The organism is Robertmurraya massiliosenegalensis JC6, assembly GCF_000311725.1.
In the GTDB taxonomy this organism is placed as follows: domain Bacteria; phylum Bacillota; class Bacilli; order Bacillales; family Cytobacillaceae; genus Robertmurraya; species Robertmurraya massiliosenegalensis.
This window is the reverse complement of record NZ_HE978515.1, coordinates 183,831-241,501: the sequence shown is the minus strand read 5'-3', so window position 1 is coordinate 241,501 and position 57,671 is coordinate 183,831. Positions and strand designations below refer to the sequence as shown.

Annotated in this window: 57 protein-coding genes, 3 riboswitches and 1 other annotated feature (1 of these 61 only partly in view); of the genes, 37 read left to right on the top strand and 20 right to left on the bottom strand. The window is 37.4% G+C overall.

The window, feature by feature from the left end; genetic code table 11:
* From BMSHG_RS17485 to BMSHG_RS17455, 7 genes are all read left to right on the top strand, one after another.
* Positions 1–645 carry the 3' portion of a GerAB/ArcD/ProY family transporter gene (locus BMSHG_RS17485; protein ID WP_019155760.1) on the top strand. It extends 447 nt beyond the left edge of the window, so the window shows 645 of its 1,092 coding nt (coding positions 448–1,092); its start codon lies off the left edge, out of view; the stop codon is at positions 643–645.
* Positions 646–958: 313 nt separating this feature from the next.
* Entirely contained in the window at positions 959–1,768 is an 810-nt protein-coding gene (zupT, locus tag BMSHG_RS17480) for a zinc transporter ZupT (protein WP_019155759.1), read from the top strand.
* A 233-nt stretch (positions 1,769–2,001) separates the two neighbouring features.
* Positions 2,002–2,505: a shikimate kinase gene (locus BMSHG_RS17475; protein WP_051030950.1), complete on the top strand. Its 504-nt coding sequence runs from the start codon at positions 2,002–2,004 to the stop codon at positions 2,503–2,505.
* 27 nt (positions 2,506–2,532) lie between these two features.
* Positions 2,533–3,228, top strand: coding sequence for a CDP-diacylglycerol--serine O-phosphatidyltransferase (gene pssA, locus BMSHG_RS17470; protein WP_026073507.1), 696 nt, complete (start codon positions 2,533–2,535; stop codon positions 3,226–3,228).
* A 349-nt stretch (positions 3,229–3,577) separates the two neighbouring features.
* Entirely contained in the window at positions 3,578–4,030 is a 453-nt protein-coding gene (locus BMSHG_RS17465) for a MarR family winged helix-turn-helix transcriptional regulator (RefSeq protein WP_019155756.1), read from the top strand.
* A gap of 42 nt (positions 4,031–4,072) precedes the next feature.
* Positions 4,073–7,201 carry an MMPL family transporter gene (locus BMSHG_RS17460; protein WP_019155755.1) on the top strand — a complete coding sequence of 1,043 codons (3,129 nt, stop codon included), beginning with the start codon at positions 4,073–4,075 and terminating at the stop codon, positions 7,199–7,201.
* A 221-nt stretch (positions 7,202–7,422) separates the two neighbouring features.
* The gene (locus BMSHG_RS17455) at positions 7,423–8,607 is read left to right on the top strand and encodes an aminotransferase-like domain-containing protein (RefSeq protein ID WP_019155754.1); all 1,185 of its coding nucleotides are present in this window, start codon (positions 7,423–7,425) and stop codon (positions 8,605–8,607) included.
* Positions 8,608–8,658: 51 nt separating this feature from the next.
* On the opposite strand, the gene BMSHG_RS17450 is transcribed toward BMSHG_RS17455, so the two are convergent.
* Entirely contained in the window at positions 8,659–9,087 is a 429-nt protein-coding gene (locus BMSHG_RS17450; protein WP_019155753.1) for a cell wall hydrolase, read from the bottom strand.
* A 220-nt stretch (positions 9,088–9,307) separates the two neighbouring features.
* Here BMSHG_RS17450 and BMSHG_RS17445 point away from each other — a divergent pair, with 220 nt between their 5' ends.
* The 4 genes from BMSHG_RS17445 to BMSHG_RS17430 all read left to right on the top strand — a co-directional run bounded on the left by BMSHG_RS17445 (position 9,308) and on the right by BMSHG_RS17430 (position 13,199).
* Positions 9,308–10,624 carry an alkaline phosphatase family protein gene (locus BMSHG_RS17445; protein WP_019155752.1) on the top strand — a complete coding sequence of 439 codons (1,317 nt, stop codon included), beginning with the start codon at positions 9,308–9,310 and terminating at the stop codon, positions 10,622–10,624.
* A gap of 1 nt (position 10,625) precedes the next feature.
* Complete coding sequence (locus tag BMSHG_RS17440) at positions 10,626–11,903, top strand: MFS transporter (protein ID WP_019155751.1); 1,278 nt, start codon at positions 10,626–10,628, stop codon at positions 11,901–11,903.
* A gap of 82 nt (positions 11,904–11,985) precedes the next feature.
* Complete coding sequence (locus BMSHG_RS17435) at positions 11,986–12,471, top strand: GNAT family N-acetyltransferase (protein ID WP_019155750.1); 486 nt, start codon at positions 11,986–11,988, stop codon at positions 12,469–12,471.
* Between the two features lie 23 nt (positions 12,472–12,494).
* Positions 12,495–13,199 (top strand): DinB family protein, encoded by a 705-nt coding sequence (locus tag BMSHG_RS17430; RefSeq protein ID WP_019155749.1) that lies wholly within the window; start codon positions 12,495–12,497, stop codon positions 13,197–13,199.
* Between the two features lie 494 nt (positions 13,200–13,693).
* Here BMSHG_RS17430 and BMSHG_RS17425 read toward each other — a convergent pair whose 3' ends face one another.
* A complete protein-coding gene (locus BMSHG_RS17425) occupies positions 13,694–14,857 on the bottom strand; it encodes a pyridoxal phosphate-dependent aminotransferase (protein WP_019155748.1) in 1,164 nt (387 codons plus the stop codon).
* A gap of 80 nt (positions 14,858–14,937) precedes the next feature.
* On the opposite strand from BMSHG_RS17425, the gene BMSHG_RS17420 reads away from it, so the two are divergent.
* The 5 genes from BMSHG_RS17420 (at position 14,938) to BMSHG_RS17400 (ending at position 19,721) form a co-directional block, all read left to right on the top strand.
* Complete coding sequence (locus tag BMSHG_RS17420) at positions 14,938–15,717, top strand: carbon-nitrogen family hydrolase (protein WP_019155747.1); 780 nt, start codon at positions 14,938–14,940, stop codon at positions 15,715–15,717.
* A 136-nt stretch (positions 15,718–15,853) separates the two neighbouring features.
* A riboswitch (SAM riboswitch) is annotated at positions 15,854–15,965 on the top strand.
* Between the two features lie 71 nt (positions 15,966–16,036).
* A complete protein-coding gene (locus tag BMSHG_RS17415) occupies positions 16,037–17,050 on the top strand; it encodes a methionine ABC transporter ATP-binding protein (RefSeq protein WP_019155746.1) in 1,014 nt (337 codons plus the stop codon).
* The gene (locus tag BMSHG_RS17410; RefSeq protein ID WP_019155745.1) at positions 17,040–17,711 is read left to right on the top strand and encodes a methionine ABC transporter permease; all 672 of its coding nucleotides are present in this window, start codon (positions 17,040–17,042) and stop codon (positions 17,709–17,711) included. The genes BMSHG_RS17415 and BMSHG_RS17410 overlap by 11 nt, the downstream gene beginning before the upstream one ends.
* A 33-nt stretch (positions 17,712–17,744) precedes the next feature.
* Entirely contained in the window at positions 17,745–18,572 is an 828-nt protein-coding gene (locus BMSHG_RS17405; RefSeq protein ID WP_019155744.1) for a MetQ/NlpA family ABC transporter substrate-binding protein, read from the top strand.
* Between the two features lie 63 nt (positions 18,573–18,635).
* Entirely contained in the window at positions 18,636–19,721 is a 1,086-nt protein-coding gene (locus tag BMSHG_RS17400; RefSeq protein WP_019155743.1) for an iron-containing alcohol dehydrogenase family protein, read from the top strand.
* 70 nt (positions 19,722–19,791) lie between these two features.
* On the opposite strand, the gene BMSHG_RS17395 is transcribed toward BMSHG_RS17400, so the two are convergent.
* From BMSHG_RS17395 to BMSHG_RS17385, 3 genes are read right to left on the bottom strand one after another with little or no spacing between them, the layout of a single operon-like run.
* Positions 19,792–20,259: a DMP19 family protein gene (locus BMSHG_RS17395; RefSeq protein WP_019155742.1), complete on the bottom strand. Its 468-nt coding sequence runs from the start codon at positions 20,257–20,259 to the stop codon at positions 19,792–19,794.
* 35 nt (positions 20,260–20,294) lie between these two features.
* Positions 20,295–20,558, bottom strand: a complete 264-nt coding sequence (locus BMSHG_RS17390; protein WP_019155741.1) for a DUF3006 domain-containing protein — start codon at positions 20,556–20,558, stop codon at positions 20,295–20,297.
* A gap of 1 nt (position 20,559) precedes the next feature.
* Complete coding sequence (locus BMSHG_RS17385; protein ID WP_019155740.1) at positions 20,560–21,753, bottom strand: MBL fold metallo-hydrolase; 1,194 nt, start codon at positions 21,751–21,753, stop codon at positions 20,560–20,562.
* An 85-nt stretch (positions 21,754–21,838) separates the two neighbouring features.
* Between BMSHG_RS17385 and BMSHG_RS17380 the strand changes: the two genes are divergently transcribed.
* The 4 genes from BMSHG_RS17380 to BMSHG_RS17365 all read left to right on the top strand — a co-directional run bounded on the left by BMSHG_RS17380 (position 21,839) and on the right by BMSHG_RS17365 (position 27,854).
* Positions 21,839–22,306, top strand: a complete 468-nt coding sequence (locus tag BMSHG_RS17380) for a hypothetical protein (protein WP_019155739.1) — start codon at positions 21,839–21,841, stop codon at positions 22,304–22,306.
* Positions 22,307–22,406: 100 nt separating this feature from the next.
* Positions 22,407–24,281: a molecular chaperone HtpG gene (gene htpG, locus BMSHG_RS17375; protein WP_019155738.1), complete on the top strand. Its 1,875-nt coding sequence runs from the start codon at positions 22,407–22,409 to the stop codon at positions 24,279–24,281.
* A 65-nt stretch (positions 24,282–24,346) separates the two neighbouring features.
* Positions 24,347–25,897, top strand: a complete 1,551-nt coding sequence (locus BMSHG_RS17370) for a TerD family protein (protein WP_019155737.1) — start codon at positions 24,347–24,349, stop codon at positions 25,895–25,897.
* A 466-nt stretch (positions 25,898–26,363) separates the two neighbouring features.
* On the top strand, positions 26,364–27,854 hold the full coding sequence (locus tag BMSHG_RS17365; protein ID WP_019155736.1) for an alanine/glycine:cation symporter family protein: 1,491 nt from the start codon (positions 26,364–26,366) through the stop codon (positions 27,852–27,854).
* A gap of 77 nt (positions 27,855–27,931) precedes the next feature.
* Here BMSHG_RS17365 and BMSHG_RS28040 read toward each other — a convergent pair whose 3' ends face one another.
* Both BMSHG_RS28040 and BMSHG_RS17355 read right to left on the bottom strand, forming a co-directional pair.
* Positions 27,932–28,075, bottom strand: coding sequence for an FbpB family small basic protein (locus BMSHG_RS28040; protein WP_019155735.1), 144 nt, complete (start codon positions 28,073–28,075; stop codon positions 27,932–27,934).
* A gap of 202 nt (positions 28,076–28,277) precedes the next feature.
* Positions 28,278–29,195: an SDR family oxidoreductase gene (locus tag BMSHG_RS17355; RefSeq protein WP_019155734.1), complete on the bottom strand. Its 918-nt coding sequence runs from the start codon at positions 29,193–29,195 to the stop codon at positions 28,278–28,280.
* 129 nt (positions 29,196–29,324) lie between these two features.
* Between BMSHG_RS17355 and BMSHG_RS17350 the strand changes: the two genes are divergently transcribed.
* Positions 29,325–29,486, top strand: a complete 162-nt coding sequence (locus BMSHG_RS17350) for a hypothetical protein (RefSeq protein ID WP_173391076.1) — start codon at positions 29,325–29,327, stop codon at positions 29,484–29,486.
* Positions 29,487–29,590: 104 nt separating this feature from the next.
* Positions 29,591–30,052, top strand: coding sequence for a PH domain-containing protein (locus BMSHG_RS17345; RefSeq protein WP_019155732.1), 462 nt, complete (start codon positions 29,591–29,593; stop codon positions 30,050–30,052).
* Here BMSHG_RS17345 and BMSHG_RS17340 read toward each other — a convergent pair.
* Positions 30,049–30,705: a potassium channel family protein gene (locus BMSHG_RS17340; protein WP_019155731.1), complete on the bottom strand. Its 657-nt coding sequence runs from the start codon at positions 30,703–30,705 to the stop codon at positions 30,049–30,051. The genes BMSHG_RS17345 and BMSHG_RS17340 overlap by 4 nt on opposite strands.
* A gap of 108 nt (positions 30,706–30,813) precedes the next feature.
* Here BMSHG_RS17340 and BMSHG_RS17335 point away from each other — a divergent pair, with 108 nt between their 5' ends.
* Positions 30,814–32,790 carry an acetoacetate--CoA ligase gene (locus BMSHG_RS17335; RefSeq protein WP_019155730.1) on the top strand — a complete coding sequence of 659 codons (1,977 nt, stop codon included), beginning with the start codon at positions 30,814–30,816 and terminating at the stop codon, positions 32,788–32,790.
* Between the two features lie 21 nt (positions 32,791–32,811).
* Here BMSHG_RS17335 and BMSHG_RS17330 read toward each other — a convergent pair whose 3' ends face one another.
* Positions 32,812–34,350: a 2-isopropylmalate synthase gene (locus BMSHG_RS17330; RefSeq protein ID WP_019155729.1), complete on the bottom strand. Its 1,539-nt coding sequence runs from the start codon at positions 34,348–34,350 to the stop codon at positions 32,812–32,814.
* 60 nt (positions 34,351–34,410) lie between these two features.
* Positions 34,411–34,641 (bottom strand) — a binding site (T-box leader).
* A gap of 222 nt (positions 34,642–34,863) precedes the next feature.
* Between BMSHG_RS17330 and BMSHG_RS17325 the strand changes: the two genes are divergently transcribed.
* Complete coding sequence (locus tag BMSHG_RS17325) at positions 34,864–35,058, top strand: IDEAL domain-containing protein (RefSeq protein ID WP_019155728.1); 195 nt, start codon at positions 34,864–34,866, stop codon at positions 35,056–35,058.
* An 84-nt stretch (positions 35,059–35,142) separates the two neighbouring features.
* Positions 35,143–35,577 (top strand): hypothetical protein, encoded by a 435-nt coding sequence (locus BMSHG_RS17320; protein ID WP_019155727.1) that lies wholly within the window; start codon positions 35,143–35,145, stop codon positions 35,575–35,577.
* A gap of 64 nt (positions 35,578–35,641) precedes the next feature.
* On the opposite strand, the gene BMSHG_RS17315 is transcribed toward BMSHG_RS17320, so the two are convergent.
* Positions 35,642–36,235 (bottom strand): TetR/AcrR family transcriptional regulator, encoded by a 594-nt coding sequence (locus BMSHG_RS17315; RefSeq protein ID WP_019155726.1) that lies wholly within the window; start codon positions 36,233–36,235, stop codon positions 35,642–35,644.
* Positions 36,236–36,446: 211 nt separating this feature from the next.
* Between BMSHG_RS17315 and BMSHG_RS17310 the strand changes: the two genes are divergently transcribed.
* Positions 36,447–37,604, top strand: a complete 1,158-nt coding sequence (locus tag BMSHG_RS17310) for a CaiB/BaiF CoA transferase family protein (protein WP_034659096.1) — start codon at positions 36,447–36,449, stop codon at positions 37,602–37,604.
* A gap of 69 nt (positions 37,605–37,673) precedes the next feature.
* Here BMSHG_RS17310 and BMSHG_RS17305 read toward each other — a convergent pair whose 3' ends face one another.
* The gene (locus BMSHG_RS17305) at positions 37,674–38,621 is read right to left on the bottom strand and encodes a MerR family transcriptional regulator (protein ID WP_083879384.1); all 948 of its coding nucleotides are present in this window, start codon (positions 38,619–38,621) and stop codon (positions 37,674–37,676) included.
* Positions 38,622–39,051: 430 nt separating this feature from the next.
* Between BMSHG_RS17305 and BMSHG_RS17295 the strand changes: the two genes are divergently transcribed.
* Both BMSHG_RS17295 and BMSHG_RS17290 read left to right on the top strand, forming a co-directional pair.
* Complete coding sequence (locus tag BMSHG_RS17295; RefSeq protein WP_019155722.1) at positions 39,052–40,044, top strand: zinc-binding dehydrogenase; 993 nt, start codon at positions 39,052–39,054, stop codon at positions 40,042–40,044.
* A gap of 181 nt (positions 40,045–40,225) precedes the next feature.
* Positions 40,226–41,020, top strand: coding sequence for an ABC transporter ATP-binding protein (locus BMSHG_RS17290; protein WP_019155721.1), 795 nt, complete (start codon positions 40,226–40,228; stop codon positions 41,018–41,020).
* 12 nt (positions 41,021–41,032) lie between these two features.
* Here BMSHG_RS17290 and BMSHG_RS17285 read toward each other — a convergent pair whose 3' ends face one another.
* Positions 41,033–42,217 carry an MFS transporter gene (locus BMSHG_RS17285; protein ID WP_019155720.1) on the bottom strand — a complete coding sequence of 395 codons (1,185 nt, stop codon included), beginning with the start codon at positions 42,215–42,217 and terminating at the stop codon, positions 41,033–41,035.
* Positions 42,218–42,454: 237 nt separating this feature from the next.
* Between BMSHG_RS17285 and BMSHG_RS17280 the strand changes: the two genes are divergently transcribed.
* Entirely contained in the window at positions 42,455–43,816 is a 1,362-nt protein-coding gene (locus BMSHG_RS17280; RefSeq protein WP_019155719.1) for an aspartate kinase, read from the top strand.
* Positions 43,817–43,992: 176 nt separating this feature from the next.
* Here the strand turns inward: BMSHG_RS17280 and BMSHG_RS28755 are convergent, their stop codons facing one another.
* The gene (locus tag BMSHG_RS28755; protein ID WP_019155718.1) at positions 43,993–44,166 is read right to left on the bottom strand and encodes a hypothetical protein; all 174 of its coding nucleotides are present in this window, start codon (positions 44,164–44,166) and stop codon (positions 43,993–43,995) included.
* 113 nt (positions 44,167–44,279) lie between these two features.
* Here BMSHG_RS28755 and BMSHG_RS17270 point away from each other — a divergent pair, with 113 nt between their 5' ends.
* Positions 44,280–45,515: an alanyl-tRNA editing protein gene (locus tag BMSHG_RS17270; protein WP_019155717.1), complete on the top strand. Its 1,236-nt coding sequence runs from the start codon at positions 44,280–44,282 to the stop codon at positions 45,513–45,515.
* 41 nt (positions 45,516–45,556) lie between these two features.
* Here BMSHG_RS17270 and BMSHG_RS17265 read toward each other — a convergent pair whose 3' ends face one another.
* On the bottom strand, positions 45,557–46,792 hold the full coding sequence (locus BMSHG_RS17265; protein ID WP_019155716.1) for a TolB family protein: 1,236 nt from the start codon (positions 46,790–46,792) through the stop codon (positions 45,557–45,559).
* Between the two features lie 124 nt (positions 46,793–46,916).
* Positions 46,917–47,017: riboswitch (TPP riboswitch) on the top strand.
* A gap of 59 nt (positions 47,018–47,076) precedes the next feature.
* Here BMSHG_RS17265 and thiT point away from each other — a divergent pair.
* Both thiT and BMSHG_RS27720 read left to right on the top strand, forming a co-directional pair.
* Positions 47,077–47,649 carry an energy-coupled thiamine transporter ThiT gene (gene thiT / locus BMSHG_RS17260; RefSeq protein WP_019155715.1) on the top strand — a complete coding sequence of 191 codons (573 nt, stop codon included), beginning with the start codon at positions 47,077–47,079 and terminating at the stop codon, positions 47,647–47,649.
* A gap of 57 nt (positions 47,650–47,706) precedes the next feature.
* Positions 47,707–47,812, top strand: a riboswitch (SAM riboswitch).
* A gap of 83 nt (positions 47,813–47,895) precedes the next feature.
* On the top strand, positions 47,896–48,036 hold the full coding sequence (locus BMSHG_RS27720) for a Fur-regulated basic protein FbpA (RefSeq protein WP_019155714.1): 141 nt from the start codon (positions 47,896–47,898) through the stop codon (positions 48,034–48,036).
* Here the strand turns inward: BMSHG_RS27720 and BMSHG_RS17250 are convergent.
* Positions 48,033–48,902 carry a VanW family protein gene (locus BMSHG_RS17250; RefSeq protein ID WP_019155713.1) on the bottom strand — a complete coding sequence of 290 codons (870 nt, stop codon included), beginning with the start codon at positions 48,900–48,902 and terminating at the stop codon, positions 48,033–48,035. The two genes, BMSHG_RS27720 and BMSHG_RS17250, sit on opposite strands and share 4 nt — an antisense overlap.
* A 173-nt stretch (positions 48,903–49,075) precedes the next feature.
* Here BMSHG_RS17250 and BMSHG_RS17245 point away from each other — a divergent pair, with 173 nt between their 5' ends.
* Together BMSHG_RS17245 and BMSHG_RS17240 are read left to right on the top strand one after the other, a co-directional pair.
* Positions 49,076–50,416, top strand: a complete 1,341-nt coding sequence (locus BMSHG_RS17245) for an MATE family efflux transporter (protein WP_019155712.1) — start codon at positions 49,076–49,078, stop codon at positions 50,414–50,416.
* Positions 50,417–50,487: 71 nt separating this feature from the next.
* Complete coding sequence (locus BMSHG_RS17240; protein ID WP_019155711.1) at positions 50,488–50,739, top strand: hypothetical protein; 252 nt, start codon at positions 50,488–50,490, stop codon at positions 50,737–50,739.
* A gap of 17 nt (positions 50,740–50,756) precedes the next feature.
* Here BMSHG_RS17240 and qoxD read toward each other — a convergent pair whose 3' ends face one another.
* The 4 genes from qoxD to qoxA are packed head-to-tail and all read right to left on the bottom strand — an operon-like array spanning position 50,757 to position 54,604.
* Positions 50,757–51,059: a cytochrome aa3 quinol oxidase subunit IV gene (gene qoxD, locus BMSHG_RS17235; protein ID WP_019155710.1), complete on the bottom strand. Its 303-nt coding sequence runs from the start codon at positions 51,057–51,059 to the stop codon at positions 50,757–50,759.
* Complete coding sequence (gene qoxC / locus BMSHG_RS17230; RefSeq protein ID WP_019155709.1) at positions 51,060–51,665, bottom strand: cytochrome aa3 quinol oxidase subunit III; 606 nt, start codon at positions 51,663–51,665, stop codon at positions 51,060–51,062.
* Positions 51,655–53,631, bottom strand: a complete 1,977-nt coding sequence (gene qoxB, locus BMSHG_RS17225; RefSeq protein ID WP_019155708.1) for a cytochrome aa3 quinol oxidase subunit I — start codon at positions 53,629–53,631, stop codon at positions 51,655–51,657. The genes qoxC and qoxB overlap by 11 nt, the downstream gene beginning before the upstream one ends.
* Entirely contained in the window at positions 53,621–54,604 is a 984-nt protein-coding gene (qoxA, locus tag BMSHG_RS17220; RefSeq protein WP_019155707.1) for a cytochrome aa3 quinol oxidase subunit II, read from the bottom strand. Before qoxA ends, qoxB begins: the two co-directional genes overlap by 11 nt.
* A 460-nt stretch (positions 54,605–55,064) precedes the next feature.
* On the opposite strand from qoxA, the gene BMSHG_RS17215 reads away from it, so the two are divergent.
* Positions 55,065–55,844 (top strand): N-acetylmuramoyl-L-alanine amidase, encoded by a 780-nt coding sequence (locus BMSHG_RS17215; protein ID WP_019155706.1) that lies wholly within the window; start codon positions 55,065–55,067, stop codon positions 55,842–55,844.
* A gap of 25 nt (positions 55,845–55,869) precedes the next feature.
* Here the strand turns inward: BMSHG_RS17215 and BMSHG_RS17210 are convergent, their stop codons facing one another.
* Positions 55,870–56,439 (bottom strand): cell wall hydrolase, encoded by a 570-nt coding sequence (locus BMSHG_RS17210; protein ID WP_019155705.1) that lies wholly within the window; start codon positions 56,437–56,439, stop codon positions 55,870–55,872.
* Positions 56,440–56,688: 249 nt separating this feature from the next.
* Between BMSHG_RS17210 and BMSHG_RS17205 the strand changes: the two genes are divergently transcribed.
* Together BMSHG_RS17205 and BMSHG_RS26460 are read left to right on the top strand one after the other, a co-directional pair.
* A complete protein-coding gene (locus BMSHG_RS17205; RefSeq protein ID WP_019155704.1) occupies positions 56,689–57,048 on the top strand; it encodes an aminoacyl-tRNA hydrolase in 360 nt (119 codons plus the stop codon).
* A 61-nt stretch (positions 57,049–57,109) separates the two neighbouring features.
* Entirely contained in the window at positions 57,110–57,400 is a 291-nt protein-coding gene (locus BMSHG_RS26460; protein WP_019155703.1) for a hypothetical protein, read from the top strand.
* Positions 57,401–57,671 lie beyond the last annotated feature (271 nt).

Here is a 57,671-nt window from a genome sequence, read left to right as displayed (position 1 = left end):
TCAGCAGTGGTTATCGCATTACCATTCATGCTGATAAATGAGATTCAACTGCCTAATCTTTTACCAATAGGTGGAGTAAACTCAGTTCCCGAAATTTTAAAATCGTCGTATATTTTTTTCCCGTGGATGATGGAAGCGATTATTATCGTTTTTTTATTTGTTTTCTTTAAACCAATTGAACATTTAAAAAAAGCAGGATTGATCGGAACAAGCGTGGGTTTTTTACTGCTATTTATACTAATTGTATTGAATATTACGGTTCTTGGAGTTGCAGTTTCTTCGGAGGCAACTTATCCAAACATCGCCCTTATTCAACAGATTAACCTAACCGATTTTCTTGACCGTTTAGATTTGGTCATTGAAGTAGTGTGGATTCCCTCGATGCTCTGCAAACTTTCGTTATTAATGTTTTGCATCAATAAATTAATGAATGTGTTTAGAAAGACAGACTCTGATCTTAGCTTGGTACCGTTGGCTTTGTTGTTAGGATTAACGATTCATTTATCCAAAAATAATCTTGATTCTATTGAATATTCATTCTTCACTTGGCCAACAAAAGGGCTTCTGCTAGAAAGTAGTATTGTAACCGTCTTTTTACTGATAAAGAGAAAAAGGGGGAAAGGGAAGAAAAAGGCAGAGGGTTAGTCCTCTGTTTTTTTCAGTAATCGTTCTTTCTTATGTCTTTAAATTTCCATATGTTATATTCGTTAATTATAAAATGAAGCAACATGAGGGTTATTTTTTCTCCTCTTTTTTCCTACAATAATAGTAAGCTAAGATCTTTAAGTTGTCAGGTAAGTTTCATATGAGTTAAAATGTTTACTAGATGAAACATTTTTATATATATGCATAGAATCAATTTAGCGAATTAAATATGAGAGCACTTTGAAGGTAAGTAATAAACGATAATTTTCTCTGTAAACAAAAATGGGAAAGTCAATTAGAAGGAGAATGAGAAATGGATGAAAATTTATTGCTTGCATTTGGACTCACATTAATGGCTGGTTTGGCAACTGGCATCGGGAGTGTTCTCGCTTTCTTTACGAAAACAACGAATACGAAGTTTCTCTCCCTTGCACTTGGTTTTTCAGCAGGTGTTATGATTTATGTGTCCATGATAGAAATTTTCGTAAAGGCGCAGGATGCGCTTGTCGGCTCGTTAGGAGAAAAATCTGGGAATTGGGCTACAGTTGGCGGCTTTTTCGGTGGAATGCTTCTCATCGCACTCATTGATAAATTTATACCGAAGCAGGGAAATCCTCATGAACTGAAAAAGGTCGAAGATATGGAATCCAATAAAAAAGCAGTTCAAGATCCAGCGCTTTTGAAAATGGGGACATTTACAGCCCTTGCGATTGCCATTCATAACTTTCCAGAAGGGATTGCCACCTTCACATCAGCTCTGCAGGATCCAGCACTTGGAATTCCCATTGCCATAGCGATTGCGATTCACAATATTCCAGAAGGGATTGCTGTTTCTGTTCCCGTTTACTTTGCAACAGGGGATCGGAAAAAAGCATTTAAGCTTTCCTTTTTATCAGGTCTTTCTGAGCCAATTGGTGCGGTGGCAGCATACTTCTTGCTTATGCCATTTTTGAATGATGTCATGTTTGGGATCATCTTCGCTGGAGTAGCGGGAATTATGGTTTTTATTTCTCTCGATGAATTATTGCCAGCCGCCAAGAAATTTGATGAAGCCCATATTTCCATATACGGGTTAATTGCAGGAATGGGTGTTATGGCCATTAGCTTATTATTAGTCATATAAACTTTTGAAGCTGATTCGATTGGTCAATCTTCTTGATCAATGGAGTCAGCTTTTACTATTAAAGAACGGGTGACCCTAATTGCCACTAGAAATTAGCGATAATTAAAATTATAATGAGATTACTTGAGCAAGTGGAGTATGCAATATGTTTGCATAAGCCTGTAAGAGGAGTGTAAAAGTTGGCAATAAGAAATATCCCCCTTAGAGAAAAAAGTATCATTTTTATTGGCTTCATGGGTGTTGGCAAAACAACGATTGGTAGTGAAGTGGCAAAAAAGCTGTATCGTGATTTTTATGATGTTGATGCAGAAATAGAAAAAGAATATGGAATGTCTGTAAGGGAAATATTTGAAAACTTCGGAGAAGACGAATTTCGAAAAAGAGAAAAGGAAATGATATTCAAGCTATGTGATCAGCGTTTAAACATCATTTCATTAGGTGGAGGAGCCTTTTTACAAGAGGACATTAAGCAACGTTGTTTACAGAAAGGGATTGTATTTTTCCTTGATTTATCTTGGGACTCTTGGAAGGATAGAATTAGTTTGCTTATTGATAGCCGTCCAGTGTTACATGGTAGGACGATAGAAGATATTGAAAAGCTTTTTTACGATAGACAGGAAATTTATTCAGTCCATCATTCAAGAGTCGAAACAGATCATCTTGAAATCGAAGAAGTGGCTAATTATATTGTAGACTCCATTAAACTAGCTTGGGATCTTTATGAACCACAAAAATAAAGAAAAGGAGTGATTACCTCGTTGAGAATCAGACTTATTAAAGCGATTCCGAATATGTTTACGCTCGGGAACTTATATTGCGGTTTTTTATCGATTGGCTTTGCGTCGTATGGAGAGTATAAAAATGCGGCTATCCTTATTTTAATCGGGATGATGTTAGATAGTATGGATGGTCGCTTGGCAAGGATGTTAAAAGCAGATAGCACGTTAGGAAAAGAATTAGACTCATTAGCGGATATTGTTTCATTTGGTGTAGCACCATCTTTTTTAGTGTATTATACATATTTTCATCAATTTGGTTTAATTGGTTTACTCATTGCCGGCTTATTTCCGCTGTTCGGCGCCTATCGTCTAGCCCGTTTTAATATCAGTACGGATAAAACCTCACTCAATTATTTTATTGGTGTTCCAATAACTGCGGCAGGGGGAATTCTTGCTCTGTTGACTTTATTTGGGGGCAGATTGCCTGATATTATCACAACAGTAGTGTATACAGCACTTTGTTTTCTAATGGTCAGCAGAATTCGAATTCCTAGTCTTAAGGAAGTTCCACTACCTAAATACGGAACCATTGTCACGATCTTTATCGGCTGCCTTCTCTATGTGATATATAAAGGAACATATGGAAAATTTCCTTATTTAATTTATATCGCAGCACCTTTATATGTAGCGTATTTAGCTTACCGATTTGTGAAGGGTAGACATAAAAAAGAAGTTGAATAAATTCAAACCAGCTTCCTCGAGATTTCGAGGGAGTTTTTTTGTTTTTTTAGGAAATTATAGATTTCGCAGTTGTGTATAACTTTGTTACGAAGTGTATCTACGTCTAGCTTCAGCGCCTATCGCCTAACAAACTTCAGGTCCCCTCCCTACGATAAGTCAACCAAGAATTGCTATCGCAATTCAGGTTTCCTATATCTCAGTTGAGGCCCTTCCAGTTATGTACGGCGATGTTCAAGGCGCTTGCGCTTTTGTTCTTCTTCATTCTATATCTTGACAACGAAAAAAATGCTCATTATAGTTAAATAGGTGAACTATTAAACGATTTAATTATTAGGTGGTGATCGTATAAATGTGTAATGAAAATATTCAAATATTGGTTGAACGTTATGTAGATGTTTCGTTTTCAGTGACGAAAAAAGCAGAAGCATTGATTTCTGAACAATTAGGAAGCAATTTAACACATGAACAACTCCATATCTTAAGGTATATAAACCGAGTTGTTTCATGTACATCAACCATTCTTGCTGAAGAGTTTGAAGTGAAAAAAAGTGCGATTACAGCAATCATAACCCGACTATGTGATAAAGGCTTTATTCAAAGAACGAGAGATGAAAAGGACCGTCGAGTTGTATACTTGACATTGACAGAAAAGGGCGAAGAATTTTACAGGAAAGTTGAAGAGAGAGTCAATCAATTAGTTCAAGGGCTGATTTCTCAGTTTGAACCATCTGAAATTGAACAATTTATTGGAACATATGAAAAATTAAACCGTGCTTTTATTGAACTTAAGAATATGAAATAGAAGAAAATCAGACAAAAAAGACTGATTAATGGGGGAAGGAAATTGAATAAAATTGTTAACAATAAATGGTTAGTCTTGATTGTGTGGGTGATTACTGCCGTAGGTTTATTTTTTGCTGCACCAAATATGAGTGATCTTGTACGGGAAAAAGGGCAATTAAAAGTGCCAGATGAGTACTCATCCTCCCAAGCCGGAAAGATTTTGCAGGAGGTTCAAGACCAGGAAGGTGGAGAAAGTGAAACGACGGTAGCACTAGTCTTTCATAATGAAGCTCAATTAACGAGCGGAGATATAAAAGAAGCAGAGAGGGCAGTACGTCTTCTTGAAGAGCAAAAAAATGAGCTTGGGATCACAAATATTCTCACTCACTTTAATGAGGATGTTCTAAAGGAACAGCTTGTATCAGAGGATGGGAAAGCGATTCTTGTATCCATTAGTCTGAAGTGGGAGGATCGAGAGCAAAAAGAAGTTGAGGAAGCTTTGTATCGAACGTTAAATGATGTAAAAGTAGATCATTACTTTACAAGTGAATGGCTCATCAATGAAGATTTAGTAAATAGCTCCCAAGAGGGATTAAAGAAGACAGAAGGGATCACAGTTGTTTTCATATTAGTGGTGCTACTCCTTGTCTTTAAATCATTTATTGCACCAGTTATCCCATTGGTTACAGTTGGTATTACTTATTTAACGTCCCAATCGATCGTTTCTTTTTTGGTGGACCAAATGGATTTTCCGATTTCCACGTATACACAGATTTTTTTGGTAGCGATTCTTTTTGGAATTGGGACCGATTATTGTATTCTTTTACTAAGTCGATTTAAGGAAGAATTATCGCAAAAAGAGACGGTTGCAGAAGCAATTGTTGAAACGTATCGGAATGCCGGAAGAACCGTTCTGTTTAGTGGAATTGCTGTAATGATTGGTTTTGCCGCAATTGGCTTTTCCCAATTCATCTTATATCAATCAGCCGCAGCTGTAGCAGTAGGAGTTGCCATTTTACTATTGGCTCTCTTTACGATTGTGCCGTTTTTCATGGCAGTGCTTGGAGGCAAGCTTTTTTGGCCATCAAAGAGTAACGGGGAGCATGCTGATAGCAAACTTTGGGCGTTGGCAGGGAAATTCTCTCTTGGAAGACCGTTCGTATCTTTACTTCTTGTTGCGATTATTTGTGTACCATTTTTAATGACCTATGATGGAGAATTATCCTTTGACTCTATGGAAGAAATAAGTGGTGAAGTGGGCTCTATTCAGGCCTTTGATGTAATCGCCGATAGCTTTAGTCCAGGCGAAGCAATGCCAACAAACATTGTCATCAAGAATGATGAAGCGATGGATTCTGTTGAGTATATTGCACTTGTGGATCAAATAACGAAAGAATTAGATAAGATTGAATTGGTACAAACGGTTCGTTCCGTTACGATGCCAACAGGAGAACCAATTGAGGACTTTCTTGTGGCAAAACAAGCAGAAACACTTGGAGAAGGGCTTGGAACTGGAAAAGAAGGGATTTTGAAAATCAGTGACGGTTTACAGGAAGCAAGTCAGGAATTATCAAAATCTGAACCAGAACTGAACGAGGCAACAGATGGGATAAATGAATTGATTTCAGGTACAGGTCAACTTCAAGAAGGTTTAACAGAGATCCAAACAAATTTGGCGAAAATTGAAGATGGTATTCGTCAAGGATCAGCTGGTTCAACAGAAATTATAAAAGGACTGGAACAAGCAAAATCTGGGGCCGAGCTATTACTTGATAAGTACAGAAGTGAGCTTTTAGCAAACTATAATTTGATAGGCGAAAATATTTCACAATTAAGCTCTGGTTATCAACAGCTAGGCGCGGCAATTGGAGGGCTAGCTGATACGACCGATTCATTATTTATTTATCTAGACAATCAATATGAAGTCCTTGCTACTGATCCACAGTATCAAGTATTGAAAGGTACGGTAAATGGATATCTTCACGGTATTCCGGATCAACAGTCGGGTTTAATGGATTCTATCAAACAATTAAATGGAGGTCTTTCAGGAATTAATGAAGGGATGGATAAAGCAAATACAGGCTTTGATTTGGCTCTTCAAAAAGGGAGAACTGAACTGGGTACTGGTCTTCAACAATTACTGGAAGGAATTGAAGCTCAACAAGCCGGATTAAACAAGTTGGCTGATGGTCAAGATAGGATTGTGAGAAATCTACCGCAATTGGCACAAGGGATCGTGAGTGTAAATGATGGACAAAAGCAACTTCTTGATGGCTTCGGGGATCTTGGTGAGCAATTATCGATGCTAACGGAAGGGCTCGATCAAAGTTCAGATGGACTTAATCAAGTATCGGAAGGATTAGGTTCCGCCCAGGATTATCTTACTGGATTATCAGAAGCGGGAGAAATGAGTGGGTTGTATCTTCCTGCTGAAGTACTAAAAAGTGACGATTTTATTCAAGTACTAGATACGTATATGTCAGAAGATCGGAAAGTAATGACGATGGATGTCATTTTTGATGCGAGTCCATATTCGAACGATGCGATTGCTCAAGTAGATGAGATGAGCGAAGCAGTTGAGCGCACAACGAAGGGAACGAAGTTAGAAAATGCGAAAGTGGCCATAGGTGGAATTACAAGTACTAATGCTGATTTAAGTGCAATGTCTGAAAAAGATTATTCTAGAACAGTGGTATATATGTTAATAGGTATTGCGATTATTTTAGTCTTTCTTTTCCGTTCATTAATCATGCCTCTTTATATCATTGGTTCATTAATTCTCACGTATTTTACATCAATGGCGATAAATGAAGTACTATTTGTCAATATATTAGGATATGGTGGTATAAGCTGGGCTGTTCCGTTCTTTGCCTTCGTCATTTTAGTTGCTCTTGGGGTTGACTATAGTATATTTTTAATGGATCGCTTCAATGAGTATAAAGACTTATTGATTAGTCAAGCAATGTTTATGGCTATGAAAAAGATGGGTACAGTTATCATTTCAGCGGCTATCATATTAGGCGGTACATTTGCAGCAATGATTCCTTCTGGTATGCTGTCATTAGTACAAATCGCATCCATTACCATTGTCGGATTGTTATTGTATGCTTTTGTAGTGTTACCTATGTTTATCCCAGTAATGGTGAAAAACTTCGGAGAAGCAAACTGGTGGCCATTTAAAAGAGTATAAATTGGATGAAGCACGAAATTACTCGTGCTTCTTTTTTATAGTATAGAAATATTTCGATTGCTAAAATAATATAACTTTTGAATGAAAAAACTCTTGATACAAAGAAACAGAAGGTATATGATAAGAGAAAATCTTTTTTAAGATACAGATAATTTAAAAAATTATCGTATATTCTATTATGAATTTAGCTGACTATTTTTTTAAAAAAGGAAGGGACCCAAATGGATTATTCATTCTCAGAGCAAACTAAACACTTTAAATCATCAGCAGTTCGAGATATTTTAAGTGTCATACAACAAGGTAATGTTATATCTTTTGCAGGAGGACTACCATCTGATGATTACTTTCCGATTGAAGCCGTACAAAACGCATATGAAAAAGTGTTTGCTTCTGGAAAAACAGCACTACAGTATGGCTTAACAGAAGGTTTTACGCCACTAAGAGAGTCTTTGCAAACTGTAATGGCACAAAAAGGAATTCAGTCAACAGTTGAGAAGATCTTATTAACAACGGGTTCCCAGCAGGTTATTGACTTATTTTCAAGAATCATGCTAGCAGAAGGTGATGTCGTTCTAACAGAAGATCCTACATATTTGGCAGCTTTGCAAGTATTTCGTTCGTATGGTGCTAAGGTGGTTGCGGTAAAAGGTGACGAAAATGGGATGGACCCGCAAGATTTAGAAGAAAAAATGCGGATATACCAACCTAAATTCGTCTATATTGTCCCAACGTTTTCAAATCCGGAAGCAAAAATTTGGAATGAAGAAAGACGTCAAAAATTAGTCGAACTATGTTATCAGTATCATGTTTTAACATTGGAAGATGATCCATATGGAGAATTAAATTTCACCAATGATACATTTCGTCCAATTGCTTCTTTTGATGAAAAGGGAAGCCATATTCTTTATACAAGTACCTTTTCAAAAACGGTTGTTCCTGGATTGAGAACAGGTTGGGTAACAGGTCCAGCTGAAGTTATTGCGATGATGTCACAAGCGAAGCAGATGACTGATTTACATTCTAGTTCAATAGACCAACAAGCTCTATATTACATTATGAGGGATTTTGATTTGCAAAATCATATTGAAACGTTGAGGAAAGAATATTATTTCCGCATGACGATTATGAGGGATTATCTTAATAAACTTGATCGTGGCTTATTTAAATGGGAGGAGCCAAAAGGCGGCATGTTCATGTGGATTGAAGGGGATGAGAATCTGGATGCGACCAATCTTTTAGCTGAAGCGGTTAAAAAAGGAGTTGCGTATGTACCAGGTACACCTTTCTATGTAAATGAGCCAAAGTTAAATACATTCCGCTTGAATTTCAGTCACTCTACACCGGAAAATATAAAACTTGGAATGGACCGTCTTGTTTCCGTTTTGACAAAGCAAGTGACGGTTTAATGAAGAAGAGTCAGTGAACATTCGCTGACTCTTTCTAGTAGGTTATTACTTTTAAAATGTATTATAAATGTTTTCGCATTCTTCTGCTGTTGGTTCATAGAAACAGTGGAGTTTGAATCTACCTACAAGCGGTTGATTATACCACTGAGGCGGGCAATCTCCTGGAGGTCTAAAATACCATAAACTAAATTTTGACGGCCATACGCGTTCACCAGCAATTACACGTCGCGCTAATTTTCTTTCGACCTCTCTTGCAGGCTGATAAAAATATCCTTTTTGTGTAGCCTCAAAAGCATGTGGTTGATGAATCATTTCTGAAATCGTGCGGAGCCCTTTAAAATCAGAACAATTTCCCCTTATACGATTTATTCCTACATTTCCAACCATGAGCATCCCATCTTGACCTTCTCCTTCAGCTTCTGCTCGAAGCAGTCTTGCTAACAAATCAATATCTGCATTCGTTGCTTTTACAACTGCCATTCCTTCACCCCCTGGTAATGTTCATACACCTATCGTATTCTAACTTTTAGTGATGTTTCTTCAAAAACAGGGATTAATCTTGAAACTTATGAATGTTGAATTTCCTAGAAAATTTAGACTAAATTTACAATAGAAGCTATTCTTTTTATTAACGATAATAGTACAATGAAAATATAGATAAGTAATTTCCTTTATCAGGAAAAGTTGAGGGGACTTATGAATGGCGGCATTAACCAATCGTTTAATTGTTATTTCGTTGGATTGTCTATCTGCTAACGACTATCCAATCATAAAAAAATTACCGAATTTCAAAAGGATTTTAAGACAAGGCTCATTTGTACGAGAAGTGGAGACCATTTATCCTTCGCTTACTTATCCTTGTCACACAACGATTGTCACAGGCAAGTTTCCTAAAAAACATGGCATTGTTAATAACACCTTATTGCAACCAGGGAGACCTTCCCCTGACTGGAATTGGTATCGGAGTAAAATAAAAGGGACCACCCTATATGATGAAGCATATAAGGCAAATTTAACGACTGCTGCTTTACTTTGGCCTGTTACTGGAAAAGCAAAATCGATTCAGTACAATTTACCTGAGATATTTGCTAATCGACCGTGGCATCATCAAATTATCGTTTCATTAATGAACGGTACACCCTCTTACCAATGGGAATTGAATAAACTGTTTGGGCACATTCGTAATGGAATTAAACAACCTCAATTAGATGATTTTGTTTTACAATCTACTGTACATACGATACGGACGAAACGACCGAATTTATTGCTTGTTCATTTTACTGACCTTGATACGATGAGACACGATTATGGTGTTGCGTCAGAAGAGGCAATAGAAGCACTACATCGACATGATGAACGCTTAGGTGCTATTCTTGATGCAGTTGAAGATAATGGAAATGATAAGGAGACGACCATTGTTGTTCTGGGAGATCATGCTGCATTAGATGAAAATAAAGCAGTTAGTGTGAATGTCGCTTTACGAAACAATGGATTGATCACAGTTAATCCTAAAGGGAAGATGATCGATTGGAAGGCCTATTGTAAAGGGTGTGATGGTTCAGCATATATATATTTAAAAGACAGGCATGATAGCGAGACAAAGGAGAAAGTCGAGAAGGTCCTCTATCATTTGATGAAGGAATCAAAAAATGGTATCGAAACCGTCATTACAGGAGAAGATGCTTCTGAATTAGGTGCCGATCCGGAATGTAGTTTTATGCTAGAAGCAGCGCTAGGATTTTACTTTATTGAAGACTATCAAGGTGATTATCTACGTTTTGTGACATTAGATAATAGACACGAAAATGATAAATATATGCTAGCTTCTCATGGCTATTCCCCAGAAAAACTAGAATATAAAACCTTTCTTTTCGCTGCTGGTAAAGGGATCCGTGCAAATGAGGAAATCCCATTTGCTCGTCTTATCGATATTGGACCAACATTAGCAAAATTATTGGATTTAGATTTAGGCAATACAGATGGAAATGTCATTCAAGGGTTATTAGAGGGGGATTAATGTGGAGAAAAAATTGAACACTCCTGAACGAAGTTGGGCGCTGTATGATTGGGCCAACTCTGCGTATACAATCGTTATTGTAACAGCTATTATGCCATTGTATTTTAAGTCTGTTGCGACAGAAGCAGGAATTTCAGCGTCTACATCTACCGCTTATTGGGGGTATGCGAACTCCATTGCTACATTGATTGTTTCGATACTCGCACCGATATTAGGGACAATTGCAGATTTTAAAGGATTTAAGAAACGGTTTTTTGTGTTCTTTACGGCGCTAGGTGTTGTTTTCACCTTACTATTAGCTATTGTTCCTTCCGATCAATGGCTACTATTATTAATTTTCTTTGTCATTACCTCGGTCGGCTTTGCCGGAGCAAATATTTTTTATGATGCCTTCCTCGTAGATGTAACAACAGAGGAGAGAATGAACAAAATTTCGGCTCACGGCTATGCCATTGGCTACATAGGTAGTACCATACCATTTATTATATCTATTGCGATTATTTTACTTGCTCAAGAAAGTATTATTCCATTGTCAGTAACGGTAGCTAGTCAAATTGCCTTTGTGATCACCGGACTGTGGTGGGGACTCTTCACGATTCCGATGTTAAAAAATGTAGAGCAAAAATATTATGTCGAAAGAGTTCCAAATCCAGTCAAAGCAAGTTTTAAAAAGCTATTTGAGACGATCAAAAATATTAAAATGTACCGTCCCTTATTCTTATTTTTACTAGCGTACTTCTTTTATATTGATGGGGTTCACACCATCATTAAAATGTCGACAGCTTATGGTTCTGATTTAGGTATTGGTTCTTCCACACTTCTCATCGTTTTATTCGTGACCCAGGTTATAGCGGCCCCATTTACAGTTATATTTGGGAAGCTCGGGACAAAGTATGGGGATAAGAAATTGATCATGTTTGGCATTTTGATTTACATTTTTATTTGTTGCTATGCTTTCTTCTTAGATTCCGCCTTAGATTTCTGGATTTTAGCGCTACTTGTAGGTACAGCACAAGGTGGAATTCAGTCATTAAGCCGTTCTTATTTTGCAAAACTTGTGCCGAAGGAATCATCGAATGAATTCTTTGGATTTTATAGCATTTTTGGAAAGTTTGCTGCCGTGGCAGGACCTGTTCTACTGGGGTTAACAGCTCAAATAACTGGAAACACGAGCTTTGGTGTATTTAGTCTCGTCATCTTATTTATCATTGGAGCACTCATACTGCTTCGAGTGCCTAACCCAGATGAAGTAACGCTTGAAGAAGGAATGGCAAAATAATAGACAAAGGAGCTTGGGGCATTTCCCTAGCTCCTTTGTTATCATATATTCTTATACTAAAAGATGAAAGGATTGTGAAGGAATGGCATATTTGATTAGAAAATCACAAAAAGATGATGTGAAACAAATTCAAAAGATCGCTCATAAAAGCTGGCATGCAACGTATGAGGGAATTATTCCTTTAGAGATTCAAAATCAATTTTTAAGTTCAGCATACAGTGATGAGATGTTACATAGACGTATTTTCCATTCTCTTTTTCTTGTAGCTGAAGAAAAAGAGGAAATCCTAGGTTTTGCTAACTTTTCTCCAGTAAAAGGGGAAGGCGAAATGGAGTTGGGAGCTATATACCTTTCCCCTGAACAACAAGGAAAAGGAATTGGAAGTGCTCTACTCGAAAAAGGTGTGCAATTATCTCCAGATGCTAGGACCGTTTTTATCAACGTAGAAAAGGATAATCAGATTGGGAAAAGGTTTTACGAGGCAAAAGGTTTTAAAGTGATCTCAGAATTTGATGATAACTTTGATGGTCATCTATTAAAAACAATACGAATGATGCTGGTGTTATAGGCTTCGAGTTTAGGAGTGAAAAAATGGATAAATGGGCAAGAAAGAGATGGAATGAAAATCATAAAAAGTTGAAAGAAATTATCGTTAATCCCGTTGATTTTGTTTTTGCTACTGAGCTGTTTTTAACTCAACATGGATGGTTACATAACTCAGCACTTAGTAATAGCCCCAAAGAGACACTTGAAGATGCTCTTTTAAAGGATTTGGACGAAGTGATCGTTAGGCAGTACCCAGTATTAACACCCGATACCAAAAATTCAATTGCGTGGCATTTATGGCATATTACTAGAATTGAAGATATAACGATGAATATATTGGTCGCTAATAGAAGTCAAGTTTTACATAGGGGAAATTGGTTAGCGGATATGAATGTGTCTTATCTTCATTCAGGAAACGATATGGTAGATGAGGATATTGCTAAGCTAAGCAAACGTATTGATTTGCAAGCATTAATAGCATATAGGAAGGAGGTGGGGAGAGAAACTCGCAATATTGTTTCATCACTTAAGCCAACACAATTAAATATGGAAATAGATAAAGAGAGGATCGAACAACTGTATCGAGAGAATGCTCTTCAGAAACAATCTGAATGGTTAGCCCGATATTGGAGTAAAAAAACGGTTGCCGGTTTACTCCTCATGCCTGCAACGAGACATATTTTTTTGCATTTGAATAAATGCCATAGAATAAAGAATAAATACCAAAAGAGAGTGAAGAAGAAGGCTTGATCAAAAAGTCGGTAGTAACAACTCTTTGACTCTAGTTTGGAGTGGATAAATTCCCTCGCATTTGGCGTATCAGTATGAAAAATAACAGGAAAAATTCCGCTTAATGAGCAATCATCATGATAAGGAGGCGAAATAACAGGAAAATTTCCTGCTATTCCCTCAAAAAATGCTAAAATAAACAATTTTGCCCTCCGTAAGCGGAAAATCTTCCGTTATTTTCCCAAAAAGGGACTCCATTGAGGAGATAACAGGAAAAATTCCGCTTAGGGGTGAGAGATGGTCGGAGCAAAAATGGGTCTTATAGTAGAAATTTAGAGGAAGCGGAAATCGCTTGGATTGTTGAAGGCTAATTTGCGTTTCACTCGATTTTTTTGTGCGAGGAAAATCGAAGGTCTTGCGTTAAGACAAAAATAGAGAAAGGTGAATTTGAGTACCCTCATATTCACCTTTCTCATGATTTGAAGCTAGTTATGTCACAGCCATTTCTCCTAATATTAAAAAATATTCAATTGACCAATCCGATTAATGGCTTCGACAAGGCGTTCTTCATCGACAAGGAGACCGACACGAACATAGCCTTCTCCATATGTTCCAAAGCCATTTCCAGGTGCAACAACGACATCAGCTTGTTCAAGGAGAAGATCGGCAAATTGTTCACTTGTATAACCGGCGGGAACAGGTAACCATGCAAAAAAGGAACCTGCAGGGGCTTTGACCTTCCAGCCAATTTCAAGACAGGCTTCAACCAAAGCATTTCGTCGATTTTCATAACGATTGATTAGCTCGTCGACACAACTTTGTTCCTCTGTTAATGCGGCAACAGCAGCTTTTTGGATCGCCGGAAATAAACTCACGTAAAGATGATCTTGAATAAGATTCAAGGCATCGATAATTTTAGCGTTACCGACAGCAAAGCCTACTCGCCATCCAGCCATATTATAAGTTTTTGATAAGGTGTACATCTCCACCCCAATATCCTTAGCACCTTCCGCTTCTAGGAAACTGACCGGTTTATTGTCATCAAAGCCAATCGCTCCATAGGCAAAGTCATGAAGGATGGTGATATCATTTTCTTTTGCAAAGCGGACCGTCTCTTCAAAAAAACGTAAATCAGCAGTAGCTCCCGTAGGATTATTAGGATAATTCAAATACATCAGCTTGGCTGCTTCAACTTGCTCCTTCGGAATCGAGTTAAACTCGGGTAAAAATTGATTCTTTGCTTCTAGTGGGAACAGTTTATAATTGACGCTAGCAAGTACGGCACCAGATAGATAATCAGGATAGCCTGGGTCAGGGAGAAGCATTAAATCGCCTTCATTCAATAAACAAAGGGGAAGTTCGACAAGCCCGGTTTTGGTGCCAAATAAAATGGCCACCTCTCGATTCGGATCAATTTCAACACCATACTGAGATTGATAGAAGGAGGCGGCTGCCTCTCTCAATTCTTGGAGTCCACGAAAGGGAGAGTATTTATGCATATTTGGATCCTCTACTGCCTGCTGAAGTGCTCTTACAATATGTTTTGGGGTCGGTTGGTCTGGGTTTCCTTGCCCTAAATTGATGATATCTCTTCCTTCTGCGAGTGCTTGATTTACTTTCGCAACAAGACTAGCAAAAAATTGAACGGGTAGTTTTTTTAGTTTTTCTGAATATTCCATATGTTCCACCTTTAAAAAGTATTTGCGATTTTAAAACAAATTCTATAATCTTTAATTAAAAATGTCTAGAGGGGGTCACTATGAAAATTGCATGTGTGCAAATGAATATTGAATTTGGGGAACCAGAAAAAAACTATCAAGCAGTGAAGCGTTTTATTGACGAGGCGGCAAGTATGGGTACGGATACGATTGTTTTACCTGAGATGTGGAATACAGGATATGCCTTAACTGAACTTACTAGATTAGCAGACGAAAATGGGGAAAAAACAAAAGCATTTTTACAAGAGCTTGCTCGAAAACATCGTGTAAATATTGTCGCTGGTTCTGTCTCAACGAAACGAAATGGAAAATTCTATAATACGATGTATGTTGTTAGAAAAGATGGAGAGCTTGTCGCCGAATATGATAAAGCACATTTATTTAAGCTTATGGATGAACACCTTTATATGGAACCCGGTCAAAAGCGAAATGGTTTTGCGTTAGATGGGATTGAATGTGCAGGAGTTATTTGTTATGATTTGCGATTTCCTGAATGGACTCGAGCTCATGTTTTGGATGGGGCAAAAGTGATTTTTATTCCTGCTGAGTGGCCGGAAAAGAGAATGGATCATTGGCAAATATTACTTCAGGCGAGAGCGATTGAAAATCAATGTTATGTTGTCGCTGTAAACCGTGTTGGAAACGATCCGAACAATGAATTTAATGGTCATTCCATGGTCATTGCACCTTGGGGAGAGCTTCTCATAGCAAATGAGGAAAAAGAAGGCATCTACTATGCCAAGATTGATATTGAGCAAGTCAAAGATGTCCGTCAAAGGATTCCTATTTTTCAAGATCGCAGAGAGGAATTATATGAGTGAAAAAATAAAATTTCTTTGTGATAACAGATGTAGTCAATATGTAAGCGCATATCATAAAAGTAGACAGTAAATTAACTATTGACAGATAATTTCTAGGCTAGTATTATCTAAATTACAATCTAATTTAAAATTTTCAAACTTATCCAGAGTGACCGAGGGACATGGCCCTATGACGTCCGGCAACCCCCTTATTAATGGGAAGGTGCCAATTCCTGCAGAATGATGATTTTCATTCTGAAAGATAAGTCGAGATATAGTATTTCGATGCGTCTTTCAGTGGAAGGACGCATTTTTATTTTTAAAAAAATGAGGTTTGTGTATGATACAAATTCAAAATCTTTCAAAGATATACAAAACGAAAAATGGTGAAGTAAATGGAGTTGATAATGTAACTCTCTCGATTGAAAAAGGAGAGATTTACGGAATCGTCGGATATTCTGGTGCAGGGAAGAGTTCTTTGCTTCGCTGTATTAATTTACTCGAACGACCGACTTCAGGTCACCTAACTGTAGACGGGAAGGACCTTACGTTATTACGTGGCGAAGACCTACGACTAGCCAGACTAAAAATCGGGATGATCTTTCAACATTTCTATTTAATTAGTCAAAAAACAGTCTATGAAAATATTGCTTTTGCTTTAAAGGCTGCGAAAGTACCATCTAAGGAAATGTCGATTCGAGTTGAAAATCTTCTTGAAATGGTTGGTTTAGCTGATAAACGTGATGTTTATCCTTCGCAACTCAGTGGTGGTCAAAAACAAAGAGTAGCGATTGCGAGAGCATTAGCCAATAATCCGAAGGTGTTACTTTGTGATGAGGCAACCTCTGCCCTTGATCCGACAACAACGAAATCGATTCTAAACTTACTTAAGAAAATCAATCAGGAACTAAATATCACGATTGTCTTAATCACTCATGAAATGAATGTCGTCAAGGAAATCTGTAATCGAATGGCCATTATGCAAGATGGAAGAGTGATTGAAGAAGGAGCTGTTTATAACATCTTTGCTCGTCCGAAAACAGACTTAGCAAAAGAATTCATTGCCAGTGTTGTGAATTTTGACGTACCAGATACGATTGCAAAGAGCTGTACAGGACCGATTGTGAAAGTGACATTCCGAGGGAAAGTTGCTGGAGAAGGGGTCATTTCAGATACTTTACAGCAATTTCAAGTGAAGGGTAATTTCTTACACGGTTCCATCGAATATATTCAGGAGCTGCCGCTAGGGATTTTTGTAATGGAATTAAAAGGGGAAGAGGACGAAATAAAAAGAGCGTTAAGCTATATCAAAGAACGAGACGCACAGGTGGAGGTGTTACAAGATGCTATTTGATTTTGGACACTTCATTGAACTTTTACCAGATATAAATACGGCTTTTCTACAGACGATTTATATGATTGCTATTTCCCTTGCTGTTTCTGTTGTGATGGGTCTTCCGATAGGAATCCTACTTTATATAACAGATAAGGGCTTGTTTTGGGAGAGTCGAAGCATTCAAAGCATCTTAGGGTTTATTGTCAATATGGTTCGTTCAATCCCCTTTATCATTCTATTAGTAGCACTAATTCCGCTTACAAAAGCGATTGTTGGCACGACAATTGGTCCGACGGCTGCTAGCGTTTCATTATCAGTTGCAGCGATTCCTTTTTTTGCTCGAATTGTCGAAACGGCTTTACGTGAAATTGATAAGGGAGTCATTGAAGCTGCGATTGCAGCAGGAGCGACTCCATGGATGATTATCAAAGATGTTCTTCTTTTAGAAGCAAAGTCAGGAATTATATCTGGAATTACATTAACATTGATTAGTTTAATTGGGTTTTCGGCTATGGCTGGAACCGTTGGTGGTGGAGGAATTGGCGATTTAGCGATTCGTTTTGGTTATTATCGCTATGACAATACGATTATGATTGCGACAGTCCTCATTCTAATCATACTGGTTCAAGTCATTCAAATCTTTGGTGATTTTATCGCCAAGGTAGTAGACAAAAGATAGCCTTAAATAAATTGAGAAAGAAGGAAAAATAGGATGAAAAAGTGGTTAACTACAGGATTTATTTTACTGATTATTGGATTTTTAGCAGCATGTGGTAGCAATGATGATAACTCAAGTTCTGAAGGTGGAGAATCAAAAGAAATTACTGTTGGAGCAACTGCAGGTCCGTATAGTGATATGTTAAAGAAAGCGATCATTCCAAATCTTGAAGAAAAAGGTTATACCGTTAAGGTCATTGAATTCAGCGATTATATTCAACCGAACAATGCCCTAGATAATGGAGACATTCAGGCAAATCTTTTCCAACACACGATTTATCTGGAAAATTTTGCGAAAGAAAACAACATGGATTTAACGGCTTTAATTACCGTTCCAACGGCACCAATGGGAATTTACTCGAATACATTCGATTCGATTGAAGATATTACAGATGGTGCAACAATTACGATTCCAAATGACCCTACAAACGCAGCTCGTGCGTTTAATACCCTTCAAGATGAAGGTCTTATTGTCCTTGATGAAAATGCTGACCCGTTAACCGTTTCTGAAAAGGATATTGTAGAAAATAAGAAAAATCTGGAGTTTCAACCAATTGAAGCAGGGCAGCTTCCACGCTCAGTAGAAAGTGCTGACCTTGCCGCTGTTCCAGGAAACTTTGCTCTTGCAGCAGGGATGGATTTATTAACTGCTCTTGCTTTAGAAGAAATGCTTGATTCTTATCGTAATGTTGTAGCTGTGAAAACGGAAAATAAAGATGATCAGCTTGCAAAAGATATTGTCGAAGTGGTTGAATCTGATGCTTTTGAAAAGGTGATTGATGAGGAATTCCAAGGCTTCGGAAAACCAGAGTGGATGAATTAACCGATTTAATATTAGACCCGCTCTTTTAATGAGTGGGTCTTTTAATAGGAGGAGGGACGGTACATGCAAACTTTTTCCGTGCATGGAGCACCAAGTGAGTACATATTACAGGAAGATGCATTGGAACTTCTTGAGCAAAAGTTGCTAGAAAGAGGGTTGAAGAAGGTGCTGATCGTACATGGGACAAAATCGTGGCAGGCAGCACGAGCCTACTGGCCAACACTTTCAGCCGTAAATTATGACGAGCATACATATCGTGGAGAGTGCTCTATCGAGGAAATAGAGGAGTTAGCTGGAATCCTCTATGAACATAACTATGATGGAGTCATAGGTGTTGGTGGTGGAAAGGTACTCGATTTGGTTAAAGCAGTATGTGATAAGACGCGTGTTCAAGCTATTTTAGTCCCGACCCTTGCGTCTAATTGTTCCCCGTGGACTCCACTTAGTGTTTTGTATGATCAGTCAGGGGCCTTTATACGTTACGATGTTTACCCTGTATGTACGAGTTTAGTTTTAATAGAGCCCAATATTTTACTTCAAGGACCTAAGGAAATGTTTATTGCAGGGATAGGGGATACCCTTGCGAAATGGTATGAAGCAGATGTTCAAATGGCGAAGCTGCCTAATAAACCAGTGCCATTACAGGTATCTTATTATACTGCAAGACAATGTAAGGAGCTTATCCTCAAGCATTCAGAAGGAGCGATCCAAGCCATACATGAAGGCGTCCTAAATGATGATTTTATTAAAGTAGTTGAAACGATTATTGCTTTAGGAGGGATGGTCGGAGGCTTTGGTGACCACTATGGCCGTATCGCAGGTGCTCATTCGATTCATAATGGATTAACAGTTTTAGATGAAACTCATCATGTCTTGCATGGCGAAAAAGTCGCATATGGAATACTTGTTCAATTAATAATAGAAGAAAAGAAGTCTGAAATTGACTATTTACTCCCATTTTATCAACGGCTTGGTTTACCTTGTTCACTAAAAGAGTTAGGGATACAAGAGGTTACAGAGATAGTGGTGCAAAAAATTGCAGAAAAAGCGACACTAAAAGAAGAATCGATTCATGTCATGCCAATTGGAATCATTGATGAAAATAGGGTGAAAAAAGCGATTTGTGATTTAGAGGGAATAGCTAAGTAATGGGTAATACAAAAACGCTTGTGAATGACAAAGAAAAGGCATTAATGCCATCATCACAAGCGTTTTTGTATTAATCTACCACTTCAATAAATTGTGTGTATATACGTATAAAATACTCTTCTAATAAACGCTCTAATTTACCGTCTAGTTGGTAATATTCTTGATCAGCTTTTTCAATTAAGTTATAGAACGCTTCTTCTTTAGAATCATCATTTTCCAATGCTTTGTATAGTCCCCATAATGTTTCCCCATATTTTTCTTCGATAGAAGCGTAATCCTGGGCATTAATTTCTTTAAGAATAGCAATGAGGCCCTTAAAGAAGTTATTTACGCCAACTTTATTGAAGTACATTTCTGACCAGTTGAATAGCGCCTCATGTCCACCACTTTCAAGTTCGGAGTAGTAATGATAAGCTAGAAATGTTTTATTGGCAAAATGGTCATCAGTCGGAAAATCATACTCACTCATTAAAAAAACCATGGCATTCCATATATCAGTACGATTTTGTAACTCTGATTTTTTCATCTTTACGAACAAAATAATCGCTCCTACCATAGAAATATTTATAGTGTTTAATTCTTCTTCTTGAACTTGCTCTCCTTCTTTTTGGAACGAAGTTGAGCCATTAGATGGTTAACAGAGTTCTTTGCTAAATTTGTCTTATCCTCATCGATCTCTATTTCGATCATGTCTTCACTTTTTAGTGTCACCCTTAACCAGATTCCTGGCGTTGCACCTTCAGGCAGTTGCTCAATAGGTTTTGTAAATTGCTGTTTGCTTTCTTCGATAATTATCACAGCAAGATTTCCTTCAAAACGATCAATATATGCCTTCATGTTAATCTCCTCCTATGCAAGCTAAACCTTCATCTTTAATGTCATCGACTCTTGCTGGTCCAATTCCATTGATTTTGGTTAATTCATCAATTGAATGATAGGGTCTTAATTCAATTAAATCTTTTGCTCGTTCAGGTCCAATATGAATGATTTCCTCAACTTCTTCAACCGTAGCAGCGTTAATATTAATACAGCTTTCATGGTTTTGCTCTGGCTCATTTGTCGGTGATTGTGGTGCTGAATCTTTTTTTTGTATCGTACCATCTTTTTCTGTCTTAATTTGATACGTTTTTCCATCTGTTGTAACAATAATCGTTCCGTGAACGTCTGTTCCATAGAGAGGAATTCCTGACTCTTGAATAAGTGATACGACTTCTTCATGGGGATGCCCATAAGAATTATCCAAACCAGCACTATAAATCGCCACTTCAGGCTGAACGGCTTGCAAAAATTCTTTGCTTGTAGAAGTGGATGAACCGTGATGACCAAGTTGTAAAAAGGTTGCCTTTAACTGGGCATCACTTTGAATCATCTCTCTTTCATTTTGTTTTTCTGCATCACCAGTAAGGACAAAACTGATTTCCCCATATGTTATTTTGACAGAAATCGATTCTTCATTCGCTTTACCTGTGATTTCCTTTGGATATAACACCTCTAAATGAAGAGGGCCTATGTCGTAAGTATCACCCGTTCTTGGCTCGACATAATCTACATCATTCTCGCTTATCGCCATTAATACTCGTTGAAAAGTGTCTGATTGACTGGTGTTACCGGATAGCCAAACTTCATCGACCGGAAATGATTGAAGAACCTGATCCAATTGGCCAATATGATCCGCATCTGGATGAGTTCCGATCGCAATATTAATATTTTTCACCTGATTTTTTTGAAGGTAGTCGACAACTTCATCTCCTGTAAAGTCTCCACTATCGATTAGTATTGTATAAGATTGCCCATTTTCCATAATTTGAAATAGGGTAGCGTCAGCTTGTCCAACATCTAGAAAGTGCACTTTCAATTCTTCATTTATTGAAGTGCTTTGTTCAATTACTGGTAAATTTGAAGACGATTCATTTTCTTTTTGATCCGTAACAGGCGGATTTGATGTCTGTTCTTTTTGATTACTTGATGGTTGTTGGGCATTACATCCAACTAAAAATAATATGGTTGCGATACTAATAATAAAATTTCTCAATCTAATCCCCCTGAAAGACTTTTGTTTATATTATGCTCATGGTGTTAAGTTACATCAATTATTCTATCATAAGAGGAGTTTTGAGATGTGTAAAAAATGGATTTCAATTATGTTTATATTGATGATTTTGGTTGGCTGTACAAGAAGTGGTTTAAGTGGAAATAAGCCTCCTATGGCAAAAGTAGTTATCAATGAAGTAGAGTATGAAACGGTATTAGGTACATATTGTTGGAGCGGTGGTTGGAATAGTGGAATTTGTGTAGATACCGCTGGACCAGCGGAGCTGTTGAAAGAGAAAGAACCCATATCGGTAAAAGGGGGGGAAATGGTTACGATAAAGATAGATTTTGAGCCCCGACCAACAAAAATTCATGTGGAGCAATTCATCAATGAAACCGGAACCGAAGTACCACTTGAAGATCTTCAAATTAGTAGTCCAAAAGAGCCTGGCATTTATTTTTATTCTATTGGAGCCTGGTGGTTGGATGAAGATGATGAAAATGTTTCATTAGGCGATGCTTTCTATGCTTTTGCACTTGAGGTTTCTAATTGACACTTTTTCATTTATATGATATTTAAAATATGAACGTTAGCACTCGAGAGGCAAGAGTGCTAAACTAACATTATCGGATATTTAGAAAGGGGAAAACTGTATGGAAAAAAGACAATTTCAGGCAGAGTCAAAGCGATTACTCGAAATGATGATCAACTCTATTTATACGCAAAAGGAAGTGTTTTTAAGAGAATTAATCTCTAATGCAAGTGATGCGATTGATAAGATCTATTATAAAGCTTTAACAGATGACAGCTTAAGCTTTAACCAGGATGATTATTACATAAAAATTGAGGCAGATAAAGAAAATCGCATATTAAAAATCACTGACACCGGGATTGGAATGACAAAGGAAGAACTGGAGAATAACTTAGGGATTATTGCTAAAAGCGGTTCTTTAGCTTTTAAAACAGAAAATGAAATAAAAGATGGACATGATATTATTGGACAATTCGGTGTCGGTTTCTATGCTGCTTTTATGGTCGCTGATGTAGTGACCGTGATAAGTAAAGCACTTGGAAGCGATGAAGCATTTAAGTGGCAATCAGAAGGTGCGGATGGATATACGATCGAGCCAACTGAGAAAAATGATGTCGGGACAGAAATCATTTTACAAATAAAAGAAAACACAGAAGATGACTCTTACGAAGAGTATCTTGAAGAATATCGTTTGAAATCGATTATTAAAAAATACTCAGATTTCATTCGCTATCCGATTAAAATGGATGTCACAAAGAGCAGAAAAAAAGAAGATAGTGAAGACGAATATGAAAGTTACGTGGAAGAAGAAACCATTAACAGCATGGTACCAATATGGCGGAAGAATAAAAACGAATTAAGCGACGAGGATTATGAAAATTTCTATAATGAAAAACATTATGGTTTTGATAAACCATTAAAGCATATCCACATTAGTGTCGATGGTACGATTCGTTATAATGCCATTCTCTATATTCCGGAAAGCACTCCTTTTGATTACTATTCGAAGGAATACGAAAAAGGCCTTGAGCTTTACTCCAATGGTGTATTAATCATGAATAAAAGTGCTGATTTACTTCCAGATTATTTCAGCTTTGTCAAAGGACTTGTAGATTCAGAAGATCTCTCCTTAAATATTTCTAGAGAGATGCTTCAGCATGACCGTCAATTAAAGCTGATAGCAAAGAATATAAATAAGAAGATTAAAAGTGAACTTCAAAGTTTATTGAAGAATGAACGAGAGAAGTATGAAGCTTTTTACAAGTCATTTGGGAGACAACTGAAATTTGGTGTTTATAATGATTTCGGTGCCAATAAAGAAACTCTTCAAGATTTACTTATGTTCTATTCTTCAAAAGAAAAGAAATTGGTTACGTTGGACGAGTATATTTCAAGAATGCCTGAAGAGCAGAAATTTATTTATTATGCATCTGGTGAATCAATTGAGCGCATTGAGAAATTACCACAGGCAGAGCTTGTTGCCGACAAAGGCTATGAAATTCTCTATTTTACAGAGGATATTGATGAATTTGCGATAAAAATGCTGATGAGTTATAAGGAAAAAGAATTTAAATCCGTTTCCAGTGGCGATCTTGGAATAGAAGAAAGTGAAAAAGATAGAGAGACGAAAGATGAAGAGAATGCAGAACTGTTTGAGGAAATGAAAACTATCCTTTTAGGCAAAGTGAAGGATGTCCGTGTATCAAAGCGGTTAAAATCTCATCCAGTATGCTTAACGGCAGATGGAGAAGTCACGATCGAAATGGAGAAAATTCTTAACGCCATGCCTGATAATCAAAATGTGAAAGCGGATAAGATTCTTGAGATTAATCCGAATCATGAAGTGTTCGAATCACTGAAACATGCGCTTGCTAGTGATAAAGAAAAATTAAGCTTATACACCAATCTTTTATACAATCAGGCTCTTCTTATTGAAGGTTTGCCAATTCAAGATCCAGTTGAATTTACGAATGATATTTGTAAAGTAATGGTATAAAGTGGAGAAACAGCCTCCTGTTCTGTTGGGGGCTGTTTCTCTTTTCTAACACAAGGTATTGGATAATGATAGAAATAGAAAAGTGTGATATAACTGAATTAAGTGAATCAAATAATGGATTTGGAGGAGATGGGATGGCAGTTCTTCTGTCGAAGGGGCAAAAGGTAGATTTAACGAAAAAGACGCCTAATTTACATAGCATTTTAATTGGATTAGGCTGGGATATAAATCAATTTGGTGGACCGAGCTATGATTTAGATGCTTCAGTTTTTTTACTTGATCAAACAGGAAAAGTAAAGGGCGAACAAGACTTTATCTTTTACAATAATCCAGTTGGTGGAAATCAATCTGTTTTTTACAGTGGTGATAATCGCACAGGAATAGGTGCCAATGATGATGAACAAATACGCATTGTGCTACCATCTGTTCCTTCCTACATACAACGGATTGCTTTTTCGATAACCATTCATGATGCCCAGTTAAAGGGTCAAAACTTTAGTCAAATTTCTAACGCTTACGTACGAATTGTAAATGAACAAACACAAGAGGAATTGCTTCGCTTTAATTTACAACAATTTACGGTGGAAACTGCTATCGTAGCTGCCGAATTATATCGACATCAAAACGAATGGAAGTTTAACGCCATTGGTAGTGGTTTTCAAGGAGGGTTGGCAGCTCTTTGCCGAAATTTTGGTTTAGAAGTAGAAGAGAGTCAGCCTTCACAGAATAGAGGGGTTAATCAGACACAAAGCAATTCTTATTCGACTCCATCACAATCCTTTGGAGCGCAAACAAATCAGCCTTCGTCTTTTGGTGCTCCTGCAAATCCGAATCCATCGTTTGGACAATCTAGTCAAAGTCCGTCATATGGTACACCTAATCAATATGGCCAACCATCTCCAAATACTTTTGGCGATTCATATAGCAATCAAACGAGTCGCCCTACCCATGATGGCTACCAAAGAATGGCGGGAACGTCTTCAGGTGATATGGCTTGCCCTCGCTGCCATTCAGACTATATCTCTTCAGGAAAAAAAGGTTTTGGTATTGGAAAGGCAGCAGTTGGCGGATTAGTTTTAGGACCAGTTGGACTACTAGGTGGTTTTATTGGCGCTAATAAAATGGAGTTTCGCTGTAACTCCTGCCAATATAAATGGTCATTAGATCAAACGGATTTTCGCCGAATGTTCCAAGAACAAAAAGATAATGCAAGAAGATTACTGCAAAAATACAACAATAATCATTCCGTATTGGACGCTTTAATGGCATCCTGCGCATTAGTTGCCATGGCTGATGGCCATTTAGACCGGAGTGAACAACAGAAAGTATATGATTTCATCCATCAAAGTGATGAATTACGTTCCTTTAACACCCAACAAGTAATCGCACGTTTTGATCACTTCGTACGAGGATTACAGATGGACCCGATCGTTGGTAGAGGAGAAGCATTACGAGCTGTAGGAAAGGTACGTGATCAATATGACTTATCGCGATTAGTGGTTCGATATGGAATTGCTATTGGTTTTGCTGATGGTGAATTTGCTCGTGCTGAGCAAGAAACGATTCGTGATATTTGTAATGAATTACGACTGAACCCAGGTGAATTTCTGTCTTGATGTGCGAATAAAAGTCTTTCCTATTAACGTAAAGGGAAGACTTTTATAATGGTCTGAGAATATACAAATTCCCTCGACTTAATGTTCGTATAAGGAACGGTATAAAAAGATAACAGGAAAAATTCCGCTTAAGGGTGAGAGATGTTTGGGCGAATGAGACAAACCGAAGCTTCCTACATTTTAAAGGAGCTTTTTTCTTATTTAACCTAAAATTTGCTCGTAATGGTTGAAGATGCTGAGCGATTACTATTTAATTAATAAAATCTTGAGATAGTGTTGTAGAAGGGTTTAGAACGATTAACACTTGATTGTGATAAGAAAAACAATAGAATTCTATTATATTAGCAAAGAAAAAAATGGAAACGTTTCATTTTCGAAAAATTAAAAATTTATTAAAAAAACAGTTTATATTCTGACAACTCTAATTTATAATAAAAAAGAATTATACAAAAATAGGGGGAATTATATGGAAGCTTTTGTTAGTTGGTTAAATGGAATTATTTGGAGTCCTGCGCTTGTTTACTTATGTTTAGGAGTAGGACTAGTATTCTCAATCGCTACAAAGTTTTTACAAATTAGACATATTGGCGATATGGGTAAATTAATGTTTAATCGCGAGTCATCTAACGCAGGAATTTCTTCTTTCCAAGCAATCTCGATGTCTTTAGCAGGAAGAGTCGGTACAGGAAATATAGCAGGGGTAGCAACTGCGATAGCATTTGGTGGTCCTGGTGCTGTTTTCTGGATGTGGGTCATTGCTTTTCTAGGTGCAAGCTCAGGTTTCATTGAGGCAACTCTTGGTCAAGTGTACAAAACAAAGCAAAATGGTCAATTTCGTGGGGGTCCAGCCTTTTATATTGAAAAAGGTCTTGGAATCAAATGGTATGCGATACTATTTGCAATTGTAACCGTTATTGCAACAGGTGCTCTATTACCAGGTGTTCAATCTAATAGTATGTCAACTGCTATTGATACCGCATTTGGAATTAACCCTTGGGTTTCGGGTATTACTGTATGTGTGATTTTAGCTATCATTATATTTGGTGGCGTAAAGCGTATCGCCAAAACAGCAGAATTTGTCGTACCAGTGATGGCTGTAGGGTATATTTTCGTAGCTCTTATTATCCTTATTATGAATATTGATAGAGTCCCAGAAGTATTTGGACTTATTTTCTCTAGCGCATTTGCGATGAACTCTGCATTCGGTGGGATTTTAGGTGCGGCTATTTCTTGGGGAGTAAAACGTGGAGTGTATTCAAATGAAGCAGGTCAAGGTACTGGTCCACATGCTGCTGCAGCTGCGGAAGTCTCTCACCCAGCGAAGCAAGGTCTCGTTCAAGCGTTTTCTGTTTATATTGACACTTTATTTATTTGTTCTGCTACAGCATTCATGATTCTTATCACAGGAATGTACAATGTTACGCCTGAAGGTGAAGAAGCAATTGTTGTGAACTTGGCTGAAATGGAACCAGGACCAGGGTACACTCAATCAGCCGTTGAATCAGCAATGCCAGGATTTGGTGCTCCATTTGTAGCGATTGCTTTATTGTTCTTCACTTTTACAACCATTATGGCATACTACTACATGGCTGAAACAAATCTAGCTTATATTAACCAAAAAGTAAGGCGAGTATGGTCAGAATATCTCTTGAAAATTGTCTTTATTGCGATGGTTTTATATGGTTGCGTGAAAACAGCGGATGTTGCTTGGGCTCTGGGGGATGTCGGAGTTGGAAGTATGGCTTGGCTCAATATTATCGCCATTCTTCTTTTAGCTAAACCGGCACTTGCTGTTCTGAAAGATTATGAGGAACAGAAGAAGGCTGGAAAGGATCCAGTATTTGATCCAGTTAAGCTTGGAATTAAAGGTGCTGATTTCTGGGAAAAAGAATACAAGTATCCAGGTGTGGAAGGGAATAAGAAAAATACAACATCTGGAACTACGTTAGACAAATAAAGCTACTCAAAAATAAATAGAAAGGGCACTCATTTGAGTGCCCTTTCTCCGTCTGCAAAAATCCCATTTGAAAACGGTTAAATTTTTGACTTTACTTTTAGTTTTTGATTATGTTTATCATCAATTAATCGCTCAATACGTGCGATTTCTTTTTTATCTGTTAAGATTTCCTGTTTATTTCTACTTATTAATGTCTGCATGGACACAAATTGTTTTCTCATGTGTAAGCTCCTTTCTACCAAGAAAAATGTCGAAACTTAGTATATAATAAATATATCAAAATTTTCAGAAATAATCAAATGTTTTTGTAGTAAAACAAGAAACATTAATCGTTATTCTAAAATTATTTCCTTATACCCAGTTGTCTCTACCAATAAACCGAATTAACGAAAAGAGACAGAGATTTTACCCCTGTCTCTTACATTATGTCGCCATTACTTGACCACCGTTCACATGAAGTGTTTGCCCTGTAACAAATCTCGAGTCATCAGAAGCTAAGTAAACAAAAGTAGGAGCAAGCTCGAATGGTTGCCCTTGACGTTCCATCGGATTTCCAGCAAGAGAGACTTCATCTGCGGAAAAACTAGAAGGGATGAGAGGCGTCCATATTCTTCCTGGTGCTACTGCATTGACACGAATTCCTTCCTTTACTAGACTATTTGCTAACGCTCTAGTAAACCCAACATTTGCTGCTTTGGTAGCGGTATAATCGATTAACTGATCAAATCCAACATATGCGACAACAGATGCCGTATTAATGATCGAACTGCCAGGTTTTAAATATGGTAAAGCTGCTCTTGTTGTATAAAAATGAGAATAAATATTTACTTTAAAGGTGTCATCAAATTGCTCATCACTTATATCAAGGAGACTTAACTGTTGAAATTGAATTCCAACATGATTACAAAGGATATCCAACTGACCAAATGCTTCAATCGTGTTCTCGACAATATCGATACATTGTTGCTTTTTTCGTAGGTCTCCAGGTAAAAGGATACATTTTTGTCCTAGTTCTTCAATTCGATGTTTCGTTCGATTTGCATCTTCATGTTCATCTAAGTAGGCAATCGCTACATTCGCACCTTCTTTAGCAAAGGCGATGGCAGCAGCTGCACCAATTCCACTATCTCCACCAGTAATGAGTGCGACCTTTCCTTTTAGTTTTTCACTCCCTTGATAATTAGGGTTTTCTATAATCGGTCTAGGAACCATGTGTTTTTCTACTCCAGGCTGGCGAAATTGACGCTGTTCCGGTACAGTAAGGGGAATCTCTTGGTATTGCGTGATTTTTCCATAGTGAGGATACATAGGGTAATCGTTTGTATTTTCTTTTTTTGTCATGATGGCCTCCTCCAATCAATTGTTCTGAGTTACTTTATGAATTTTTAACAAATAAAGTGCATTCGTACGGGCTCTTTTACAAAGGAGAACGAATACCGTGTTAAAAAGTCAATGAAAGTGGGGATCACCATGTACGAATACAATCCAGAAGTAACCTATTTGCTTATAAACCATTCTGAGGAAAAAGTAGAGGTGTTTTATCAGAACCAATCATTTCAATTGCCGTTGATTGGCAAAAGACCACCATATTATGCTTATCCAAAATATGAGCAGTCTTACCCAATCATTTAAAGAAGGCTTAATGAAAATGAATGATTATTATGCCCTTGTGAAACTTACCCATCATTTATTCGTATATATACTATAGAACTTTGAAATAAGTGGGGGTACAATGAATGACATTTCGAGCAAAAATAGATTCTTTATTTGTAAAGATTATTTTAGCAGTCGTAATCGTGATAAGCACCGTATTTCTTTTGCCGGTGATTTTAGAAGATGAAATGAAAGCATCAGAACTTTTCATTGTACTCTCCTTAATGGTGTTGACAGTTGCTTTTATTCTTCATAGTGCTTTTTCCATTAAATACACATTTCATGAGAGGTATTTATTCGTGAAAGGTGGTTTCTTTAGAAGTCGGATTCCATATGAAGAAATAAGCAGAGTATGCGCCACCAATGAAATATTTTTTGGTTATCGACTGTTGTCTTCGAAAGATGCAATTGAGATTTTTTACAAAACTGCTTCGATGGGAAGTGTAAAAATATCACCTAAAGAGAAGGAACTCTTTCTTATGGAGTTAAAGAAGAGGGGCTCTCATATTAAGATGGACTTTCCAAATATGAAAATCGTTCATTAAACAGCTCCATTTTCAAAGCGATGAATATTGTTATTTTCACCTATAACAATAAGAATGTCACCTGAATAAATGACTTCTTCAGCAGATGGCGATACGATAATGTCACCTTCCCTTTGGAGTCCAATAATATTGCAACCATATTTCGAACGTACATCTAATTCAGAGAGTGTTCTTTTATGGATTTTCGTTGAAGCTAAAATTTCTACGATACTATGTTTTTCTGAAAGCTCAATATAGTCGATGACTTTATCTGAGATCACATGGTGAGCAATTCTTTTCGCCATGTCTCTCTCAGGCTGTATTACCCGATCTGCACCGATTTTTTCCAAAACCTTGCGATGATAGCTATTAGCTGCTTTTGCCCAAACTTGAGAAATCCCTAAATCCTTTAACAACAACGTTATAAGGACACTTCTTTCTATATCGTTTCCAAGGGAAACAATGGCATGGTCCATATTTTTAATGCCTACTTCTTTTAATCTCATTTCATTAAGGGCGTCTAAATGGACAGCCATCGTCGCATATTTTTCATATTTTTCAACGCGTTCTTTATTCTTATCGATTGCCAAAACATCAATTCCAAGGGCACTGAATTCCTCTACAAGACTGCCACCGAAACGACCTAATCCGATAACGGCAAACTGCTTATTCATTTTATTCCTCCGAATTATCGTTTTTCTATTAGGATTTCCAAGTCATTTTACTTTTATTAAACATTAAATAATTCAGAATATTATAATATAAAGAGAGGAGGGGATTAAATGGAACGATCGATGAAAGAGGGTAAAATTTTATGGGAACCATCCAGTCAGTTAAAGAGCCAGTCCAATATGATGAATTTTATGAAATGGCTAAAAACAAATAAAAATCTCCACTTTAAAAATTATCATCATTTGTGGACATGGTCAGTTACAGAATTAGAAAATTTTTGGGAATCTATATGGGAATATTTTCAGATTAAGTCGGTTTCACCTTATTCATGTGTGCTGTCAGAAAGAATAATGCCAGGGGCTAAATGGTTTGAGGGGGCAACATTAAATTATACTGAGCATGTATTTCGAAACAGGGATGAACATGAAATAGCGATCCTTTCAAAATCTGAAACTCGTTCATTAGAAAAAATGGATTGGGGATTGCTTGAAAAAAAAGTAGCCGCATTTGCATCTGCCCTGAAAGCTTCAGGGATACAAAAGGGAGATCGGGTTGCTGCCTATTTACCGAATATTCCTGAAGCGACGATTGCCTTTTTAGCATGTGCAAGTATTGGGGCTGTTTGGTCTAGTGCTTCTCCAGACTTTGGAAGCCATACGGTTATTGAACGTTTTAAACAGATCGAACCAAAAATTTTAATTGCTATCGATGGTTATCGTTATGGTGGGAAGAATTTTGACAGAACGGAAACAGTCAGAGAAATAAAGAAAGCGATTCCATCGATTGAAAGGACAGTTTTTATTCCTTATTTAAATGAATCGTCTTTCAATGAACAGGAAGAAAACATGATCCTTTGGGAGCCGTTCGTAGCAAAACATCGTGATGCTAGACTGCAGTTTACACCATTGCCATTTGATCATCCATTATGGATTTTATTTTCATCCGGTACAACTGGAATCCCGAAAGCGATTGTCCAAGGACACGGTGGAATCTTGCTTGAACATTTAAAACAATGTTTGTTACATATGGACTTAAAAAAGGGGGATCGTTTCTTTTGGTATACGACGACTGGCTGGATGATGTGGAATGTTGTAGTGAGTGGACTTCTCGCTGGCTCAACGATACTTTTATATGATGGGAACCCCGGTTTTCCTACAGTTGAAACTCTTTGGCAGTTTGCTGAAGAAACGGAAATGACAGTATTTGGGACGAGTGCAAGCTTTATCCTTTCTTGTATGAATGCCAGAATGGAGCCAGCTAAATTTGCTCTTCATCACTTGAAAGCAATCGGTTCTACTGGTTCCCCATTACCACCAGAAGGATTTTCATGGGTATACAACAATGTTAAAAAAGATCTATGGTTAGCTTCAGTTAGTGGTGGGACAGATGTTTGTTCTGCTTTTGTAGGTGGTTCGCCATTATTACCTGTTTATGAAGGTGAAATTCAATGTCGAGAATTAGGGGCAAAGGTGGAAGCATTTAATGTTAAGGGTGAAAGTGTGATCGATGAAGTTGGTGAGTTAGTATTAACAGAACCGTTGCCATCAATGCCACTCTATTTTTGGAATGATCCGAGCGGAGAACGTTATCGTGATAGTTATTTTTCAGTGTTTCCTAATATTTGGAGACATGGGGATTGGATAAAAATTTCAACGAAGGGAAGTTGTCAAATCTATGGTCGCTCCGATTCAACGATAAATAGGGGAGGGATCAGAATTGGGACGAGTGAAATATATAGTGCTGTCGAAAGCATGGAGGAAGTAGTTGATAGTCTTGTCATTGATGTCAATCATGAAGTCATGCTATTTGTTGTATTAGAAAAGGGAATAGATTTAACGCCAGTTCTAGAATCAACTATTAAACAGCAAATTCGTCTATCCTGTTCACCACGGCATGTACCTGATCAGATATATTTGATTGCTTCAGTTCCGCGTACACTAAATGGAAAGAAACTCGAAGTTCCAGTTAAAAAAATTCTCTCCGGGACACCAGTCTCAAAGTCGGTTAATATAGGCTCATTAAGTAACCCGAGTGCACTTGAATATTTTGTTAAGTTGGCAGAGACTAATCAAAGCCCAAATCCTTAAATGGATCTGGGCCTCATTGAATTATTTCATTTCTGCCACAACATAATCGGGATGAAGACTAACAAAACGGTTTATTGCTTCAATATAAGCACTAGCACTCGCAAAGATGATGTCAACGTGAATGGCTCTACCCTGATATAATGAATCTCCATGCTTGATTTTAACAAAGACTTCACCGATTGAGTCCTTTCCTTTAGAGATCGACTTAATTTTATAATCAATTAACTCTGCTTGGATGTGAAGACCTTGGTCAATTCCCTTATAGATCGCATCAACAGGTCCATTTCCTTCACCGATTCCTTCAATGATCGTTCCATCCTCTTTTACAATATGAACAAAGGCGCGATAGTCTTTGTTTGCTAACACTTGAAGGCTAAGATCTTTAAAGGTGTATGTTTGGTTATTAACGCTTGAATTTGTTTCCAATAATGCGATGATGTCCTCATCAAATATTTCTTTCTTTCTATCGGCAAGCTCCTTATATTTACTAAAGACTTCCTTCAATTGCTCTGGACTTATCGTGTATCCAAGTTCTTCATATCGTTTATTTAGTGCATTTCGTCCAGATAACTTTCCAAGAACGAGTTTCGTTTCCATAAAACCAACACTTTCAGGCTTAAGAATTTCATAAGTGGTTTTGTCTTTAATGACCCCATCCTGATGAATGCCAGAAGAATGAGCAAATGCATTTTTTCCTATGACTGCCTTGTTGGGAGGGACGCTTATTCCGGTCAACCTACTAATCAATTTACTTGTTTTAGCAACTTCTTTAAGAACAATACCTGTTTCTTTTTGATAATAGTCCTTCCGTGTTTCAAGTAAAGCAGCGACCTCCTCGAGTGCTACATTTCCAGCACGTTCACCAATTCCGTTTACACAGCCTTCGACCTGAAGTGCTCCGGCCTTTATTGCTGCTATGCTATTACTTGCAGCTAGACCTAAATCATCATGGCAATGGCAACTTAGTCTAACCTTTTCAACGCCTTTTGTATGCTTGAGGATGTATTGAAACAGGTCTGCATATTCTTCTGGGGTCGCATAGCCAACTGTGTCTGGGAAATTCAATACGGTTGCACCAGCTTCAATAACCTCCTCTGCGATTTCGCATAAAAACTCTAGCTCTGTTCTCGTTGCATCTTCACAAGAAAATTCAACATGTTGAAAGTGCTGAGCTGCATAGGAGACGCAGTCAACTGCTTTTGCTATCACTTCCTCCTTTGACATAAATAATTTCTTCTCTCGATGAATAGGAGAGGTCGCAATAAAAACATGGATTCCTACATTTTTAATTCCACTAAGGGCTTCAATGACAGCATCAATATCCGCTTTATTGGCACGAGCTAAGCTGACAACTAAAGGCTTCGTGACTGCTTGGGCGACGGCTCTGACTGCAGCTGCATCACCTGGTGACGCAGCTGCAAAACCAGCTTCTATGACATCAATCCCAAGCTGTTCTAGACGTAGTGCTATTTCAACTTTTTCTTCTTGATTTAAGTTAACACCTGGAGTTTGTTCCCCATCTCTTAAAGTTGTATCAAAAAAATAGACTCTGTTACTCATCACTAAAACCTCCTAATTAATATGTAAATGTCTCCGAAATAAAAAAACCTTAACAACGACCAGAGGGACGAGAAAACTCGTGGTACCACCCTCATTTGCTGCTCCTCGCGGAAAACAGCCTTCGTAAGTTAAGGTTTAACTTCACAAATTAACGATTGTGAATCGTTTCTTCTTACTCTTTTTCAGAAGAAAGTCTCAAAGGCGAGATAGAAAAGATTCTCCACCTGTTTTCACCAACCACAGGCTCTCTTAAGAAGAAAAACTTCCCTTGCTCCTTATCATCAACTTTTTAACAATATTTAAAATTCGAAATTTTAAAATAGAATACTACATATTAAACAGAAATGCAATACATTATTCGTTTAAAGTGATAAATAATTTATCTTAAGAAAGAGGAGATAGAATGTTCATCTCCAATAATTGGAGTGAAAAAATATTCTAATATAATAGAGAAAATATTGAATTATTAGATAATTAATGTTATACTAAATAAAAGTTAAGGAGTTGATTTCCATGAATAAGGATTTGCTTAAGTTACCCGAACCGTCAATTGAAGAGCAGCTGTCAATGTTAGCAGAGCAGGTGTTAAACGAATCTTTGATTTCCTACAAAAAAGAAAAGTTAAAGAAGGAAATCGACAAATCCTTAAAAGAACGAAATAAAAAGGAATTCCTTCGGTTATCTTCAGAATTAAACAAAATTTCTTAAACCTTTAGACAGTCTGTTATACAGGCTGTCTTATTTTGGGTATTGATTGTTATTTTATGGGAACACTAGCCGTGAGGTGAACACATGGTTAGAAAAGGAATCGTACTGACTATCTTTATTGTTAGTATTTTTAGTTTTCAAGTACAAGCAGAACCATTACAAATTGAAATTTTTTATATTGATAAAGGGAAGGTCATAAAAGAGCTTCCTAGCAATGAAGTCATCGAGCAAGAAGTTGCTACAATCCTCGCTGGAATAACAGATTTATACCGTGGATTTGAACCTATCCCACCAAAAGGGCATATGATTAAAATACCGTTAGAAAAACCAGTTAAAGTAAAAAACGAGTGGCTAGATGACTTGATTAATGAAGTCATTTTGATCTTTCCAGAATATGAAAACCCCCATCTAATGGTATTTGGGGATGATAATAGCCACTATTTTTTCCAGTTTAATGCCTCCGTGGATGAAATTCTCTCACGATTAGATGTGAAGTTCAAAGGACAAAGAAAAGAATAAGATTGTATAGGCTCGGAGTAAAATGCCCGTCATGAAAAACGACGGGCTTAATCGTGGGATGCTCTTAATCTGCTACCACCATTTTTAATAAATAGTGTGCGAAGGATTCAGCTAATTCCTCACCTGTTTTCTCTCCCTCAGGATTGTACCATTCTTGAATCCAGTTTAAAGCTCCTAATATAATCATTCTGACCATTTTGACTTCAATGCTTTGAAATACTTTCTTTTCAATTCCTTCATTTAAAATGTCATCGAAATAAGAAGCATATTCATTTCTAGAGTTCAATATTTCAAGCAAATATTCATCGGTGAAATGTTGATTTGGTTTATCCATAACCATAAAAATAGATTTTTCATTTGTTGCTAGCATAATATGGGCTTTGACAGCTCTCTCAAGCTTTTCCCTCGCAGATATAGGACTGTTCGTAATGTCCACCATATTTTTAATACTCTTATTCATAATCATTTGGTGACAATGAAAGAGGAGATCATCTTTATTTTTAAAATAATAGTACATCGATCCTTTTGTCATCAAAAGCTTTGCTGCTACTTCCTCCATGGTTGTTCCGTGATAGCCCTTTTCAGCAAATACGGCAGCGGCAGAGCGGAGGATCTCTTCTTTTTTCTTGGCAATTTTTCGTTCTTTAAAAGAGGACATCTTAACTCTCCAATCTTCTTATTGATTTATCCTTTACTATATATAAAACCATATTAAAATCGTTTATTAAAGCAAAATATAGAAAATTATCTGAAATGGCATCATTTTATGAAAGTTTGACATAAATTTAACTAATAGTTTAAAAAATGACTGATAGGATGAACGTTTGAGTTTTTATCAAATAAAAAATAAGGAGTGGTTATGTTTGTCTATGCCATTAACAGGGGTACGTGTGTTAGATTTAACAAGATTATTACCAGGTCCGTATGCTTCATTGCTGCTTGGTGATTTTGGAGCAGATGTAATTAAGGTAGAGGAGCCGAATTCAGGAGATTATGCACGTTGGTACGAACCAAAAGTGAAAAATTCGAGTACGATGTTTCACTCTCTTAATCGAAACAAGCGAAGTATTACTCTTGATCTCAAAAAGGAAGAAGATAAAACGATTTTCCTAGATTTAGTGCGTACGGCAGATATTTTACTAGAATCATTCCGCCCTGGTGTAATGGCTCGACTCGGTTTAAGCTATGAGGATTTAAAGGTTATAAATCCAAAACTAATATATTGTGCCATCACAAGCTTCGGTCAGTCTGGCCCGTATAAAGATGTTCCAGCACACGATATTAATTTCTTAAGCTATTCAGGATTATTAGATTTACAAGGGGAACGAGAAAGAAAACCAATTATTTCTCCCGTGCAAATAGGCGATATTGGTGGAGGCTCCCTCATGGCAACTATTGGTATCCTGATCGCTCTTTTAGGTGCGAGGAAAACAAGGGAGGGTCAATTTGTGGATATTTCGATGCTTGATGGCGTCATTTCTTGGATGCAAGCAACGCTTCCGCAATATTTAACTACAAATTACTTGCCGAAAAGGGGGGAGTCTCCTTTAAGTGGTGGCAAGGCATGCTACCAAATCTATGAAACAAAAGATGGACGTTATTTAGCTGTCGGAGCGCTAGAACATAAATTTTGGGAACGATTTTGCACTGTCATTGAGAAGGAAGTACTGATTCCATATCATGAGGCAGGAGATGAGGTACAAATTAGAATGATCGAGGAAATTCAAGTTGTTATCAAGATGAAGACCTTATCTGAATGGGAAAAGCAATTTGCCAATGTGGATGCATGTGTCACACCAATTTTAACTTTGGAAGAGATGGTTAACCATCCTCAGGTGAAGCACCGGCAGATGATTGAAGAAGTCTATCATTCAGATTCGGGAACAATTCATCATATCGCAAATCCGATTAAACTTTCACGCTCAAAAGCAAACTCGCTTAGGCCAGCACCTGCACTGGGAGAACATAATAAGGAAATCTTCGAAGAGCTTGGGTACACTTATCGTACTAAAGAGGAAAGCGATTAACTAGATCTATAGAAAATAGAAAACAAGCTGACTTATCTCGGCTTGTTTTCTTCAGAGTTTAAGTTTTATTTACCACCATTTCCACCAGTTTTTTCTCTTTGTTTTTGCTGCAGCGACTTCTCGATAACTTGAGAGCATTCCTTGAAAAGCTTCTTCACGATCGCGGATTTCTTCGGTTGATTGTTGTAATTCACTGACCTTATTTAGAATCGTTTCCTGCTTGGCTTCAAGTGTACCGACCATTCGTTTTAAATCTCTTTTTGATTCGGATACCGTTTTTGATACCTTATTCCAATTAGTGTTTTGTTCTCTTGAAGTGATGTTTGAGGCATCTTGCATCTTTTTAGCAATCTTTTCAAAGGTATCTTGTGATGATAATGAAACGTGCTCAGATAGGGTTTCGAATGATTCGGAAGATTGTTCCGAAACGTGATGGATGACACTTGAAAGTTCCTGAAGCTCTCCCTTTCGTTTGTCATTTGCCCTTTGAATAGACTTTGAAATTTCTTTAATGGAATGGAGAGAAGAAGAAGCGATTTCAGATTTTAGATTTTCAGTGATTTGTTGTTGATTGTAAGTTAATTCTTGCTTGATTTCATTCACAATATCTTGCTTGTACATATCCATGATGGAATATACATCTGCTTCACTTAATTGTGGTTGTAATTCCTCTTCGGTACTGTCAACGTCTGGAACAGATAGACCGGTTTCGACTGTTTCGGAAGGGGTCTCCGAACTACTGGCAAAATGTTTTTGTAAGAGTGAGCGGATCATATCCTTACTGACGTTTTGTTCACGCATTTCTTTGATCTTTTTCAAAAGATTAATTTCATTTTCAGTGAAGAATCTTGCTCCTTGCTTTGTACGAGGAATAACTAAAAGCCCATTAAGATCTTTCTCCCATTGTCTAATCGTCCCAGTAGGGATATTTATTTTCTTTGACACTTCTTTGATTGAATACGCTCTTACCATTTTATTTGTTTGCATAATTTCAATCCTTTCCATCTTGTTTGTCATTAATATTCTGCTATGAGGGGCTCCTTTTCCTGCTATGTGACAAAACCTATCAAAAGAAGAAAAGAATCTGCAAAATATTCATAATTTCTAGTGGGAAACTAGACAATAAGGCTATTATTCTTTATTTTTAGAGGATTTGGTTTTGTTTTATTTCTCGGGAAAGCGCAAGACTTGACATTTCCCGCACTTTCTGTGTCATATTCTGTGGGTTTTATCAGATTTTCAGGAAGTGAATGTCAGAACGTGGCTATTATTGTCAACTGCATTGTCTTATTCGGAGAAATAAATTTGGACATTTACGAAAAGGCCACAATCATTACGAAAACAGCGATTACAAAAAATACACATCGTGAAAGTGCGTAACATTTTTTTTCTGAAGCTATACAGAGTATCATATAAGGAGAAACTAAATTTTTAAGGGGTGACATAAATGAAAGCATTGGTACATGTAGATAAAGTAGGAATCAACGGACTTTCTTATCGTGAAATAGAAGAAGAAACGCCTAAATCAGAAGAAGTAAGGGTGAAATTACTTGGGGCTGGGTTAAATCATCGTGATTTATTTACATTAACCCGTCATAAAGAATCAGAACCACCACTCATTATCGGTTCTGACGGTGCAGGTATTATTGAGGCAGTGGGAGAAGGAGTTACGAACGTACAAGTTGGAGATGAAGTAATAATCAATCCTGGATTAGGATGGAAAGAAAACAGCGATGCTCCACCACCAGGTTTTGAAATAGTAGGACTTCCTTTCCATGGTACGTTTGCCGAAAAAATTGTCATCCCAGCTGAAAATGCAGTACATAAACCAGATTATTTATCATGGGAAGAAGCGAGTGTTTTATCGTTAGCTGCGTTGACTGCTTATCGTGCACTATTTACTAGAGGGAAGGTTCAAGAGGGAATGAAGGTGTTCATTCCTGGAATCGGTAGTGGTGTTGCGACATTTTTATTACAGTTTGCAAAAGCAGCTGGAGCAACTGTTTACGTAAGTTCTCGCTCAAAAGCAAAATGTGATTGGGCACTCGAAATAGGAGCTTCAAGAGCATTTAATAGCGTTGACGATTGGAGTACTGCCTTTGCTGGTGAAAAAATGGACTTAATTATCGAATCTGTCGGGGCTGCGACATTTAACAAATCTTTAGATCAATTACGCCCGGGTGGGACGATTGTGACATTTGGGGCTTCGGCAGGAGATGTCGTGCAATTTGACTTACGCAAGTTTTTCTATGGCCAATTTAATATGTATGGCTCCACGATGGGAAGTGGAGAAGAATATAAAGAAATGCTGGAATTTATGGAGAAACACCAAATAAAGCCTGTTATTGATAAAATCTATAAGCTTAGTGAATTTAGAGAGGCGTTTGCTAGAATGGAAAAAGCAGAGCAACTTGGAAAAATAGGATTTTCGATTGAATAAAAAGCACGGTTCGTAAACCAATTGCCTTTTTCGGATAAGCAAATAATAAAACAAGGGGACGAGTCCCCTTGTTTTTTTGTGTCGTTAATGGAAAATTTGCATCTTTCAGTATATTATTAATGGATAGACGATAAACATCATTCTAAAAAATTGTCACTTTAGAAAAAAGGGAGGGCTTTACGTGATATCGTTAAAAAATGTTTCTCTGATTCGCAATGGGACACCGATCTTGACTAGTTTGAATTGGGATGTTGTAAAAGGTGAGCATTGGGTTCTTTTTGGTCTCAATGGCGCAGGGAAAACAGCTATCCTAAATCTTTTAAATGGTTATCATTTTCCAACACAGGGGCAAGCGATTGTATTCGGTAAAGAGTTTGGCAAGGTAGATATTCGAGAATATATCCGCAGAAAAATCGGACTTGTTTCTTCGTCCCTTCAAGAACGTTTCTACAAGACTGATAATGCCTATGAAATCGTGTTAAGCGGTGCATTTACGTCAATAGGATTGTATGAAACGCCTAATGATGATATGAGGGAAAAGGCTATTAGTCTATTAGAAACTCTCGGCAGTATTAAATATGCAAACAGACAATATGCAACCCTATCGCAAGGGGAGAGACAACGCATTTTAATTGCACGTGCTCTCATGAATGAGCCTGAGCTACTTATTTTAGATGAACCTACTAACGGGCTTGACTTTATGGCAAGAGAGCATTTATTGGAGATGGTTGATCAAATTGCATCACAACCGTCGGGGCCAACTTTACTTTACGTCACCCACCATGTCGAAGAAATATTACCTGTCTTTAGGAAAACATTGCTTTTGAAAGATGGGGAAGTGTTCTCATCAGGAGAAACAGTTGAAATGATTTCTGAGAAGACTTTATCTGCATTTTTCAATATAGAGGTGGATGTCCACTGGCATTATGGTCGGCCATTTCTTACAAAAAGAGAGAAAGCTATCCCTCGTTCATAGGATAGCTCGTTTTTATTCTCTATTTGTTCTTAAAATGATTACATAGATTAGTATCGAAATGAATACTGATACGGCTGATACCATATAAATACTGTTATAGCCAAACCAATGGGCGATTTGGCCAAAGCAGATGGCACCGACACCAACACCTAAATCAAAGAAAGAGAAAAAGGTTGCATTCGCCATCCCTCTTCGATGTGGAGGAGACTCTTTCACTGACCATGCTTGTAGGGCAGGCTGGACAGTACCAAAGCCCAATCCATACAATATTCCCGCAAGATAAAGGATGTAGCTGTTAGGCAACCATGCTAAGAGGATCATGGCAATGATAATTAGGGAAGTCCCAGGGATATAGATAGCACGATGTCCTTTCCGGTCATATAATCTGCCGGCGAAAGTTCTAGAGACAAGCAAAGCCAGTGCGTAAAATAGGAAATACCATTCTATTCCTGAAATTTCTTTTTGCAACGTATAAATGGGTAAGAAAGAGGCGATTCCACCAAATGTAACGGTAATGAAAAAGAGTAATAAAGATGGCGGAATTGCTGTTTTTTCAAAAAGATCCCATTTTTTAGGAGCTGTTGTTACTGGCTCAATCTTCTTATAACGAATAAAAGATGCAAGAACGAGTGAAATGAGTCCAAGAAGAGCACAAATTAGGAATAACTGGGTGAATGATATTTTTCCTGCTAATGCCAGTCCTAATGTGGGACCAAATGCTAAAGCAATATTTCCTGAAAGTCCATAATATCCCATTCCTTCTCCCCGTTTATTGGCAGGAATTAGGTCTGTTGCGATCGTTCCAGATGCAGTTGTTGAGAATCCCCAACCAACTCCTTGAACCATTCTCATTGCGAAAAGGAAAAATAAACTGTGAATAAGACCGTACGTACCAACTGACAGAATAAAAATAGCTAGGCCGATTAAAAAGACGAATCTTCTTCCTTTCGATTCAAGAGCCTTCCCGGCAAAAGGTCGCATGATGAGAGCTGAGAATGTGAAAATACCAACAACGAGTCCGATTAATTGATCGTTGCCTCCTAACTCTTCAACAAATAGGGGGAGTGTCGGCAATGTCATCTGAAAGCCAAGAAAAATAAAGAAATTGGAAAAAACGATTAACGTGAAATCTTTCGTCCAAATTTTTTCGGATTGCATATATTCTTTTGGTGCTTCTTTTGAAACCGATTGACTCATAGAAAAATCCTTCCTAATAATTATTTAGTAACACTAAATAATAGTTTACATCATTTACAATAAAAATCCATTGTGAGAATAGATTTTTTATGAACCCATCTAAAATTCCATCTGGAAAATACAAATGTGCGCCACAGGAGAAAAAACACTTGATTCTTTATTTGTTTAAGCTGATAATAAATACTAAATATTACTTATTTGAAAAGTCGAAAATTAAAATAACAGGGGATGTCTGTCATGAAGGTCGTGAAGTTTGGAGGCTCTTCCTTAGCAACAGGTTCACAGCTTAAAAAAGTTCTATCAATAGTTGAATCTGATTCAACTCGAAAAATTATTGTTGTTTCAGCACCAGGGAAGAGGTTTGCAGGAGATATTAAAGTAACAGATTTATTAATTGAATGTGCCAGGAAAGCATTAAATGGAGAAGATGTAACAGAGAGTGTATCTTCTGTAATTGAGCGCTATGAGAGTATTGCGCTTGAACTCCAATTATCGTTTGAAATTATTGAGGAAATCCGCAGTCATCTTCTGAATTTATTAAACGCTGAAAAAAGAAGCAGTAACCATTTTGTTGATGCCATTAAGGCAAGTGGTGAAGACAATCATGCAAAGCTAGTGGCAAATTATTTTCAGAAAAGAGGTCTCAACGCCAAGTATATTAATCCAAAGGATGCCGGTTTATTTGTAACAAATGAAACAGGTCATGCTCAAGTTTTGCCAGAATCTTATGAACATTTGTATTCGTTAAGAGAACAAAGTGGGGTATTGGTATTTCCAGGATTCTTTGGCTATACAAAAGAAGGCGTGATTGCCACGTTTTCGAGAAGTGGTTCAGATATAACAGGTTCTATTTTAGCAAATGGAGTTAGAGCGGATCTATACGAAAATTTCACCGACGTTGATGCTGTTTACTCTGTGAATCCGAATATTGTTGAGAATCCCAATGAAATTTCAGAGCTAACCTATCGGGAAATGCGAGAATTATCCTATGCTGGTTTTTCCGTTTTTCATGATGAAGCACTTATCCCAGCATTTCGTGCTGGTATTCCGGTAAATGTGAAAAATACAAATAACCCTTCTGCACCGGGTACGAGAATTGTTAGTCGAAGAGTTCAGAATAATGGGCCTGTTGTAGGGATTGCGAGTGATAAAGGGTTTTGCAGTATTTACGTTAGCAAGTATTTGATGAATAGGGAAATCGGTTTTGGGCGTAAACTGCTTACGATACTCGAACAATTTGAAATATCGTATGAACATATCCCGTCAGGAATCGATGAGATCACGATCATATTGAGACAAGACCAACTGCATTCAGAGACTGAAGAGGATATATTGGAACGAATTAAAAGTGAATTAAATGCAGATGAAGTAAAAATGGAGCACAATATTTCACTTATTATGATTGTTGGAGAAGGAATGAAACAGAATGTTGGAATTACGGCTAGGGCAGCAAAAGCGTTAGCAAATGCCGGGGTCAACATTGAAATGATTAATCAAGGGTCTTCCGAGGTTAGTTTGATGTTTGGAGTAAAGGAAGCGAATGAGAAAAAAGCTGTAAAAGCGATATATGAGGAATTTTTTGCACCGGTACTCGTATAATAAGAGGTTATACGGTCTACATCTGAGCTCCATAATAGTTGTTTTGATATATAAGAACAATCGTTTAAAAGGGGCCACAAAGACAACACGATTTCGTGTTGTCTTTTCACGTTTATCTAAATCAGAAACCTAAGTAATTAAAACGGCCATAGACTATGTAACGTTACAAAACAACTTTAGCTAGAAACACTTCGTTCAATTGCACTATCCCAATCTGGAAAATAGTGAAGGGCACTTCTCATAAGATGTGGGTTTGCCTTTTTGATGAATTTTTTGCTAAGGTTAGATCCACTCGAATTCAAACGTCTAATCTCATCAAGCACTTCAGCAGAGCTCATTGTAACCTCCATTCCATGACCTCCTTTCCTGCATTGATATCTATATCTTCACCTAACAAAAAAATATTTATTCAAGTTTCTGTATTTTTAGTTAAAATTATCTCATAATGGAAGGAGACTCTCATTTGAAAGGAAGCGAATACGTGACGCAAAAATTATATTATAAAGATGCATACATAAAAGAATTTATCACAAAAGGTTTGGAGCAAAATCAAGATCATAGTGGTAGGTGGTATATTATTTTAAATGAAACCGCCTTTTACCCTACTGGTGGTGGACAACCTTGTGATCTTGGAACACTCAATGGTGTGAGGGTACTAGAGGTGGAAGAAACGGAAGAGGAAATCCGTCATTATGTGGAAGAAAGATTAGAGAATATAGGGAAGGTTAAGGGGGAAATTGATTGGAGCAGAAGATTTGATCATATGCAGCAGCATGCTGGACAACATATTTTAACAGCTGCATTTGAAGAACTTTTCCAGATTAGAACCGTTAGTTTTCATCTTGGAAAAGAATTCTGTACCATTGATTTGGAAATAGAAAATTTATCAGAAGAGATCCTTTTTGAAGTAGAGAGAAGGGCCAATGACATTATTCTTGAGAATCGTCCGATTGAAGCAAAATGGGTATCACATTCTGAAGCAAGTGAATACAAACTGAGAAAAGAATTGTCAGTCACAGAAGATATAAGACTTGTCATTATTCCTGATTATGATTATAACGGTTGTGGTGGTACGCACCCAAGAGCGACAAGTCAGGTAAGTGTGATAAAGATTCTTGACTGGGAGAAACAAAAAAACATGGTGCGCGTTCGCTTTATTTGTGGAAAGAGAGTCCTTATTCATTTGCATCAAAAGCATTTCATATTAAAAGAGCTAGGTCAGTTATTAAGTGCTCCAGAAGACCAGCTACCAGTCGTTACAAATAAACTAGTTGATGCGAACAAAGCACAAGCCAAATCGATCGCAAATCTACAAGAAACACAATTACAATTTGAAGCCGAACAACTGCTGAAATCAGTTAATGAATGGGCTGGAGAAAAAGTTATCGAGCATGTTTTTGAAAATAGACCGGTTCAACAGCTTCAAAAACTAGCTCGTCTCATCACGGAAAAGAATTTAGCAATCAATGTGTTTTTTGTAGCAGAAAATGGCGATAAATTACAATTTGTATTTTCTCGCGATCAACATGCATCCTTTAATATGAAAGCAATCGTTAAAGATATTCTCCCCGTGATAAATGGAAAAGGTGGAGGCAGTGACTCATCTGCACAAGGTGGTGGAGCCGCAATCATTAGGGGAAAAGAGATCCTAACGCAAATTCAAAAATGTATCCAAACGAAGAATTTCACTAAAATCTAAAGATCCATTTTAGTTTAGTAATGGATCTTTAGATGAATAATTTATTTCTCGAAAAACTCTATATCGTCAACGTTCTTCAACCATAGTTTTGCATTAGAACCATCTGTATCCGCAATCCAAAGATTGCGATTTTGATCGGTAATCGATGTACCTCGATACCAAATCAATTTATTGATTGACTTGAGATAATAAGGATCATAATCACCATGGCCATTTGCTGCTTCAGTAATTTGCACTTGTTTTTCACTGTTCAGTTTAATCGAGTAGAGTGAAGGCAATGGATGTTCAGAAAACTCATTTGACCATTCTTTTGCCTCTACTCTCGAGGTTACGATTGATTGATCATCAGTCCAGGTGAAATTCAGTTCTGCAAACTTCGATGGTGTTAACGATGAAACAGGAAACTCTTTATATTTCAAGTCTTTCCCTTTAAAACCAAATACGATTCTGCCCCCGCCAGCAATATAGGCTAAAATATCCTTGTTTGGCGCCCATTTTGGTGCTCCTACACCATAGATGACTTCATCTAAAAGCTCAAATTTCTTTTCATCATTCGATAGTACGCAAAGCATATTGCTATCCATCGCAAGGGAAGCAGTAGGGGAAACAATCAATGAAAGCCGTTTCCCACTAGGAGAGCGGTTTAAAAAGTCGATATTATTTGACATAACATATTTATTGTCTATTCTCAATTCTTTAGGAACTACTAATACTTCATTAATACCTCCAAAAACATTTACTTTGTTTATTTTTTTCGGCAATTCTTTCTTATAGATGATAGGACTAGTCCAACCGTCAGGCTTTAAATCTGCTTGAGAGGAGAGGAGAAAACCTTGGCCATTCGGTAACCATATATAGCTTGCAACTCCAACAGCGATGTTATGGAATTCATTTAAATCAGATATATTTAAGACGCCGTTGTTTATGAATGCAACTATATTCCTTTTCGGAGCCCAATGTGGTTGATTGCCGTCATAAAAGATTTTCTTTTTTTCTTTTGTTTCTAAATTGTACACCCATATTTCCTGCTGAATTTCATTGTTTTGAAGGGCGGATGCCGTTTCCTTTTGATAAAGCAACCATTTACCGTCATGAGACCATTGTGGGTGATGTATTTTTCCAGTATGTGTGATTTGAGTTTCTTGATTGTTGACTAAAATCCACAGATTTCCATCTCTTATAAAGGTAGCTTTTATATCTTTCATCGAAGCTGTAACGGTATGATTAGTTAATGATAACAAAATGAAACATAATATGAACAAGGACCATTTTTTCATAGCGCACCTCATATGTTTTTGTCCCTCATAATTTTCGATTTTTTCCTTTATATTATACAGGTCTAAAGAAATCACTACACAAATAGTGAAAATTAAGCTATACTGTATGAGACAAATGGATAGCGAAAACCACAAGGGGAGCTAAATAGCTGAGAGTGAACGTTTTGTTCTGACCCTTCGAACCTGTTAGTTAATGCTAGCGCAGGGATGTGGATTATGATATTGGAATGATCTCATCTTCTTCTCCCTTGTGTTTTCGTGTGGAAAAAAGGGGGATTTTTTTTATGAAAAAATTGAGCTTATTGGCGTTGATTGAGGCTTCGTTTTTTGCTGCTTTTGCCTTAATCCTAGACTTACTTCCATCTATAGACCTTGGTCCATGGATATCAATCTCTTTCGCAATGGTACCTATTTTTATCCTTGCTTTTCGTTGGGGGTTTAAGGTTAGTTTTTTAGCAGGATTTATTTGGGGGCTATTACAGTTTGCGATGGGTGATGCCTATTTCCTAACACTTATTCAGTTTTTAATTGAGTATTTTATTGCTTTTGCTTTTATTGGATTTGCTGGTTTTTTCTTTAAACCAATACAAGCAGAGTTCCAAAAAGGGAATAAGAAGAAGGCACTTGGTTGGGTCGTGCTCGCCATCTTTGTTGGAAGTGTGGCTCGTTATTTTTGGCACTTTATTGCTGGTATCGCCTTTTGGGGAAGCTATGCACCAGAAGGAATGTCACCTGTTGCTTATTCACTCGTTGTTAATGGAGGAGCGATGCTAGGTTCAGCCGTGTTATGTGCCATTGTGTTAGTCGCATTATTAGGTAACGCACCAAGACTTGTAAAAGTTCGGGCAACTAGATAATTGACAGAATGATTGATGTGTTTTATAGTATTCCTATAAATTTAATATGATTAATTTCACTTATCCAGAGAGGTGGAGGGATTTGGCCCTATGAAACCTCGGCAACAGACTTTTTTAGAGAACTGTGCCAATTCCAACAAGCTTTTTGCTTGAAAGATAAGATGAGCGGTTTAAAGAAAACCTCTTCTTATTGATTGAAAAATGGATAAGAAGAGGTTTTTTGTCGCTTTGAAGGAGGAATCTATATTGAATAAGAGAGATGTACTGATTGAAAAATTGATCGATTTTGGAATATTTAAGATTAAGGATAAGCAATTGTTTGAATTACCCATTGATGATTTAGAACAAGAGTTAAAAAGGATCATGCAAAGTAAAAAAATACGCTAATAGGTGATTTTTCGAGGTTGATAATTAATATCCTCTGAGGAGTAGACAAATACGATCACCATTCCACCGATCACCTTGGCCCGTATCAAAATAGGTTGATTGTATTCATTTTTAAAAGAGAAGTCTGGTCCATACCAACTAACTGTTGCATCTCTTCCAGGCGGGACATATGGCACATGTTTGCTATGAGAAAATCGTTCAACCATTGTAACACCAGAATAGTCAACAGCATTAAAGAGAGTGGAGGACACTTGACAGATTCCTCCGCCAATACCTTCAATCAATTCACCTTTCACAATTTCAGGGGCTTTCATATACCCTTTTTCAACGGTGCGTTGACCAACTACTTTATTGAATGAGAAAATTTCGCCAGGAAATACAACCTCATTATTGATTGCTTCAACAGCTAATGCAATATTGTTGGAACGAGCTTTATTTCGTGAATTAAAATAGGTTATGTATTGACCGATTCGTTTTGTCCGGATGATTGAGAGGAGTTCGCTATCGACTTTTGGATAAACCCTTATTTTTGGTACTTCTAATGTGGATAATCGATTATTAAAATAATATTGAAAAAATTGCTCGGTGAATGCATGACGATTCAGTTTAGATCCAACTTTTTCTGGAATAATATTCCCGGAGTCACTTAAGGTTGCAACTTCAGGTTTTACCTCTATTTGTTGTTCAATTTGACTTAATAATTGTTCGTACTTGAACGGATCTACTAGTTCTAATCCAGGCATTGGCAAGGTGATATCCTTTCGATTAACAATGGCAAGTGTATCATCATTCTCTTTAATTTGAAGTGGTAGTCCGTTTTGAGGGTGAATTAATAAGAGTATGCTTAACATCCATGAAACGTGCATAATGTTCCTCCTCAAATTGCTTTCTTCCCGAGCAATCCTCCATCGAATTAGTCTAACTCAGTCTATTTTTTTAATATTGAACGGAAATTATTCTTGACCATAAGAGTTTTTCCTAGCATCCTTATATAAAGTTCGAAATAATGAGATGAGAAAAAAAGAAAAAGGTGTCTTGTATGAATGCACACGATTTTACAAAAGGAAACATTGTCAAACAACTTTTTTGGTTTTCAACTCCGATTATGTTTACGAATCTCCTTCAAGTTTCCTATCAATTTATAGACAGTCTGTGGGTTGGGAATTTATTGGGAGCTAACTCGCTTGGCGCAATAACGATTGCAAGTACTGTCATCTTTACCGTACTTTCTTTTATTATTGGCATTAACAATGCAACATTAACGATTCTATCCCAGCAAAAAGGGAAGGAAGATAGTACCGGCTTAAAAACCTATTTAAATGCATTTGTCGTTCTCTTAACGACACTCGGCTTTTCATTGGGACTGGTTGGCTTTTTTTTATCAGAAAGGATTTTAATCTGGTTGCAAACACCAAAAGAGATGATCACAGAAGGCACGATTTATTTACAAATTAACTTCATAGGGATCTTATTTCTTCTTGGCTATAACTTTATTGCTACTGTTTTAAGATCTTTAGGGGACAGTAAAACACCATTAAAGTTTGTTCTGTTGGCGGTTATATTGAATGCTATCCTTGATCCGATATTCATTTCTGGATTGAATTTTGGGATTCATGGGGCAGCACTTGCAACGATTTTGGCACAGGGTATAGCATTTCTATATGGATTATTAATTGTTCTACGTAATAAGTTGGTGCCATTTTCAATTCCTTTCTTACCAACAAAAACAGAGGTTGTCCTTATTTTAAAGCTTGGAATTCCATCAGGATTACAAATGATGGTCATTTCTGCAGGTGTCATGGCGATAATGAGTGTAGTCAATTCGTTCGGTAAAGATGTTGTAGCTGGATTCGGCGCTGCTCAGCGGATAGATAGTTTAATCATGCTTCCAGCAAGTGCACTAGGCACTGCGGTAAATAGTATGGCTGGCCAAAATATTGGGGCCAATCAGTGGGAGCGGGTGAAGAAAATTGCTACATATGCAGTTTTGTATAATTTCACCATGATGTTAGTGATAGCTGGTTTGGTTATTTTCTTAGCTCGTTTAGGGATAAGTCTATTTATTACCGAAAACGATGCAGTCCAATTTGGAACAGTGTATTTGCAAATGATTGCCCTATTTTATCCTTTTCTTGGAATTAATTTTGTTTTAAATGGCATTGTCCGCGCATCTGGAGCTATGTTTCAAGTACTTGTGCTTAACATTATTTCGTTCTGGATATTGCGCTATCCACTCACCTATTTGTTTTCTTCATTTTTTGGTGAAAAAGGAATCGCTCTCGGAATGGGTGCAAGCTTTTTTATAAGTAGCATCATTGCTTTTTCATATTATCGTTTTGGGAAGTGGAATCGAAAAACTATCTTTAGTCAAGAAAAATAGCTCATCTCCTTAAAAAAAGTTTGACAAATTTGTGAACTTTTCGTTAAATAATGGTAAAGGGGATGAAATGGATGACTGAAAAACAACTTAAGAATATGCTTTTCTTTAAGAAATTGACGAGTTTCGGGATTTTGATTGGCCTTCTTGTATTTTTATCAAGCTTCTTTGTAAGCGGTCCCAGCGCTCCGTATCAATTATCAATTGGAATTAGCATCATGGTTTCGTCCATGCTTTTATTTGGATTTGGAATGTTTTTACCGTTGATGGAAGAGGTAAGTAGTGAAGATATAAATGAACAGAAAAAACCCTCTAGCTTATCATAAAGCTAGAGGGTTTTTTCTTAGTGAGTAGCGTGGCCTGCTGACATGACCCAAATGGAGCCGACAACGATGACAACAGTCATAAATACTCCATAGATGATATTAATCACATTTGTTTTCCCGTCTTCACCTTCACGCAAATGCATAAACATAAAGAGTTGAATCCCTGCTTGAAGGACAGCGAGAGTTCCAATAATCCACATAATCACTTTAAACGATAGATTCGTTTTTAAAGCGATGAATGCTGCTCCAAAGGTGAGGACTAAGGAAAAAATGAATCCAAGCACATGACTGATTGGAAAACGATTTGAATGTTTCTCCATTTAACCCACCATCCCTTTTAAATACACGAACGTAAAGATAAAAATCCAGACAACATCAAGGAAATGCCAGTATAGTCCGATAATAAATGTTTTTCGGGCAGTTGTAGGCGTTAAGCCTCTGCGAATCAATTGAATAATAACCATGGAAGCCCAAATGATACCGAATGTCACGTGGGCACCGTGTGTACCGAGTAATACGAATAAACTAGAGAGAAACGCACTTGTTTGCATGGTTGCACCTAAATGGACATAGTGAATAAATTCATTAATTTCCATATATAAGAACCCAGCTCCAAGTAAAAGGGTAATCACTAACCAGATAATGAGTCCTTTTAATTGATGACGACGCATCTCGAAAATCGCTATACCCATCGTAAAACTACTTGTTAAGAGAAGAACCGTTTGAATGAGAACATCTTTAATCATAATGATATCCTGATGAGTTGGTCCACCAGCATAGCGCTCGTAAAGAACCCCATATACACCGAAGAGGGTAGCAAACAGAACAATTTCAGCACCAAGGAAAATCCAAAATCCAAGGATATTTAATCGATTTTGTTCAGTTTGGTATTCTAATGGCAAGGAATGATTGATATTACTTGACATATTTATTCACCTCTCCTTCCACGTTTCTCCACTTACGTTCTGTTTCTTTAATTTCATCAATATGAACATGATAGCCTTCATCATAATCGAAGGTGCGGTAAATTAAGCCGGCAATAATCCCGATTGCTCCAATAGCAGCTGCAATATGCCATTCGAATACAAGGAAAAATCCTGCGATTCCAAAGAATATCCCCATAATGAATGGAAGCCCTGAATTGGAAGGCATATGAATTTCTTCAATTTCGCTCTCTTTTATCGTTAAACCTTCGTTGTTTTTCTTCATTTTCCAGAATGGATCAAGACCGTCTATGACTGGTAGTTTCGCAAAATTATAGTGTTGAACAGGGGAAGCAGTCGCCCATTCAAGTGTACGAGCATCCCATGGGTCTCCTGTAATATTGCGATCTGCATAGCGAATACTCCAATAAATGTTGTAACAGAATGCAGCGAAACCTGCAGCCAGTATGACAGAACCTAAAGCTGAAATAAGGAATAATGGTGCAAATCCTGATTCAACAGAGTAGGTGAATGAACGGCGAACCGCACCGTCAAGCCCAAGGAAGAACATTGGCATAAAGGTTGCGTTAAAGCCAATCACGAATAACCAGAAATGCCATCTACCGATTTTTTCATTCAATGTAAAACCAAACATTTTTGGCCACCAATAATAAAGAGCGGCAAAGACAGCAAAGACAACTCCTGGAATGATGGTGTAATGGAAATGGGCCACTAGAAATAGTGTGTTGTGATATTGATAATCTGCTGCACCCATTCCAAGCATAACACCTGTCACTCCGCCGATCATAAAGCATGGGACAAACGCTAATGCCCAAAGCATGGCATTTGACATTTTGATTCGACCTTTACGCATCGTAAAGAGCCAGTTAAATATTTTGATTCCTGTTGGAACGGCGATTGCCATCGTTGTGATCGAGAAAATAGAGTTAACAGCTGGTCCAGAACCCATTGTATAAAAATGGTGCACCCATACGACCATACTCAAGAAGGCAATAATCAAGATTGATAGTACCATTGATTTATAGCCAAATAGAGTTTTACGTGAAAACGTCGAAATAATCTCTGAATAGATTCCAAAAGCAGGCAGCACTAGAATATAAACTTCTGGGTGTCCCCATAACCAGAACAGGTTGGCCCAAAGCATATCAAGTCCTCCACCAGATAAGGTAAAGAAGTGTGCGCCGTATAAACGGTCAAAAGTCATTAAAGCTAATGCCACCGTGAAAATTGGGAATGCGGCAATGATAATGACTGACGCAATAAAAGAAGTCCAAGTAAACATCGGCATCTTCATTAAAGTCATGCCTTTTGTACGCATTTTAAGAATGGTGACGACAAAGTTGATCCCGGATAATAATGTCCCGATTCCTGCTATTTGCAAGGCTACGGCATAGTAATTGTTCCCGATCCCTGGCGAGAATTCTTTACCAGCTAAAGGGAAGTACGATGTCCATCCAGCATCAGGAGAACCACCGATGACAAATGAAATATTGAATAGCATGGCACCACTGAAAAATAACCAGAAGCTTAGTGCATTCAATTGAGGAAAGGCAACATCACGAGCCCCGATTTGCAAAGGGATCACGACGTTCATAATCCCGATAAGCATTGGCATTGCCATGAAAAGAATCATAATAACGCCATGTGTTGTGAAAATTTCATTGTAATGCTGGGCATCCAAAAATTCCATTTCAGGTCTAGACGTTTGAGCCTTCATTAATAGACCGTCCATTCCCCCGCGGAAAAACATTAAGACCCCAGCAATAATGTACATAATCCCGATTCTTTTATGATCAACAGTTGTGATCCATTCAGACCAAAGCCACTTCCATTTTTTTAAATAAGTGACTCCAGCTACGATCCCAACCATCGTTAAAACAATCGCAATTTGTGAACCTAGAATCAATGGATCGCCTGTAATAAAAAATTCATCCCATTTAATGTCCACTATGGTCACCTCCGTGTTCTGTTTCTTCGTGATGATCGTGCTCATCTGTCATATCTTCGTTTTTATTTTGGTAGTTATCTTCTTCTTCAAATATTTTTCCTTGGTAACCATGACCACGATAAAGCTCAGGATTTGTATATGTTTTTGAATGATGGTCGGCATGGTTGACCCATTCTAGATGCGTATTTGAAAAAGTCAATCTACCTAAATGTGTTGGTTTTAATAAATCTTCATATTCTGCTTCCGTTAGCTTTGGTGCAGTATCTTTTACTTCTTCCACCCATTCGTCGTATTCAGCACGCGTTTGTGCCAATACTTCAAATTTCATATCCGCATAGCCACGACCATTAAAGTTCGTATTTTGCCCTTCATATGAACCGGAGTGATCGGCAACTAAATACATCTCAGTCTCCATTTTCCCCATCGTGTATTTCTGTCCACCAAGTGCTGGTACCCAGAAAGATTGCATCGTACTTGCAGATGTTAATTTGAAAAGAATGGGTGTATCTTCAGGTATATTCACATAGTTTACCGTTTCAATGCCTTCTTCTGGATAGCTAAAAATCCACTTCCAGTCAGCAGATGTAACATGTATGGTAATAGGTTCCTTATCTTCGTAACCTTGTGGAACCTCTTCTAATGCATATAGTGTTTTAACAGTAGGAATCGTTAAGGCAAGAACGATAAGAATGGGGATTGCTGTCCAGATGATTTCCAATATCGTACTTCCATGTTCATCAGGTGGCTCATAGTCCAAATTCTCTTTTCTTTCACGATATTTCCACACGATATAACCAAATAATCCAAATACGACGACGACTACAAGTAACATCCAAATCAAAGACCAATTGATTAGTTCTGTGATACTTCGTGCTACAGGACCTTGCGGGTCAAACACAACTAATTTTGACTCGCATCCACTAAGGAATAACAGGGGTGCAGTTGTCAAAAAGGCGAATATTCCTTTTTTCATTAAATGTCAACTCCTTATCAGTAAAGTTTCTTTTCCCGAAAGTGCTTGGAAAGAATCATAAAAGATTCGAAAAATTGTCACAAAATGTTCATAAATTCACAAACTTTTTCAAAAATAAAACATGTCTGACGAAAATCTACAAACATATCGTTTCACTATAACGATGAATCACTACTATTCTATGTAGAATACGATGAAGTTTTTTGTTGGATAATGAAACGGACATATTGTTCAATTATTCACATTTGTCTAAAAAGACATGCACGTTCGGAAAAGAAGGGTTCTTTTTAATGTATTAACACTGTGTATATGATGATAACATAATTATTGAATGATAATTGTTACAAAAATAGTAAGGAATAAATTTACATTTTTCGAGGAGGAATTTAAATAGATAGATGTAGACGAATGTACAAGCAAAATCTCGCTTCATATCATATAAGATCATGAGGTGATGAAATTGGTCAAAATTTATGTAGATCCCGGTCATGGTGGAAGTGACCCGGGTGCCCAAGGCAATGGACTACAAGAGAAAAATCTAACATTGGATATTGCCATAAGGATACGAGATATTCTTATCAATGAATATGAAGATGTGGAAGTAAGAATGAGTCGTACTGGAGACATAACGGTCAGCTTAGAACAAAGAACGAATGATGCAAATTCGTGGGGCGCAGACTATTTTTTATCCATTCATATTAACGCCGGTGGTGGTACAGGCTTTGAAAGTTATCGTTACCCCAATGCGTCGTCGCAAACCGCTAGATATCAAAGTGTTATTCACCCCGAAATTGTTCTAGAAAGTTTATTTCGTGATCGAGGGATGAAGGTGGCAAATTTTCATGTTCTTCGTGAAACGAGAATGTCTGCTTTGTTAACGGAGAATGGATTTATTGATCATGCAACAGATGCTTCAAGATTAGAGGATGATAGCTTTAGAGAAAGTATTGCCTGTGGACATGTCATCGGCCTAGAAAAGGCATTTCAACTGAGAAAAAAGTCTAATTCTACTCCAGGAACATTGTATCGCGTTCAAATTGGTGCGTTTGAAAGTGGGGAAAATGCACTTCAATTAGCAAGACAAGCTGCAATGAATGGATTTACAACTCATATATTTGAAGAAAGTTCTCTTTACAAAGTTCAAATTGGTGCTTTTTCGATTAGGGAGAATGCTGACAATCTCGCTCAAGAAGCACGAAATAAGGGCTTTGACGTCATTGTCGTTCAAATAAATCCCTAAAAAATAAGCACCCTTTACGGAGTGCTTATTTTGCGAAAATATGATTGCCGATTTTAATGGTTGTTGTTTTTGCCCGTAACCATGTGTTCGTCGTTTTAGCAGGATTATAGAAATAAAGAGAGCCGCTTCCTTGACCTCGGAAAGCAAGAGCTTCCTTGACTGCTTTTTTAGATTCAGAACTTGCAGCCTTGTTGATTTGCCCATTACTTACAGGGGTAAATTGGTCAGTTTGATAAATAACAGCATTTACTGTATTGGGGAAAAGCGAACTATCGACGCGATTTAGTACAACTGTTGCAACAGCTACTTTTCCTGCGTATGATTCACCCTTTGCTTCAGCTTCAACGAGCCTTGCTAATAATTCTTTTTCAGAATTTGTTACAGAAGAAGCTGGAATAGTAAGCTTTTGCCCAATTGATAACATACTATTTGTAGCTTTGTTTGCGGACATGAATGATTTTACTGGGATACCATACTGCATTCCTATTTTCCAGTAGGTATCACCTTTGTTCACAGTATGTGTCGCGGCAAGGCTGCTACCTACACCGACTAACATAATCGTTAAAAATGCCATGAAAGAAATGATTTTTTTCATCTTTCTTACCTCCTTTAACATTCCCATATACCTTATCATGATAGATTGATAGGAACATCCTCTACTATTTTCCAGTAGTGTCAAACCATTGCTATGACTGAGACAAGTTTCAAAAAGTGTAAAGATTGTCATGGGAAAGAAATATAATTAGTAGATTTCTGACTTAAAATGAAAAAACTCATAAACATCTGTTTGATACCGTATACATAATATAGGTTGAATTTTGTAGGCTGTCAGAGGGGTGATAAAGTGGATAACGAAATCATTCAATATTTTGTCGTGAATAATGATTTGAAGATGGAAGCGGGGAAAGTAGCAGCCCAAGTTGCCCATGCTGCAACCATTTCTACGATTAATATGGTAAGTGCAAGTAATTGTCAATTCCCTGACTACTTTGACTATTTTGTCGAATGGTACCAATCTGGCATGAGTAAAATTGTCTTAAAAGGAACAGAAGAAGAACTTTTTAGACTGAAGGAAAATGGTTTTTATACGATTAGAGACAGAAGTTATCAAGAGGAACCAAAAGGGGCCCTTACTGTTGTCTCCTTACCACCAATGCCTAGAATTATTGGTCAAAGATTTATTGGAGAATTTTCATTATATTAATTTGGAAGAAGGAGAAGCTTTACCTAAGGTCTCATGAAGTAAAATAAGGGGGTAGAGGCGAATGGGTTTGTTTTTTAATCGCTGGTCCTTTTATTTATCTTTCATTAGTATTGGCTTTGTCTTTCTTGCTTCATCTAATTCGATGAAAGAGCGAATAATTAAATGGTTCGGTATTCATCCTTTGCAAATATTGTTCTATTTTACGATATTGGTGCTTGTATTTGGCATTATTGGTTTTAGCGCCGTCAATAATTGGAGCAGTGCTCTTCGAAGTATTTTTACGGTAGGTTTTACGTTAGTGCTTACAGTCTTTCTAGCATACATTATTTATGTTGGGCAATTACTAGAATAAAGGCCAATGCAGTTTATTACACTGCATTGGCTTTTATTGTTTTTTAGGAAATTATAGATTTCGCAGTTGTGTATAACTTTGTTACGAAGTGTATCTACGTCTAGCGCAAGCAGCCATAGCCTAACAAACTTCAGGTCCCCTCCCTACGATAAGTCAACCAAGAATTGCTATCTCAATTCAGGTTTCCTATATCGAAAGAACAGGCCCTTCCAGTTATGTACGGCGATGTTCGAGGCGCCCCGCGCTTTTGTTCTTGTCTTGGAATTTATAA

Excerpts from the sequence above, each read along its gene's own strand:
- BMSHG_RS17365 (WP_019155736.1), top strand. The coding sequence starts at position 26,364 with ATGGAAGCTTTTGTTAGTTGGTTAAATGGAATTATTTGGAGTCCTGCG.
- BMSHG_RS17340 (WP_019155731.1), bottom strand. The coding sequence starts at position 30,705 with ATGAATAAGCAGTTTGCCGTTATCGGATTAGGTCGTTTCGGTGGCAGT.
- BMSHG_RS17325 (WP_019155728.1), top strand. The coding sequence starts at position 34,864 with ATGAATAAGGATTTGCTTAAGTTACCCGAACCGTCAATTGAAGAGCAG.
- BMSHG_RS17245 (WP_019155712.1), top strand. The coding sequence starts at position 49,076 with ATGAATGCACACGATTTTACAAAAGGAAACATTGTCAAACAACTTTTT.
- BMSHG_RS17430 (WP_019155749.1), top strand. The coding sequence starts at position 12,495 with ATGGATAAATGGGCAAGAAAGAGATGGAATGAAAATCATAAAAAGTTG.
- BMSHG_RS17400 (WP_019155743.1), top strand. The coding sequence starts at position 18,636 with ATGCAAACTTTTTCCGTGCATGGAGCACCAAGTGAGTACATATTACAG.
- zupT (WP_019155759.1), top strand. The coding sequence starts at position 959 with ATGGATGAAAATTTATTGCTTGCATTTGGACTCACATTAATGGCTGGT.
- BMSHG_RS17310 (WP_034659096.1), top strand. The coding sequence starts at position 36,447 with ATGCCATTAACAGGGGTACGTGTGTTAGATTTAACAAGATTATTACCA.
- BMSHG_RS17280 (WP_019155719.1), top strand. The coding sequence starts at position 42,455 with ATGAAGGTCGTGAAGTTTGGAGGCTCTTCCTTAGCAACAGGTTCACAG.
- BMSHG_RS17285 (WP_019155720.1), bottom strand. The coding sequence starts at position 42,217 with ATGAGTCAATCGGTTTCAAAAGAAGCACCAAAAGAATATATGCAATCC.
- thiT (WP_019155715.1), top strand. The coding sequence starts at position 47,077 with ATGAAAAAATTGAGCTTATTGGCGTTGATTGAGGCTTCGTTTTTTGCT.
- BMSHG_RS17350 (WP_173391076.1), top strand. The coding sequence starts at position 29,325 with ATGTACGAATACAATCCAGAAGTAACCTATTTGCTTATAAACCATTCT.
- BMSHG_RS17330 (WP_019155729.1), bottom strand. The coding sequence starts at position 34,350 with ATGAGTAACAGAGTCTATTTTTTTGATACAACTTTAAGAGATGGGGAA.
- BMSHG_RS17420 (WP_019155747.1), top strand. The coding sequence starts at position 14,938 with ATGAAAATTGCATGTGTGCAAATGAATATTGAATTTGGGGAACCAGAA.
- qoxD (WP_019155710.1), bottom strand. The coding sequence starts at position 51,059 with ATGGAGAAACATTCAAATCGTTTTCCAATCAGTCATGTGCTTGGATTC.
- BMSHG_RS17455 (WP_019155754.1), top strand. The coding sequence starts at position 7,423 with ATGGATTATTCATTCTCAGAGCAAACTAAACACTTTAAATCATCAGCA.
- BMSHG_RS17390 (WP_019155741.1), bottom strand. The coding sequence starts at position 20,558 with ATGAAGGCATATATTGATCGTTTTGAAGGAAATCTTGCTGTGATAATT.
- qoxC (WP_019155709.1), bottom strand. The coding sequence starts at position 51,665 with ATGTCAAGTAATATCAATCATTCCTTGCCATTAGAATACCAAACTGAA.
- BMSHG_RS17335 (WP_019155730.1), top strand. The coding sequence starts at position 30,814 with ATGGAACGATCGATGAAAGAGGGTAAAATTTTATGGGAACCATCCAGT.
- BMSHG_RS17405 (WP_019155744.1), top strand. The coding sequence starts at position 17,745 with ATGAAAAAGTGGTTAACTACAGGATTTATTTTACTGATTATTGGATTT.
- BMSHG_RS17355 (WP_019155734.1), bottom strand. The coding sequence starts at position 29,195 with ATGACAAAAAAAGAAAATACAAACGATTACCCTATGTATCCTCACTAT.
- BMSHG_RS17295 (WP_019155722.1), top strand. The coding sequence starts at position 39,052 with ATGAAAGCATTGGTACATGTAGATAAAGTAGGAATCAACGGACTTTCT.
- BMSHG_RS17465 (WP_019155756.1), top strand. The coding sequence starts at position 3,578 with ATGTGTAATGAAAATATTCAAATATTGGTTGAACGTTATGTAGATGTT.
- BMSHG_RS17240 (WP_019155711.1), top strand. The coding sequence starts at position 50,488 with ATGACTGAAAAACAACTTAAGAATATGCTTTTCTTTAAGAAATTGACG.
- BMSHG_RS17210 (WP_019155705.1), bottom strand. The coding sequence starts at position 56,439 with ATGAAAAAAATCATTTCTTTCATGGCATTTTTAACGATTATGTTAGTC.
- BMSHG_RS17435 (WP_019155750.1), top strand. The coding sequence starts at position 11,986 with ATGGCATATTTGATTAGAAAATCACAAAAAGATGATGTGAAACAAATT.
- BMSHG_RS17305 (WP_083879384.1), bottom strand. The coding sequence starts at position 38,621 with ATGACAAACAAGATGGAAAGGATTGAAATTATGCAAACAAATAAAATG.
- BMSHG_RS17410 (WP_019155745.1), top strand. The coding sequence starts at position 17,040 with ATGCTATTTGATTTTGGACACTTCATTGAACTTTTACCAGATATAAAT.
- BMSHG_RS28040 (WP_019155735.1), bottom strand. The coding sequence starts at position 28,075 with ATGAGAAAACAATTTGTGTCCATGCAGACATTAATAAGTAGAAATAAA.
- BMSHG_RS17370 (WP_019155737.1), top strand. The coding sequence starts at position 24,347 with ATGATAGAAATAGAAAAGTGTGATATAACTGAATTAAGTGAATCAAAT.
- BMSHG_RS17315 (WP_019155726.1), bottom strand. The coding sequence starts at position 36,235 with ATGTCCTCTTTTAAAGAACGAAAAATTGCCAAGAAAAAAGAAGAGATC.
- BMSHG_RS26460 (WP_019155703.1), top strand. The coding sequence starts at position 57,110 with ATGGGTTTGTTTTTTAATCGCTGGTCCTTTTATTTATCTTTCATTAGT.
- qoxA (WP_019155707.1), bottom strand. The coding sequence starts at position 54,604 with ATGAAAAAAGGAATATTCGCCTTTTTGACAACTGCACCCCTGTTATTC.
- BMSHG_RS28755 (WP_019155718.1), bottom strand. The coding sequence starts at position 44,166 with ATGGAGGTTACAATGAGCTCTGCTGAAGTGCTTGATGAGATTAGACGT.
- BMSHG_RS17380 (WP_019155739.1), top strand. The coding sequence starts at position 21,839 with ATGTGTAAAAAATGGATTTCAATTATGTTTATATTGATGATTTTGGTT.
- BMSHG_RS17425 (WP_019155748.1), bottom strand. The coding sequence starts at position 14,857 with ATGGAATATTCAGAAAAACTAAAAAAACTACCCGTTCAATTTTTTGCT.
- BMSHG_RS17445 (WP_019155752.1), top strand. The coding sequence starts at position 9,308 with ATGGCGGCATTAACCAATCGTTTAATTGTTATTTCGTTGGATTGTCTA.
- BMSHG_RS17345 (WP_019155732.1), top strand. The coding sequence starts at position 29,591 with ATGACATTTCGAGCAAAAATAGATTCTTTATTTGTAAAGATTATTTTA.
- BMSHG_RS17415 (WP_019155746.1), top strand. The coding sequence starts at position 16,037 with ATGATACAAATTCAAAATCTTTCAAAGATATACAAAACGAAAAATGGT.
- BMSHG_RS17265 (WP_019155716.1), bottom strand. The coding sequence starts at position 46,792 with ATGAAAAAATGGTCCTTGTTCATATTATGTTTCATTTTGTTATCATTA.
- BMSHG_RS17450 (WP_019155753.1), bottom strand. The coding sequence starts at position 9,087 with ATGGCAGTTGTAAAAGCAACGAATGCAGATATTGATTTGTTAGCAAGA.
- BMSHG_RS17475 (WP_051030950.1), top strand. The coding sequence starts at position 2,002 with ATGGGTGTTGGCAAAACAACGATTGGTAGTGAAGTGGCAAAAAAGCTG.
- BMSHG_RS17320 (WP_019155727.1), top strand. The coding sequence starts at position 35,143 with ATGGTTAGAAAAGGAATCGTACTGACTATCTTTATTGTTAGTATTTTT.
- htpG (WP_019155738.1), top strand. The coding sequence starts at position 22,407 with ATGGAAAAAAGACAATTTCAGGCAGAGTCAAAGCGATTACTCGAAATG.
- BMSHG_RS17250 (WP_019155713.1), bottom strand. The coding sequence starts at position 48,902 with ATGCACGTTTCATGGATGTTAAGCATACTCTTATTAATTCACCCTCAA.